Annotated in this window: 56 protein-coding genes (2 of these 56 cut by a window edge); 31 read left to right on the top strand and 25 right to left on the bottom strand. The window is 39.0% G+C overall.

The window, feature by feature from the left end:
• Together AC6H0V_RS04100 and AC6H0V_RS04095 are read right to left on the bottom strand one after the other, a co-directional pair.
• Positions 1–406 carry the start of a chemotaxis protein CheB gene (locus AC6H0V_RS04100; RefSeq protein ID WP_497562439.1) on the bottom strand. Its footprint begins 626 nt before the window's first position, so only the first 406 of its 1032 coding nucleotides appear in the window; the start codon lies at positions 404–406; its stop codon lies off the left edge, out of view.
• Between the two features lie 337 nt (positions 407–743).
• Positions 744–1823 (bottom strand): sensor histidine kinase, encoded by a 1080-nt coding sequence (locus AC6H0V_RS04095; RefSeq protein WP_497562438.1) that lies wholly within the window; start codon positions 1821–1823, stop codon positions 744–746.
• Between the two features lie 171 nt (positions 1824–1994).
• Here AC6H0V_RS04095 and AC6H0V_RS04090 point away from each other — a divergent pair, with 171 nt between their 5' ends.
• Entirely contained in the window at positions 1995–2357 is a 363-nt protein-coding gene (locus AC6H0V_RS04090; protein ID WP_497562437.1) for a response regulator transcription factor, read from the top strand.
• An 873-nt stretch (positions 2358–3230) separates the two neighbouring features.
• Here AC6H0V_RS04090 and AC6H0V_RS04085 read toward each other — a convergent pair.
• Complete coding sequence (locus AC6H0V_RS04085; protein ID WP_497562436.1) at positions 3231–3536, bottom strand: hypothetical protein; 306 nt, start codon at positions 3534–3536, stop codon at positions 3231–3233.
• Positions 3537–3758: 222 nt separating this feature from the next.
• Between AC6H0V_RS04085 and AC6H0V_RS04080 the strand changes: the two genes are divergently transcribed.
• Together AC6H0V_RS04080 and AC6H0V_RS04075 are read left to right on the top strand one after the other, a co-directional pair.
• Positions 3759–4121 carry a response regulator gene (locus AC6H0V_RS04080; protein ID WP_497562435.1) on the top strand — a complete coding sequence of 121 codons (363 nt, stop codon included), beginning with the start codon at positions 3759–3761 and terminating at the stop codon, positions 4119–4121.
• 110 nt (positions 4122–4231) lie between these two features.
• Positions 4232–4585: a response regulator transcription factor gene (locus AC6H0V_RS04075; RefSeq protein WP_497562434.1), complete on the top strand. Its 354-nt coding sequence runs from the start codon at positions 4232–4234 to the stop codon at positions 4583–4585.
• 19 nt (positions 4586–4604) lie between these two features.
• On the opposite strand, the gene AC6H0V_RS04070 is transcribed toward AC6H0V_RS04075, so the two are convergent.
• Both AC6H0V_RS04070 and AC6H0V_RS04065 read right to left on the bottom strand, forming a co-directional pair.
• Positions 4605–6914 carry a PAS domain-containing protein gene (locus tag AC6H0V_RS04070; RefSeq protein WP_497562433.1) on the bottom strand — a complete coding sequence of 770 codons (2310 nt, stop codon included), beginning with the start codon at positions 6912–6914 and terminating at the stop codon, positions 4605–4607.
• A gap of 167 nt (positions 6915–7081) precedes the next feature.
• A complete protein-coding gene (locus AC6H0V_RS04065; RefSeq protein WP_497562432.1) occupies positions 7082–8239 on the bottom strand; it encodes a transglutaminase domain-containing protein in 1158 nt (385 codons plus the stop codon).
• Between the two features lie 317 nt (positions 8240–8556).
• Here AC6H0V_RS04065 and AC6H0V_RS04060 point away from each other — a divergent pair, with 317 nt between their 5' ends.
• A complete protein-coding gene (locus tag AC6H0V_RS04060; protein WP_497562431.1) occupies positions 8557–10692 on the top strand; it encodes an HRDC domain-containing protein in 2136 nt (711 codons plus the stop codon).
• 189 nt (positions 10693–10881) lie between these two features.
• Here AC6H0V_RS04060 and AC6H0V_RS04055 read toward each other — a convergent pair whose 3' ends face one another.
• The 6 genes from AC6H0V_RS04055 to AC6H0V_RS04030 form a co-directional block, all read right to left on the bottom strand.
• Positions 10882–11211, bottom strand: a complete 330-nt coding sequence (locus AC6H0V_RS04055) for a helix-turn-helix domain-containing protein (RefSeq protein ID WP_497562430.1) — start codon at positions 11209–11211, stop codon at positions 10882–10884.
• Positions 11212–11248: 37 nt separating this feature from the next.
• Complete coding sequence (locus AC6H0V_RS04050) at positions 11249–12598, bottom strand: UDP-N-acetylmuramate--L-alanine ligase (protein ID WP_497562429.1); 1350 nt, start codon at positions 12596–12598, stop codon at positions 11249–11251.
• 113 nt (positions 12599–12711) lie between these two features.
• The gene (gene prmA / locus AC6H0V_RS04045; protein ID WP_497562428.1) at positions 12712–13554 is read right to left on the bottom strand and encodes a 50S ribosomal protein L11 methyltransferase; all 843 of its coding nucleotides are present in this window, start codon (positions 13552–13554) and stop codon (positions 12712–12714) included.
• Complete coding sequence (gene tpiA, locus AC6H0V_RS04040; RefSeq protein WP_497562427.1) at positions 13554–14321, bottom strand: triose-phosphate isomerase; 768 nt, start codon at positions 14319–14321, stop codon at positions 13554–13556. The genes prmA and tpiA overlap by 1 nt, the downstream gene beginning before the upstream one ends.
• A gap of 304 nt (positions 14322–14625) precedes the next feature.
• Positions 14626–15798: a putative sugar nucleotidyl transferase gene (locus AC6H0V_RS04035; RefSeq protein ID WP_497562426.1), complete on the bottom strand. Its 1173-nt coding sequence runs from the start codon at positions 15796–15798 to the stop codon at positions 14626–14628.
• Positions 15799–15914: 116 nt separating this feature from the next.
• Positions 15915–16163 carry a type B 50S ribosomal protein L31 gene (locus AC6H0V_RS04030; protein ID WP_497562425.1) on the bottom strand — a complete coding sequence of 83 codons (249 nt, stop codon included), beginning with the start codon at positions 16161–16163 and terminating at the stop codon, positions 15915–15917.
• 644 nt (positions 16164–16807) lie between these two features.
• Between AC6H0V_RS04030 and AC6H0V_RS04025 the strand changes: the two genes are divergently transcribed.
• Together AC6H0V_RS04025 and AC6H0V_RS04020 are read left to right on the top strand one after the other, a co-directional pair.
• On the top strand, positions 16808–18424 hold the full coding sequence (locus tag AC6H0V_RS04025) for an amidase (protein WP_497562424.1): 1617 nt from the start codon (positions 16808–16810) through the stop codon (positions 18422–18424).
• Between the two features lie 758 nt (positions 18425–19182).
• Complete coding sequence (locus tag AC6H0V_RS04020) at positions 19183–19812, top strand: DUF6266 family protein (protein WP_497562423.1); 630 nt, start codon at positions 19183–19185, stop codon at positions 19810–19812.
• 229 nt (positions 19813–20041) lie between these two features.
• Here the strand turns inward: AC6H0V_RS04020 and AC6H0V_RS04015 are convergent, their stop codons facing one another.
• Positions 20042–20338 (bottom strand): hypothetical protein, encoded by a 297-nt coding sequence (locus AC6H0V_RS04015; protein ID WP_497562422.1) that lies wholly within the window; start codon positions 20336–20338, stop codon positions 20042–20044.
• Positions 20339–20505: 167 nt separating this feature from the next.
• Here AC6H0V_RS04015 and AC6H0V_RS04010 point away from each other — a divergent pair, with 167 nt between their 5' ends.
• From AC6H0V_RS04010 to AC6H0V_RS04000, 3 genes are all read left to right on the top strand, one after another.
• Positions 20506–20733, top strand: coding sequence for a helix-turn-helix domain-containing protein (locus AC6H0V_RS04010; RefSeq protein WP_497562421.1), 228 nt, complete (start codon positions 20506–20508; stop codon positions 20731–20733).
• Between the two features lie 154 nt (positions 20734–20887).
• Positions 20888–22264, top strand: a complete 1377-nt coding sequence (locus AC6H0V_RS04005) for an AAA family ATPase (RefSeq protein ID WP_497562420.1) — start codon at positions 20888–20890, stop codon at positions 22262–22264.
• Positions 22257–23111 carry a DUF4435 domain-containing protein gene (locus tag AC6H0V_RS04000; protein WP_497562419.1) on the top strand — a complete coding sequence of 285 codons (855 nt, stop codon included), beginning with the start codon at positions 22257–22259 and terminating at the stop codon, positions 23109–23111. Before AC6H0V_RS04005 ends, AC6H0V_RS04000 begins: the two co-directional genes overlap by 8 nt.
• Positions 23112–23816: 705 nt before the next feature.
• On the opposite strand, the gene AC6H0V_RS03995 is transcribed toward AC6H0V_RS04000, so the two are convergent.
• Positions 23817–24551, bottom strand: coding sequence for a hypothetical protein (locus AC6H0V_RS03995; protein ID WP_497562418.1), 735 nt, complete (start codon positions 24549–24551; stop codon positions 23817–23819).
• Between the two features lie 405 nt (positions 24552–24956).
• Here AC6H0V_RS03995 and AC6H0V_RS03990 point away from each other — a divergent pair, with 405 nt between their 5' ends.
• Complete coding sequence (locus tag AC6H0V_RS03990; protein ID WP_497562417.1) at positions 24957–25370, top strand: DoxX family protein; 414 nt, start codon at positions 24957–24959, stop codon at positions 25368–25370.
• A 132-nt stretch (positions 25371–25502) separates the two neighbouring features.
• Here AC6H0V_RS03990 and AC6H0V_RS03985 read toward each other — a convergent pair whose 3' ends face one another.
• The 3 genes from AC6H0V_RS03985 to mce all read right to left on the bottom strand — a co-directional run bounded on the left by AC6H0V_RS03985 (position 25503) and on the right by mce (position 30059).
• Entirely contained in the window at positions 25503–25793 is a 291-nt protein-coding gene (locus AC6H0V_RS03985; RefSeq protein WP_497562416.1) for a hypothetical protein, read from the bottom strand.
• A gap of 129 nt (positions 25794–25922) precedes the next feature.
• Positions 25923–29378 carry a T9SS type B sorting domain-containing protein gene (locus AC6H0V_RS03980; protein ID WP_497562415.1) on the bottom strand — a complete coding sequence of 1152 codons (3456 nt, stop codon included), beginning with the start codon at positions 29376–29378 and terminating at the stop codon, positions 25923–25925.
• 273 nt (positions 29379–29651) lie between these two features.
• Positions 29652–30059 carry a methylmalonyl-CoA epimerase gene (gene mce, locus AC6H0V_RS03975; RefSeq protein ID WP_497562414.1) on the bottom strand — a complete coding sequence of 136 codons (408 nt, stop codon included), beginning with the start codon at positions 30057–30059 and terminating at the stop codon, positions 29652–29654.
• A 208-nt stretch (positions 30060–30267) separates the two neighbouring features.
• On the opposite strand from mce, the gene AC6H0V_RS03970 reads away from it, so the two are divergent.
• From AC6H0V_RS03970 to AC6H0V_RS03945, 6 genes are all read left to right on the top strand, one after another.
• A complete protein-coding gene (locus AC6H0V_RS03970; RefSeq protein WP_497562413.1) occupies positions 30268–31479 on the top strand; it encodes an IscS subfamily cysteine desulfurase in 1212 nt (403 codons plus the stop codon).
• Positions 31480–31592: 113 nt separating this feature from the next.
• Positions 31593–32006 (top strand): Fe-S cluster assembly scaffold IscU, encoded by a 414-nt coding sequence (gene iscU / locus AC6H0V_RS03965; RefSeq protein ID WP_497562412.1) that lies wholly within the window; start codon positions 31593–31595, stop codon positions 32004–32006.
• A 71-nt stretch (positions 32007–32077) separates the two neighbouring features.
• Positions 32078–32404 carry a HesB/IscA family protein gene (locus AC6H0V_RS03960; RefSeq protein WP_497562411.1) on the top strand — a complete coding sequence of 109 codons (327 nt, stop codon included), beginning with the start codon at positions 32078–32080 and terminating at the stop codon, positions 32402–32404.
• Positions 32405–32753: 349 nt separating this feature from the next.
• A complete protein-coding gene (locus AC6H0V_RS03955) occupies positions 32754–34661 on the top strand; it encodes an AMP-dependent synthetase/ligase (RefSeq protein ID WP_497562410.1) in 1908 nt (635 codons plus the stop codon).
• 163 nt (positions 34662–34824) lie between these two features.
• Complete coding sequence (lysS, locus tag AC6H0V_RS03950; protein ID WP_497562409.1) at positions 34825–36570, top strand: lysine--tRNA ligase; 1746 nt, start codon at positions 34825–34827, stop codon at positions 36568–36570.
• A 125-nt stretch (positions 36571–36695) separates the two neighbouring features.
• On the top strand, positions 36696–36908 hold the full coding sequence (locus tag AC6H0V_RS03945; RefSeq protein ID WP_497562408.1) for a hypothetical protein: 213 nt from the start codon (positions 36696–36698) through the stop codon (positions 36906–36908).
• Between the two features lie 125 nt (positions 36909–37033).
• On the opposite strand, the gene AC6H0V_RS03940 is transcribed toward AC6H0V_RS03945, so the two are convergent.
• Positions 37034–37573 carry a DUF2892 domain-containing protein gene (locus AC6H0V_RS03940; protein ID WP_497562407.1) on the bottom strand — a complete coding sequence of 180 codons (540 nt, stop codon included), beginning with the start codon at positions 37571–37573 and terminating at the stop codon, positions 37034–37036.
• 210 nt (positions 37574–37783) lie between these two features.
• Here AC6H0V_RS03940 and AC6H0V_RS03935 point away from each other — a divergent pair, with 210 nt between their 5' ends.
• The 3 genes from AC6H0V_RS03935 (at position 37784) to AC6H0V_RS03925 (ending at position 39597) form a co-directional block, all read left to right on the top strand.
• Complete coding sequence (locus tag AC6H0V_RS03935; RefSeq protein ID WP_497562406.1) at positions 37784–38317, top strand: thioredoxin family protein; 534 nt, start codon at positions 37784–37786, stop codon at positions 38315–38317.
• 1 nt (position 38318) lies between these two features.
• Entirely contained in the window at positions 38319–38996 is a 678-nt protein-coding gene (gene ung, locus AC6H0V_RS03930; protein WP_497562405.1) for a uracil-DNA glycosylase, read from the top strand.
• A 277-nt stretch (positions 38997–39273) separates the two neighbouring features.
• Positions 39274–39597: a GxxExxY protein gene (locus AC6H0V_RS03925; protein ID WP_497562404.1), complete on the top strand. Its 324-nt coding sequence runs from the start codon at positions 39274–39276 to the stop codon at positions 39595–39597.
• 47 nt (positions 39598–39644) lie between these two features.
• Here the strand turns inward: AC6H0V_RS03925 and AC6H0V_RS03920 are convergent, their stop codons facing one another.
• Positions 39645–40115: an Lrp/AsnC family transcriptional regulator gene (locus tag AC6H0V_RS03920; RefSeq protein ID WP_497562403.1), complete on the bottom strand. Its 471-nt coding sequence runs from the start codon at positions 40113–40115 to the stop codon at positions 39645–39647.
• 138 nt (positions 40116–40253) lie between these two features.
• Here AC6H0V_RS03920 and AC6H0V_RS03915 point away from each other — a divergent pair, with 138 nt between their 5' ends.
• Genes AC6H0V_RS03915 through smpB form a run of 4 tightly spaced genes read left to right on the top strand, consistent with a single transcriptional unit; the run spans position 40254 to position 44051 of the window.
• Positions 40254–40904 carry a metal-dependent transcriptional regulator gene (locus AC6H0V_RS03915; protein ID WP_497562402.1) on the top strand — a complete coding sequence of 217 codons (651 nt, stop codon included), beginning with the start codon at positions 40254–40256 and terminating at the stop codon, positions 40902–40904.
• 3 nt (positions 40905–40907) lie between these two features.
• Positions 40908–42767: an Nramp family divalent metal transporter gene (locus tag AC6H0V_RS03910; protein WP_497562401.1), complete on the top strand. Its 1860-nt coding sequence runs from the start codon at positions 40908–40910 to the stop codon at positions 42765–42767.
• Between the two features lies 1 nt (position 42768).
• Positions 42769–43593 carry a transporter gene (locus AC6H0V_RS03905; protein ID WP_497562400.1) on the top strand — a complete coding sequence of 275 codons (825 nt, stop codon included), beginning with the start codon at positions 42769–42771 and terminating at the stop codon, positions 43591–43593.
• An 8-nt stretch (positions 43594–43601) separates the two neighbouring features.
• Positions 43602–44051 carry an SsrA-binding protein SmpB gene (gene smpB / locus AC6H0V_RS03900; protein WP_497562399.1) on the top strand — a complete coding sequence of 150 codons (450 nt, stop codon included), beginning with the start codon at positions 43602–43604 and terminating at the stop codon, positions 44049–44051.
• An 80-nt stretch (positions 44052–44131) separates the two neighbouring features.
• Here the strand turns inward: smpB and AC6H0V_RS03895 are convergent, their stop codons facing one another.
• Positions 44132–44788: a protein-L-isoaspartate(D-aspartate) O-methyltransferase gene (locus AC6H0V_RS03895; RefSeq protein ID WP_497562398.1), complete on the bottom strand. Its 657-nt coding sequence runs from the start codon at positions 44786–44788 to the stop codon at positions 44132–44134.
• A gap of 208 nt (positions 44789–44996) precedes the next feature.
• Between AC6H0V_RS03895 and AC6H0V_RS03890 the strand changes: the two genes are divergently transcribed.
• Positions 44997–45680 carry a hypothetical protein gene (locus tag AC6H0V_RS03890; RefSeq protein ID WP_497562397.1) on the top strand — a complete coding sequence of 228 codons (684 nt, stop codon included), beginning with the start codon at positions 44997–44999 and terminating at the stop codon, positions 45678–45680.
• On the opposite strand, the gene priA is transcribed toward AC6H0V_RS03890, so the two are convergent.
• Both priA and AC6H0V_RS03880 read right to left on the bottom strand, forming a co-directional pair.
• Positions 45677–48154, bottom strand: coding sequence for a replication restart helicase PriA (gene priA / locus AC6H0V_RS03885; RefSeq protein WP_497562396.1), 2478 nt, complete (start codon positions 48152–48154; stop codon positions 45677–45679). The two genes, AC6H0V_RS03890 and priA, sit on opposite strands and share 4 nt — an antisense overlap.
• Positions 48154–48543: a DUF423 domain-containing protein gene (locus tag AC6H0V_RS03880; RefSeq protein ID WP_497562395.1), complete on the bottom strand. Its 390-nt coding sequence runs from the start codon at positions 48541–48543 to the stop codon at positions 48154–48156. The genes priA and AC6H0V_RS03880 overlap by 1 nt, the downstream gene beginning before the upstream one ends.
• A gap of 89 nt (positions 48544–48632) precedes the next feature.
• On the opposite strand from AC6H0V_RS03880, the gene AC6H0V_RS03875 reads away from it, so the two are divergent.
• From AC6H0V_RS03875 to AC6H0V_RS03865, 3 genes are read left to right on the top strand one after another with little or no spacing between them, the layout of a single operon-like run.
• Positions 48633–50216 (top strand): hypothetical protein, encoded by a 1584-nt coding sequence (locus tag AC6H0V_RS03875; protein WP_497562394.1) that lies wholly within the window; start codon positions 48633–48635, stop codon positions 50214–50216.
• On the top strand, positions 50216–51637 hold the full coding sequence (locus AC6H0V_RS03870; protein WP_497562393.1) for a DUF5723 family protein: 1422 nt from the start codon (positions 50216–50218) through the stop codon (positions 51635–51637). The genes AC6H0V_RS03875 and AC6H0V_RS03870 overlap by 1 nt, the downstream gene beginning before the upstream one ends.
• A 13-nt stretch (positions 51638–51650) precedes the next feature.
• A complete protein-coding gene (locus tag AC6H0V_RS03865) occupies positions 51651–52184 on the top strand; it encodes a hypothetical protein (protein ID WP_497562392.1) in 534 nt (177 codons plus the stop codon).
• Positions 52185–52259: 75 nt separating this feature from the next.
• Here AC6H0V_RS03865 and tsaB read toward each other — a convergent pair whose 3' ends face one another.
• The 4 genes from tsaB to rpmH all read right to left on the bottom strand — a co-directional run bounded on the left by tsaB (position 52260) and on the right by rpmH (position 53876).
• Entirely contained in the window at positions 52260–52943 is a 684-nt protein-coding gene (gene tsaB, locus AC6H0V_RS03860; RefSeq protein WP_497562391.1) for a tRNA (adenosine(37)-N6)-threonylcarbamoyltransferase complex dimerization subunit type 1 TsaB, read from the bottom strand.
• Between the two features lie 77 nt (positions 52944–53020).
• Positions 53021–53251 (bottom strand): membrane protein insertion efficiency factor YidD, encoded by a 231-nt coding sequence (yidD, locus tag AC6H0V_RS03855; RefSeq protein ID WP_497562390.1) that lies wholly within the window; start codon positions 53249–53251, stop codon positions 53021–53023.
• Positions 53238–53633, bottom strand: a complete 396-nt coding sequence (rnpA, locus tag AC6H0V_RS03850; protein ID WP_497562389.1) for a ribonuclease P protein component — start codon at positions 53631–53633, stop codon at positions 53238–53240. Before rnpA ends, yidD begins: the two co-directional genes overlap by 14 nt.
• An 84-nt stretch (positions 53634–53717) precedes the next feature.
• Entirely contained in the window at positions 53718–53876 is a 159-nt protein-coding gene (rpmH, locus tag AC6H0V_RS03845) for a 50S ribosomal protein L34 (RefSeq protein ID WP_055133745.1), read from the bottom strand.
• 221 nt (positions 53877–54097) lie between these two features.
• Here rpmH and AC6H0V_RS03840 point away from each other — a divergent pair, with 221 nt between their 5' ends.
• The 4 genes from AC6H0V_RS03840 to AC6H0V_RS03825 all read left to right on the top strand — a co-directional run.
• Positions 54098–54952, top strand: a complete 855-nt coding sequence (locus AC6H0V_RS03840; protein ID WP_497562388.1) for a helix-turn-helix domain-containing protein — start codon at positions 54098–54100, stop codon at positions 54950–54952.
• A gap of 67 nt (positions 54953–55019) precedes the next feature.
• Complete coding sequence (locus tag AC6H0V_RS03835) at positions 55020–56009, top strand: aldo/keto reductase (protein WP_497562387.1); 990 nt, start codon at positions 55020–55022, stop codon at positions 56007–56009.
• Positions 56010–56316: 307 nt separating this feature from the next.
• Positions 56317–56904, top strand: a complete 588-nt coding sequence (locus AC6H0V_RS03830; protein WP_497562386.1) for a DUF4136 domain-containing protein — start codon at positions 56317–56319, stop codon at positions 56902–56904.
• Positions 56905–57151: 247 nt separating this feature from the next.
• A protein-coding gene (locus AC6H0V_RS03825) for a glycosyltransferase family 2 protein (RefSeq protein WP_497562385.1) crosses the window boundary here: on the top strand, positions 57152–57671 show its 5' portion. The gene runs 287 nt beyond the window's last position; the window shows 520 of its 807 coding nt (coding positions 1–520); it begins with the start codon at positions 57152–57154; the stop codon falls past the right edge of the window.

The raw sequence follows: 57671 nt of genomic DNA, 5'->3' as shown, positions 1-57671 counted from the left end.
CAATTCCTATAGTTTTATTTCCAAAAGCTACGGCCGCAGAGCGAAAGAGTGGATCTATTCCTGGGCGATAGCGGTTTTCTTTTGCCCCTTTGGTTACCCTAAGAAGTCCACCTTTCTCAATCATTAAATGATGATCAGATGGTGCTAGATAAACATGTCCTGCTAAGGCTTTGGTTCCGTTAATAGCATGGGCACATTTTAACTTGCCCATCTCGTTCAAGGCATTTAACAACACATCACCTGTAGCATCTGGAGAGATATGCATTACAACTAATATTGGGACTGGAAAATCTGCTGGTAGCTGGGCAATTAGGGTTGAAATGGCATTAAGACCTCCCGCTGATGCTCCGATTACCACCACCCTATCCAAGGTTTTACCCTTAGTAAGTTCTATTTTTGTTTTCATTGTCTCGTTAATAACATCCACGGCACATTTAATCTCTATAAGAAGCATATTGGGCTCATATTGTTTTAATTATAAAAACAAATACAGAATAATATATGGTGACGGCGGGACTGGATGTGCATATCTCCTTTCTAATCAATGCACATATATGTGGATTTACAAGCTTAGATGTTCTTATATTTCTTATATGGTTATTAATAAAATTATAAAAACAAATACAGAATAATATATGGTGACGGCGGGACTGGATGTGCATATCTCCTTTCTAATCAATGCACATATATGTGGATTTACAATCTTAGATGTTCTTATATTTCTTATATGGTTATTAGTAGAATTAGCAGCCGAGCGGCAGAGACACCATAAAAACCGACCCTTCGCGGAGCTTGCTCTCAACAGTAATCCTTCCGCCCCCAAGGTTAACAATTTCACGCACTAAAAAGAGCCCCACTCCTGTTCCTTCAACCGAACCTTCTACCCGTTGGTATTTGGTGAAGATCCTTTTCAAGTCTTTTGCCGCCATGCCGATGCCGTTGTCTGTTACGGTGATGATCAGCTGCCCCTCATCGCAAACTGTAGTAATCCTGATTTTCGGAACTCTATCTGGGGATCTATATTTAATAGAATTGTTAACCAAGTTATACATAATGCTGCGCAGTTTCCTACGAACAAACATGATTTCAGAATGGCATATATCGGTTTCAATTTCAGCACGAGAATCAAAGATTTGGGGAGCTAATGTTAATCTTACATCTTCGATAATCTGTTCAAAGGTTAGCAATTCTTTCACCCCTTGGTATCGATGCTCTGCCTGACGGGAGTTGGTCAACTCGCGAACAATCTCCTGCATTTTAACAAGACTGTTCTCTAACTTCTCCAATAAAAAGGGAAACCTCTCCATACCTTTTTCAGGGACTTTTTTCAGCAATTCAATAGTCATTCCCAAACTGGTAAGCGGGGTCTTAATGTCATGCGAAATCGTATCCAGCAACAGCTCATGTTCCGCTATCAGCTTTTCCTGCTCCTTGAGGTCGTGGATGCGCATAGTAATCTCTACAAAGGTGATGATCACGCCATTGCTTTTCTTTTCCTTGGCAACCAAATAGGGCAAAATATTCATTTGGTACCAGCGCATATCAGTGGTCTGGATTTCTTTTTCCAATACCTCTCCTGTACCTATCACCTGCTGGATGTTCTCGATAATGCTCGGAAACCTGAAATTATCTTTGATATCTGCTATGGGCTTTCCCACATCATCCAAATCCAGTTTAAACTGCGTCATTGCAGGCGGAGTAAACTTACGCAGCACCAGATTGGCATCTACAAACAGTTGGGGTATAATGGTATTTCGGAAATAGTTTTCCAGTTCGTCGTTAAGTTCAATTAGCGCACTGATCTGCTGGCTTTTGTTCTGCATCGGATTTCCCTGCCAAAAAAAGTACAGCAGTGATGGAAGTTAGAAAAAAGTTTTGGAGTTTTGATTTATATTCCCAAAACTGTTAAGAAATAAAAATACTCTTTTACACTTCATAATTTTAAAACTATTTGCATCCAATCGAGGTTTCCCTATTGTCCAAATCCGCCACCCATGGAAAAATCCGTATTCTTATTAGAGGACAATGACGACCTGCGAGAACTGATCAGTTATTTCTTGCAAGACGAAGACCTGCAGGTTACCTCGTTCCCAAATGTAGAGAGCTTCAATGCAGGAATCGCTAAAGAATTGCCTAATATATTTATACTAGACATTCAATTACCTGATGGAAATGGAGTAGATGTGTGCAATATGATGATATCAAATCCCGATACAGCCCATATTCCGGTTATTCTAATGTCGGCACATATGGATGGAAAGGATATCTCAAGTACATGCGGGGCAGCAGACTTTATCGCTAAACCCTTTGACGTTTCCGACTTTGTGAAGAGGGTAAAAACTTACCTAGAAAACTGATTGTGTTTGTTGGCGTTCCGAGGCACGATTATTATTTCACCACCTGAGACACCTTAGGCAGCTAAGAATGTGGTGGAGCCCGCTTTCGCCTTGCGAGCGAGGCACGAAGCGAAGCAATCTCCTTGCCGTAATATACTTTTTCACCATCTAAGACATCTAAGACCAGCTAAGAGTGTGATGCACAGCGGCACGATGTATTTTTTCACCACCTATAAACCTTAGGCAGCCAAGATTTGGCCACAAGCCTAACCCATTTTCGGCTTTGCGAGCGAGGCACCAAGCGAAGCAATCTCCTTGCCGAAATATATTTTTTTCACCATCTCAGACATCTAAGAACAGCTAAGAATGTCATGCAGAGTATTAGTTACCCATAGGCTTTTGACTTTGCGTTCTTTGCGAATCCCTTGCGTTCTTTGCGTTTAAAATCTTCACCACCTTAGACAGCTTAGACAGGTAAGAATGTCATGCAGAGTATTAATTACCCATAGGCTTTTGACTTTGCGTTCTTTGCGAATCCTTTGCGTTCTTTGCGTTTAAATTTTTCACCACCTTAGACAGCTTAGACAGGTAAGAATGTCATGCAGAGTATTAGTTACCCATAGGCTTTTGACTTTGCGTTCTTTGCGAATCCTTTGCGTTCTTTGCGTTTAAATTTTTCACCATCTTAGACAGCTTAAAGTGTGATTCAGAGGTCAATCACCCCGCTTTCGCCTTTGCGAGCGAGGCACAAAGCGAAGCTCCGCAGAGCCCCTTGAGGGCAATCTCCTTTCTGCCTACACGTGTCTAACGGCAAGGGGATTGCTTCGGCTTGAAGGAAGCCTCGCAAGGTCGCTGGTAGTTGACCTTGCGAGCGCTGATAGTGTGCAATTTCACTTAGAAACTGCTCTCTCCACCTTGGTCCTCATCTGCATCACTACCCTTTTGCTGTTCTTCCAGATCATCGGTATCCTCTTCTCTGCTCGCATCAGCGCCTGCATTTGCTCCATCATTAAGCGAGGGTAATTGATCTTCACGGCTAGAAGTATTTGGGCCTGCATCTGATCCATATGCTGGTCTAGCTTGAGATGGATCTCCTTCTTTTACTTCCTGCCTTTCATTTTGCGCTTCACTTTTAGGTGTGTTGGATCCTTCAGAAGTCCTATTCTGAGGAGCATTGTTCTGTTGATTGTTGTTTTCCATGGTTTAAGATTGTGGTTAGGTGTAATTGCGTAAGTAAACTTAATACTAACCCCGATCCGGTTTTTTTGTTTCTAAAATTGCTACCATTGTAGCACTTTTGTTATTTGAACAAAGCCGACAAATAGTGCAGATCATAAAATAATTCACTACATTAATACCTTCCAAGAATCGTGGCCTCGTGCCAATTTGCATTCTTTTTTTGGACAAAACAAAAAGAAAGCTATGGCTACCATTCTTATTCAAGAAACCGATCAAGATGTACTCGACGTACTCAAAGAGGCGCTCGTCGAAGAAAATTATAAAGTTTACGCGATGAATGATTGCGAGGAAAATTTCATTGAACTCATTGAAAAAACCCGTCCTCATGTAGTAATGTTGGATTACAAATTAGACGGAAAGCGATGTTTAGAAATCTTTGGAAAAATTAAGGCGGTCTATCCGCACCTCCCCTTGATTGCGCTGAGCTGCAACCATAATATCAATACCGTTGCTCCCGAGCTTGGCTTTGACGGTTATATCGAAAAACCGTTCGATCTGGCGCATTTGTATATGACCTTACGTAGGTTCATCCCCAATCCCGACTAAAAGAATCAAATTTAGCCATAGCAAACCAAGATAGGGTAAACACCTAAATTCTAAACTAGCAAACTAATGATAGGAGTTTTGCGTTGTACAAGAACACACACATAAAACAAATGAAAAAATTGATCACCATTCTTGAAGATGATCGGGATATCCGTGAAATCTGTACCTATCTGCTTGCAGAAGAAGGGTATAGCGTTCAGGGTTTTGAGAATGTGGCCTCTTTTTCAGCACAGCATAAAATATCCCATCTTTTCTTGCTTGATATCCAGTTGCCCGACGGGAATGGAATGCAAGTATGTGAACTGCTAAAAAACGACCCCAAATCCGCACATATCCCCATCATCATGATGTCGGCTCACTTACAAAAGGCAAAAATGATGGAATGTTGCAAAGCTGACGACTTTCTCGAAAAACCTTTTGATATTAGCCAGCTCCTCCGCCGCGTGGCGATATTACTCGAGTAATTCCATATAGCTTTTTACCTTAAGTGGGAAGTGACACCGTAAAGATTGATCCTTTTCCTCTCTCACTTTCTAGTGATATTTTTCCTCCATGACGGGTTACAATGTTGTGTGCTAAGAAAAGTCCGATTCCAAAACCACTATAATATTTCTCGTTTTGTCCCTCCACACGGAAAAAACGTTCAAATACCTTTAATTGGTCCTTTTGGTCTATACCTATGCCATAATCTTTGATACTAATTAATACTTCGGCCCCTAGAATTCTTACCGAAATATCTACTACATCACTATCTGGAGAATATTTTATGGCATTGGCAATCAGATTGATCAGTACCTGACTAATCCTGTCCCTATCGGCAGTTAACTCTACGTCGGCTCCAGAATCAAGATGAAAAATGTGTTGTTGATGGCTTAAACGGAAATCTTCAACCACTTCAGAAACCAAGTTATTAATTGGGAAGGTTTCCTTTCTCAGGTCCATCCGTCCAGCGTCGATGCGGCTAAGATCTAACATATCCCCGATTAACCAGGTAAGCTGAACTAAAAGTACGTCTATTCTAGAAAGTGATGAACTAAGTTTTGCTGAAAGAGGCGTTGCAACTTCTCTAGATAAGAGCCGTAACAGTAACTGTACATGACCTTTTATTGAAGTTACCGGGGTTTTAAGCTCATGGCTCAGCATGCTTACAAAATCACTTTTCCGCTGTTCTTCTTCTTTTAACGATTGGATATCAGTACTTGAGCCCACCCACATCGTAATCCTACCCTGCTCATCTAGTACGGGCGAAGCTACGTTAAGGTGCCAAATATATTCTCCTTCTGTATTCTTGAAACGCATTTCCGACAAGTGTGGAACCCCATTTTCAGCCGCTTTAGCAAGCCCTAACAAAAAGGCCGGGATCTCATCGGGGTGCATCATTTCATGATACCCAAAATCACGTAAATCCTCAAAACCCATCCCCGCAAAGTCCAACCATGCCTGATTAAAAAAGGTGACTTCACCGCTAGGGAGTGCATTGGAGATTTTGGCTGGCACAAGATCGGCCAGTTTTCTAAAGTGCTCTTCGCTCTGCTCTACCAGCTTGCGAGAATTTACTTGTTGGGTTACGTCAACCGCTACAACAAGAATATCCGAAATAGTTCCATCCAGACCAGATACGGGCTGGTAAACCAAATTAAAATACAGTTCTTTTAGCTCACTATTATGCTCAAGCATGGCACAGATCTCATTGGCATAGAATGATTGGCCGGAAGTGATCACATTGTCGAGTATCCCAAGAAACGGTTGTCCCTTTATTTCTGGGAGCGCTTTTCCAAGAGGAAGTCCGATTACCGACCCGTTCTTTCCCCAAACCTCGAGCAGCTTTGCATTAGCAGTCTCCACTATCAGCTCCCTTCCGTGCAACACTCCGATTGCTACCGGAGCCTCTTGGATCAAAAATTTGAAACGTGCCTCACTTTTTGCGAGTTTGTTATTAGCTATAGAAAGTTGATCATTTGAAGAGGAAAGCTCAGAAGTGTACTTTTCCAAAAGCTTCCTCGAATTTACCCTATCAGTAATCTCAAACGACATCACTAGTACCCCGGTACGGTTACCTTCTGAAAGTGCTTGGTAAGTATAGTCTACATAGGTTTCTCTAACAGTTCCATCCGAATTGATAAAAGACACCGCACTTTCCTTCACATCAATCATCTCGCCAGTTTTTATCACCCTTCTCAACTGACCAGCAAAGGGTTGATCGGCAAGGTCGGGCAAAATCTCTAAAAAAGGTCTACCTATTACTTCTTCTTTGGTCTTTTTCCAATACTTCAGATTGGTTTCATTTATCATTTCCACCACCAGGTCTTCACCACGGATCACTACCACAGAAGCAGGAAGCATATTAAGGATTTGCTCTAGATTACCATTAGCCTGTTCGGCCTCTTTGGCAGCTGCCACTATTTCCCTTTCAAGCACCTGCGAAGTATTCTCCAATACCCAAACTGCCACCTTGCTTACTTCACCTTTTTCATCCCTCACGGGTGCATAGACAAACGTCACAAAGATAAATTCTTCTTTTCCATGTCTGATCAGCATCAGTTTCACCTCATCGGCATGATAAGAATCTCCCGAAGTAACCACGCTCGAGAGCGCATCTTCATAATAGGCTTTAGCTTCAGCAAAGGGCTCCCAGTACCACTTGCCCATAATTGCCTCCCGTGGTTTTCCGGCGATGTGGAGAAACTTTTCGTTTACCATTTCGGCAACCAAGCTTTTTGCATCGAGGATACATATCCCAATAGGTGCACTATCTACAATGGTTTTAAGTTGGGCGTTGTCTTGCAGATTCATGGGCAGTTGTAAAAAACCCAATTTAGCCTATTTCCCACGTAAAGCAACAATAGTTATCCCTCAATCACCAAAAGAGAGTACGATTTTGATTTAACAATAGCTCTGCACAAACCCAATTCCAATCTTAAAAAGGAAAGAAATATTCACTACTATAGAGAAAAGCAGTTTTATTTTGGAACAGTCCAGAAGAGGTTCGGATTATTTGTTTTGTAATAGGTGAACTTAACGCCGGTTTTTTCATTGGTCGATTCCTTTTTCTGCGGTAGCTTTACAATCCCATCAAGCGGCAGAAGCTCTACGTATGCCACTTCCTTTCCCCTGGTCCAGGTCTCCGAATCGTACTGGCTCACCAATGGAGTTTCCAGCCGATAAAGATTTTTTGCCATATAGGTTTGCAGGTAATATTCTTTTGTTTGTAGAGCTGATCTGTTCCAGTTCGCATCTGCATTGAGCACTAGTGGAAGGCCCTTAATCAGTCTTTCCCTTACTTCCTGTAGACCCAATAAAGATCCTTTTTCATCCATTACGTAGGCATCAAATGTAGGATCTATCCAGATCCACTTCTGCAGATCTTTGCTATACACCATATTAATGACATGGCAATCATCGAAATTGGTTTCTTTGGGCATGCAGGTGATGTACCTAGAAGTGATACCCATAGATAGGTAACATTCGTTAAGGATAGTAGCCAGCATCCTACAATTCACTCCCCGATTTTCTGCCTTGCATACCTTAATCAGGTCTATTGCATTTTTAAGGGTCGGGTTATTGCTGTTGCCATCATGGCGAATAAGGTTATGCACCCAGTGTAAAAGGTTAAATACCTTTGAAAGCTCATTTCCATTGCCAGCAACCGAATCAAGGTTCAGATCTTTCCTAATCCGAACCAGGTTAGGATCGCCCAGCTCTTGATAGGTGAACTGCGGGATCGGGCGTTGATCTGCAAAATTGTACTTTTCTGCATTTCTTAGTGTATCCAGATAAGAAGGTGGGTTCCTATTGGGTGCCTTCGGATCGTATTTAACCTGGGTTCTTGCAGTATCGCTGCCATTAACCACAATGATAAAATTATATTCCCCAATCTTAGGATCTACGTTAAAGGAAATGGATTCTTTATCCGTGTAAAATGTTACTTTTTTTGATTTAGTTTCGTATACATCCAGTTTTACTTTAGGCTCTATCGTCCATGCCCCTTTTCTGAGTGGCGAATTATCTTCTTTGATATCCACATGGGTGGAAGTAGCCCTGACGATCGGTAGCTTCTTCTGGGCAAAGGTTTGGCCCACAAAAACAAAAAAAGCTAGGATAAGTAGTTTTATTTTCATGTTAATTAAGAGATTAATGTAAACTTGTTTACATAAGACGATGAAGCGATTAAAAACGTTGCATCAGCCAGCCCTACCCTCCCAAGAATGGAGGGAGTAGCATGATGCAAATAAATAGCTATTAAAGATATAAAAAATATAGCACTGTTATTTTAGATTTTTGTGGAAAAGTAAACCTGAGAGTAAATCCTTTAGCCCTTAAATTTGTCATGCGAAATCACGGCAATTATCTTGATTTATCTGTGGCCAACTTTTCATAATGGTGCCCACAGATGCACAGATAATCTATCCTACAAACAATATTTACCTTAATTTAAATGAAGTTAGAGCCTCTGCATGAGCTGATCTTAGAGTTTATCGAAAAAACCAATAGACCGATCTTCATGACTGGAAAAGCGGGCACGGGAAAGACAACTTTTCTTCGCTTTATCCGGGATTATACGCACAAAAACCTTGCTGTGGTGGCGCCAACAGCCGTGGCGGCTATAAACGCGGGCGGGGTAACCATCCACTCCTTTTTCCAGGTTCCTTTCGGCCCTGTAGCACCCATAACAACATCAAATGCCTTCTCAGAATTTTCGGGCAAAAGCTTTGGTACAGAAAAAGCAAAGCTGATTAAATGCCTCGATCTGCTCATTATCGATGAGATCAGTATGGTAAGATGTGATACGCTAGATTACGTAGACAGGGCATTACGCTTCGTAAAAGGAAACAGCCAACCTTTTGGTGGAGTGCAGCTTTTGATGATCGGAGATCTCTACCAGTTGCCCCCAGTTTTTCAGAACGATTGGCATTTGCTCGGAAAGTTCTATAAAGGTCCTTATTTTTTTGATAGTTTAATCTTTAGGGAATATCCTTTGCTCACGTTCGAGCTGGAGAAGGTACACCGACAGAGCGACCCACTTTTTATCGAAATACTGAACGAAATAAGGAACGGATCGATCAGCGAAACGCTACTTTCAAGGTTAAACGCACATTATAAAGCGAAGCCAAAAAATGATGAACTCGCAGACCATGTTACCCTTACCACCCATAATCCCCTTGTAAAAAAGATTAATGAAGAAAGGCTTGCTCGGCTTGAAGGTGAGACGCATCGGTTTATGGCTAAAGTAACTGGCGAATTTCCAAAAGAAGCCTACCCTACCGAAGAAGAACTCGTATTGAAAGCAGGAGCTATGGTGATGTTTATCAAAAATGATAGTTCAGGAAAGAAGCAATTCTATAACGGTAGAACAGCGAAAGTGGAGAGCATTCGGGGAGATCTTATTAACCTTATCTTTCTTGATGACGGCTCATCTTTCGAAGCCACGCAGGAAACCTGGGAAAACACTAAATATTCATTATCAGAATCCAACCAGAAGGTTACGCAAACCAGCGCAGGTTCTTTTACACAATTTCCACTTCGCCTTGCATGGGCTATTACCATTCACAAAAGTCAGGGGCTAACGTTTGATAAAGCTGTTATCGATGTTGGTGCTGCATTTGCGCATGGACAAACCTATGTAGCACTGAGCCGCTGCCGCACGCTTGATGGGCTGATCTTACAGGAAAAGGTAACTTCCAAAAACATCATAACCGATCCATCTGTAGCAGGGTTTATGAAATTGGCGCAAACCCAAATACCTGATTTTGGCACGCTAACCGGGTCGATAACAGCCATGGAAATGGAAACGTTAATAGAAGCCTTTGATTTCTCGCCAATCCATTCAGCTTGGGTCTACCTAAAATCTGTTCTGCTAGAGCTACTGCCTACAGAAAACCTGCTCAACGAAAAAATAAATGAAACCGAAAAGCTGCTTACCGATAAGATCTTTCCAATAGGAGAACGCTTCATCCGCCTCGAACTTAAATTAACCAAAGGCAAGGCTGCAATTGACAGGGTAGGATCGCCAAACGCTCATCACTCAACGCTAGAACGTTTTACTTCCCGTTTAACAAAAGCATCCGGATATTTTTCGCCATACCTTATCGAAATGCAGGGGCACATCCTCTCTTTACATCAACTCCTTATTGGAGCCCCGTTCCATACCGACTACTTCCCTACACTAAATCTACTCCTTGAACAGTTAAAAACAAAGATTGAACTCTTCAGCATGCTACCCCGCATTAAAAATATAGCAGACATACCAAAGGTGATGAAGGATACAGCCATCAACTATAAACCGCTCGATAGCTGGAAACAAAAGCCAACAGCGGCAGAAACCCCAATCGAAAATCCAGCGCTTTACGCAGAGCTGATCAACTGGAGAAAGCAAACTGCCGAAATTAAAAAATTACTTGGATACCATATTATTTCCGATCAAACGGTGATAGATATCTCGACAAAACTGCCAAGAACGCTAACCCAGTTATCGAAGATCAAAAATGTAGGGGAAGGAAAAACAGCAGAGTATGGCGAGCAGATTTTAAGGTTGATCAGACAACACCTTGGAGAGAACGAACTTTTCTTTTAAGAAGGACCAAAAAAAGAAAGCGGGAAAGACCAAAGGCCCTTCCCGCTTATCTAAATTAACGCTCTCGATATATAAACGCAACGAAATCTGAATTGTTTTAAAAAATTAAAAATAAATGCAGTGAGCATGGGGCAGAGGGCATGGGGCATGGGGAACTCCAAGCTCAATGCTCCATGCTCCATGCCAAACTCACCTCCTCCTAATCTCTTCATACAATTCGATAATCTTTTTTTGAAGTTTGATGATTTCCTCTTCTTTTAGGGCAAGTTTATCTTTTAACAACGTAATTTCTGTGAGATTACCCAACAAGTTGATATCCCCTTCATTTGAAATAATTTCCAATGTAGAGACCTCAAATAACCTGGCAATCTGATCCAGTCTCGAAATGTTGATGTCTGTAATGCCAGTTTCAATTTTTGAGAATGCCGGAATAGAAATTTGTAAACGTTTTGCTACTTCGTTTTGGCTCCAGCCATGTTTTTGACGCAGCTGTCTAATGTTTTTTCCAATGATGTTCATCTGATCATTTTTAGGTAAGAGAGTCTGTTTATTACCTTTAGACATTCAACCCGAGTGCCAAATTAACCAGATCCATTCCGCCAAAATTGCCAGAGCTCATTAATAATAAGTTTGTGTTGCTCAGATCTAAGCCTCTTAAATAGGCCTCCAAATTAGCCGCATCACTAAAGAATACAATTTCTTTATCATTGAAAGATGTTTGAACATCCTCTTTGCTAAGTGGCTCCATATTCTTATGTTTAAACGTCTTCTCGTCAATATAAACAATGGCCAGATCCGCTTCATTCATGGTATCTTTATAGTGAAGCAGAAAATCTTTATTCAAACTACTAAACGTATGAAGCTCGATACATGCTACCAATTTCCGTTTTTCAAACTGCGCTTTCACGGCATCAATTGTAGCTTTCAATTTGGAAGGAGAGTGCGCAAAATCCTTGTATACATTGGTTGCCTTTCTACTGCTTAACAGCTCTAAGCGTTTGGCAGCACCTGTAAACGATGCAATGGCTTGATCAAAATCTACATCACTGATATTTAGCTGTTGGCACACCAATTTTGCTGCATTAAGGTTCATCAGGTTATGATCGCCAAAGACCTTCAATGGGGTGTTTTCTGGTAAAAGATATGTTATACCATCTACCACCCTGTGGGGCGGAATCTGGTAGGGAAAACGCTCTATGTCAGCTGTGTTATGTTCAACAACCTTAGCTAATTCTCTATCATTCTCGCTATAAATTAATTTTCCACCGGGTAAAATCGTATCTATAAATTTATCGAATTGGGCAATATAATCCTCAAATGTTGGAAAAACGTTGATATGATCCCATGCAATCCCACTAATTACACCCACATTAGCATGGTATAAATGGAATTTCGGTCGGCGATCTATGGGCGAAGCAAGGTACTCATCCCCTTCTATAATAATTACAGGTGCATTGGTAAGCTTAACCATGGTGTCGAATCCCGCTAATTGCGCTCCCACCAGGTAATCAAAATCCTTATGGTAATAATTTAGCACATGAAGGATCATCGAAGTAATGGTAGTTTTACCATGACTTCCGCCAATAACCACTCTCAATTTATCTTTAGATTGTTCGTAGATATACTCGGGATAAGAATATATTTTTAATCCGAGTTGTTGTGCCTTTAACAGTTCGGGATTATCCAATTTGGCATGCATCCCTAGAATTACGGCATCAAGATCTGCAGTTATTTTCTCTTCAAACCAGCCAAATTGAGTAGGCAACAAGCCATAACCGGCCAATCTTGTAGTAGAAGGTTCAAAAATCACATCATCAGAACCTGTAACCTGATATCCTTTTTTATGTAGCGCAATGGCTAAGTTGTGCATTGCACTTCCACCTATTGCTATAAAATGTATTTTCATAACCTCATTCCCACCTCTCCTTCACAAGAGGCGCTGTTTAATTTAAATTTGCAAATCACATCACCTTCCACCTTAATCTTCAATCTTCCATCTTCCATCTTCCATGTTCCATGTTACCTCTTCTCAAACTTTGCCGCCACCCAATCTTCCATTTTTTTATGGTTGATGTAATTCAGTCCAAATTTTACACCATGATCTTTAATCATATCCAGATCGGGATGTTCATAAAAACCGCTAAAAAAAATTATTCCACCCGGTTTTAAGGCCGCAGCATAACTTTCTATCTGATCCAACAATATATTCCTATTGATATTGGCCAAAATCACATCAAATTCTACGGCTGGGATAGTCTCTTTACTTCCACAGAGTGAGCTAAGATTATCGATGGTATTTAACGCAGCATTTTCTATCGCACTGCGGTAACACACTTCGTCGTTATCAATAGCAACAATAGATTTAGCTCCTCTTTTAGCAGCTAAGATACCCAAGATGCCCGTGCCAGCACCCATGTCTAAAATGGTTTTATCCTTAACATCGGCCTCTAAAACATACTGCATCATCATAGTTGTGGTTTGATGATGTCCGGTACCAAATGCCATTTTCGGATCGATCACGATTTCGTATTCGTATTGTGGCTGAGACAAGTGAAATGTTGCCCTTACATAGCAATTTTCGCTAACAACCAGCGGAGTAAAATTTTTCTCCCATTCTTCGTTCCAGTTTTCTGGCTCGATGTCTTGGATGGTATATTGATAGTCGAGAAGATCTTCATCCAATTTCCACATCACCTCCTCAAATGCCTTCTCGTTAAATTGACCGGCTATTATAAATGCGTCGAAACCCTGTTGGGTATCTTCAAAAGTATCGAAACCAATATCAGCCAATTCGGAAATGAGAATATCTTTTTGGTACTCCTGAATATCGTTAAAGCTAAAAATTACCTTTTTATAATCCATTACGAATTAAAAGTTTTAACGATATCAGTAAAATCACGAGATTTTAAAGAAGCACCGCCAATCAGCCCGCCATCAATATCTTTCTGGGCAAATAATTCAACCGCATTTTTAGGATTACAGCTTCCACCATATAAAATAGTTGCATCATCAGCAACGGTCATCCCATATTTGGCATCAATTTTTGAGCGGATAAAAGCATGGATGTCCTGTGCCTGCTCTGGCGAGGCGGTTAATCCCGTACCAATTGCCCAAACAGGTTCGTAAGCTAACACCACTTTACCAAAATCTTCAGCGCTCAAGTTAAATAAACCCTCAGTTAATTGAGTTTCCAATACTTTATAATAGCTGCCATTATTTCTCTCATCTAGGGTTTCTCCAATACAAAAGATAGGGATTAAACCATTTTGCAGAGCGATGACAGTTTTTGTAGCGAGAAGCTGATCAGATTCTGCGAAATATTGGCGACGTTCGGAGTGCCCAACCAATACATATTCAGCGCCTGTAGACTTGATCATCTTTGCAGAAATTTCACCCGTATAGGCACCACTTTCATTTTGATGTGAGTTTTGTGCACCGATCTTAACCACTCCAGCACCAGCACTCAATTGTGCCAAACTGTTTAAATGGATATATGGAGCACAAATTACTACGGTTTGATCACCTTTTTTCTCATCTCTAACCATATTTACAATTTCCGAAAACAACGAAACTCCTTCGCTGTAGTCTAAATTCATTTTCCAGTTGCCAGCAACTATTTTCTTTCTCATATTATTTTGATTACACTTGATTATCTACTTTTCGCGTTGCGGTTGATTACACCGTCCCGATAGCTATCGGGATGAAGATTACACCGATTGTGGTTTCTTTTTCAATTTGTCACCCTGAGCGTAGTCGAAGGGCTATTATTATTCTTACCTTCAAAAATTCCGTTTGTCTTAGCTACGCCCAAACTAACACGCTATATATATTCGAAATCCTCGATTTTAGACCCCGCATTCCTGGACTTTTCGACTTTTGGGCTTTTGGGCTTTTGGACCATACTTACCGACTCTCGGACTTCCGGACTCTCTCCTAAAAATGCCTATACTTCTTCGTTTCTTCAAAGATGTTCGTTAACATATCTCTTTCTACTTGATCCAACACCATATGTCGTCGTTCAAAAACTTTAACTGCCGTTTCGAGCATTTTGTTGAGTCCGTACACCTCAAAACCATGCGCACCTCCCCAGGCAAAATCAGGAATAAAATTGCGCGGAAATCCGGCACCAAAAATATTAGCGCTTACTCCTGCAACCGTCCCCGTATTAAACATGGTATTAATTCCACATTTCGCATGATCGGCCATAATCAGTCCACAAAACTGCAGGCCCGTTTTACGGAAACTTTCCTTTTCATAATCCCACAATCGCACCTCTGCATAGTTATTCTTTAAGTTCGAATTGTTGCTATCCGCGCCGATATTGCACCATTGCCCCATTACTGCATTGCCCAGGTAGCCCTCGTGCCCTTTAGAAGAATATCCCCAGATTACCGCATTGTTAATTTCGCCACCTACCCTACTGTGCGGACCAACGGTTGTTTGCCCGTATATTTTAGCCCCCATCTTAACCGATGAGTCTTCGCATAGAGCGAAAGAACCCCTAATATGGCAACCTTCCCAAACCTGCGAATTTTTGCCTAAATAAATCGGGCCATGCAGGGAATTAAACGTAGAGCATTCAGCCGTTGCGCCTTCCTCTACAAAGATATCGTCTCCTAAAATGGTATTGGTACTGCTTAATTTAGCCGAAGTTTTCCCTTTAGTTAACAAGGCAAAATCTTTAACTAATTCTGTATGATTATTTTTAAAAATATCTTCTGGATATCGGATGTAAGTAAAATCTGCGCTGTGCGAAATCCTTTTTAGTTGGTCAAAGGCCTCTTCAAAACTTAATGTCCCCAAGGTTTGCGAGTAGGCAATAACCAACTCCCCCTTAACCAAAACTTCACCATCATTTAAAGCAGTGATCGTTTCTAGTAAAGCGTTATCTGGACAAACTGCTCCGTTGATAAATAAATTAGCTTTAAGGGCGGGGAATTTAACTGTTAAATAATCTTGGGTTTGATAGCCAAATTCGGCATCCAAATATTTTCCCCATTTTTCGGCAATGGTTAAAATACCAAGGCGCAAATCGGCTACAGGTCTGGTAAACGTAAGTGGCCTGAGAGAAAGCCAAGAGGCATCATCAAAAAGATTGATCGTCATAAGCAACAAAAATAAAAAAAGTCCCGAGCAATGCATCGGGACTTCCAAAATATTTAACACCGTAGTAAAAATAAATTTAATATGCCGTAATATTATTTTACTACGGTGCTATAAAATTATTTTTTAGCGTAACGGGTTTTAAATTTATCGATACGACCTGCAGTATCAACCAATTTCATTTTACCAGTATAAAAAGGGTGCGAAGTATGAGAAATCTCTAATTTATATAGTGGATACTCATTTCCATCTTCCCATTTCACAGTTTCTTTTGTCTCTACGCAAGATTTAGTTAAAAATGCATATTCGTTAGACATATCTTTAAATACTACAAATCTGTAGTTTGATGGATGCAAATCTTGTTTCATGTTATATATCGTTTTGTTATTGCCTTATTTTAAAGGATGCTCCAAAGGAGTGCCCTTTTTCGAGGCACAAATATCGGAATATTATTTTTATTATACAAGAGTATGTGAAATAATTATCAATATAATTGTGAGGTGTAAAACAACTTTATTTAACGGTTTGCAGGCCTGTAGCATGATTCATAACCCATCGTTCTGCAATCTGTGCATCTTCGGCAAAATCATCTTGAAATCTGTGGCTAAAAAATCCATGCATTCATCCAATAGAAGATCATGCTCGCCTTTGCAAGGAGGCACGACGAAGCAATCTCCTTGCCGAGAGAGTTTGTGAACCTGAAAGGAGATTGTACCAAAGGCACTCCTTTGGAGCTTCGGTCTGTGATTAACTCGGCACGGTGATAACCTCAACAGCACCTCGCAAAGACGCGAGAAGAAGTCGCCTTTGCGAGGAGGCACGACGAAGCAATCTCCCTGCTGAGGGAATTTTGTGAACCTGAAAGGAGATTGTACCAAAGGCACTCCTTTGGAGCTTCGGGCTGTGAAGGATAGCACCTCGCAAAGACGCGAGAAATAAGATTATCCCAAGGATTATCCGTCACTCAAAATAATAAAATCTTATTATCTTTAATTCTCAAATCCCACCCTCTATGAACAGAAGAAATTTTCTTAAAAATACAGCTACAGTTAGCGTAGCTACTACATTGAGTATTCCTGCATCAGCCATACTGTCTGAAAATTTTGATGAGAGTAAATCAGACTTTAAGGATGATTTTGGCCTCAATGAAGTTACCATCACCATGTTTCAAACAGCGATGGAAAATGGAAAATTATCTTCAAAAACCATTACCAAAATGTATTTGAAGAGGATAGAGAAAATGGATAAGAGCGGACCAAAATTAAACGCAATCATCGAACTTAATCCAGATGCGTTAGCTATCGCAGCAGAAATGGACGCAGAGCGAAAAAATGGCAAAATTAGAGGTTCCTTACATGGTATCCCGGTGCTGATTAAAGATAACATCAACACTGGAGATCAAATGCAAACCACCGCCGGTGCGCTCGCTTTGGTAGGAAATAGGGCCAGCGAAGATGCTTTTATCGTTAAAAAATTGCGGAGCGCAGGTGCAGTAATCCTAGGAAAAACAAATTTGAGCGAATGGGCAAATTTTAGGTCGACCAGGTCTACTAGCGGTTGGAGCAGTCGCGGTGGACAAACGAAAAACCCTTATATTTTAGATCGTAGCCCTAGTGGCTCGAGTTCTGGCTCTGGCGCAGCCACATCGGCAAATCTGTGCGTAGTAGCTATTGGTACCGAAACAAATGGTTCTATCATCGCCCCTTCCTCCTACAATGGATTAGTAGGTCTTAAACCAACTGTTGGACTGTTGAGCCGTAGCGGTATTATCCCGATTTCTGCTACCCAAGATACTCCTGGACCGATGGCGCGAACCGTAGCCGATGCTGCCATCCTGTTATCAGCTTTAACCGGAATAGATCCAGATGACGCCATTACCAAAACCAGTGAGGGAAAATCCTATCCAGATTATACGCAATTTTTAAAAGCAGATGCACTCAAAGGAAAAAAAATCGGGATCGAAAAGTCGTTTTTAACTGGTCACGAAGGGGTGGTTGGTTTATATAAGGCTGCTATTGAAAAATTAAAAGAATTGGGTGCCCAGGTTGTTGAAATCGAACTACAAAAGGAAATGCGGACAATCAACGCCAGTGTTTTACAACCCGAATTTAAAGCGGGAGTAAATGCCTATCTGGCCAAAGCCAATGCCAAGGTAAAAACGCTGAGTGATGTAATTGCCTTTAACAAAGCCAACGAAGCTACCGCGATGCCCTATTTCAAACAAGAAACCTTAGAAGCAAGCGAGAAAGCTGTGGATCTAGATCATCCAACCTACAAAGAAGCCCTCGCGAAAGTAAATTCTTCTAAAAAGATCATCACTGATTTGATGGAGAAAAACCAATTAGATGCGATTGTAGGCACCAGTTTTGGCATTCCCTCATTAATTGATCTGTTTAATGGAGATTATAGCGGTGGTTTTTATTTCGCCTCGCCCGCGGCGATGGCTGGTTTTCCGCACATTACGGTTCCGATGGGACGAATAAATGAATTGCCTGTAGGATTATCCTTCATGGCCGCAGCTTACCAAGAACCTGTAGTACTCGCTTTTGCCTACGCCTATGAGCAGGCTACAAAACATAGGGCAGCACCGAAGTTTTTGAAGAATAGTAATTTTTCTAGTGGAGTATGATACGCGTTGCGGATGATTACACCGATGAAGATGATTACACAGATTAGAGGTGATTTCACCGATTATGAGTGATTTCACCGATAATTTCATGAATGTCGTACTGAGCTTGTCGCGGCACAAAATGAACCGAAGTTGTTCTTCGAGGGCTCAGACTGACAACTTGGGGGTTCCACAAAGAATGTCATGCTGAGCTTGTCGAAGCACGAAAAGAGCTTAAGTTGGTCTTCGAGAGCTCAGACTAAGAACTTTTTAGATAACGTTTTGCGTAAATCCCCACGTTGTCATGCTGAGCGTAGTCGAAGCACAAAAAGAACTCAAGTCGCTCTTCGAGAGCCCCAGACTGACAACTTAGGGGTTCCCAAAAAGAATGTCATGCTGAGCCTGTCGAAGCACGAAAAGAGCTCAAGTCGGTCTTCGAGAACCTCAGACTGACAACTTAGGGGTTCCCAAAAAGAATGTCATGCTGAGCCTGTCGAAGCACAAAAAGAACTTAAGTCGGTCTTCGAGCGCCTTAGACTGACAACTTAGGGGGGTGTTCTTAGGTTTCTAAGGCATCTGAGGTGGTTAAATGCGCTGACCTTCCACGGTGTTTCTTCGGAGTTTATTCGGAGCTTCTTCGACAATATCCAATCAAACTGCGATAAACCTCCGATCTTAATCTTAAGAAAAACTAATTAAGTTTTAAGTACGTTTTTAAGAAAACCTAATTGCTTTGTTAAGTTGATAGATGGATATTGCTTTTGAAAAAAATCAATTATATGGCACGTATTAAACAAGGAATTGCAGGGGGCTTTTCTGGGAAGATTGGTCCCGTTATTGGCTATCGGCTTCGTAACACGGATGTGATTAGGGCTTTGCCAAAGAAATCAACAAAGAAACCATCAGTAAAGCAGTTGGTCCATCGAGAGCGATTTAAGATCATCCAGGAATGGCGGTCTAGGCTTACCGATTTTTTCGCCATTACCTTTAAGAACCAAACTGCAGATCGCTCTGCGCAGAATGCTGCCCATCGTTTCAATAGCCATATCGTAACGGGCGAATACCCTAACCTATCGATAGACCCAGCGTTAATTGTAATCAGTAAAGGAGAGCTACCATTACCAAAGGAACTCGCTATGGTTCATGAAGGTAATACGCTTCGCTTTAGCTGGAACGAGACAGGGGAAAGTAAAGCCCGTAACATTGATCTTGCCAAAGTGCTGATAGCGTATCACCCTAAAAACCTCTACCAATCAGAGTTAACGGCAGCCTATCGCCAACATAAAGGTTGCAATATTGAGCTTAACTACCCTCCTTCATGCCAATTTGCTGACGTGTATTTTACCATGCTCTCCAATGATAGGGAACGCGCAGCAGATAGTGTTTATATGGGGAGGATTGAATTGTAAAGGGCTTGCGAGCCTAAGACTAATAACTTGGATCTGTAAAAGACTGTCATGCTGAGCGTAGTCGAAGCACGAAAAGAGCTCAAGTCGGTCTTCGAGAACCTGAGACTGACAACTTGGGGGTTCCACAAAGAATGTCATGCTGAGCCTGTCGAAGCACAGAATGGGTTCAAGTCGCTCTTCGAGAGCTTCACACTAACAACTTGGGATATTCTTAGGTGTCTAAGGCGTCTTACCTGCCTGCCGGCAGGCAGGGTGGTGAATCATCATATCGATGTGCCACCACATAACTCAAGTTAATCATCTCTGTTAAACAGGTAAAAAAGTACGTCATATCGGTAAGGTCTACCGGATCGGGATCTAGCGCATGATGGTACAACCAACCTTGGTAAAGCCTCGCCAACTTTTCGCGTGCGGCATACAATGGGTGGTTATCAAAAAAATGGGCAATAGAACAATCTGGACTTTCCAATTCTTCTTCGGTAAGGTGGTTGGGTTGATAGTTGAGGGTTTCTAGGAGAGTTTTCATAGGTAGGTGTTTTATGTAGTTAAAGTTGTCAGGCTGAGCGTAGTCGAAGCCATGTTAAATCTATATTATGGAGTCATATTTTTTACTTACTCAAACATAGTAAACTAAAATTAAAAAGTCAACATATATATTTACTTTTTATACGAATAATATTACCAGTTTGCTATATGGAAAAAATGACAACTGCGGCATTTAAACTTAAACTAGCTAAACGCATTAGAGAGCTGAGAATCAAGGAGAAGCTTACCCAAGCAGAACTTGCGCTAAAGATTGGTTTTAAGGATAAGCAGATTGTAAACAACTATGAAATCAATGGAGCAAACCCAACCGCTTATAATTTAGTCTTGATTGCGAAAGCGCTGAATGTGGGGGTTGGAGAGTTGTTGGATATTTAGGAATCAAATTATGAATATAGGTAAATGTACTGTCTCATAAAGAATTCTCTTCAAAAATTAACTAGTTACTAATTAAAAATTGTAAATTACAATTAAAATAATAGTGAGCTCTCAAATGCTTTTATAAGTAGCCGCGTTATTTAATTAGTTACTTATGAACATAACGAGATTTGAAGCTAAAGCTGTTAACGGCTACCTTGACTTTAATATATATTTTAATGAATCTATTACTTTCCTAATTGGAATTAATGGCTCGGGAAAAACAACGGCGATAAAACTAATTTTAGGTTTATTAAGTCCGAGTTGGATTAATTTAACACAAATTAAATATGTGTATGCCGAAGTAGAGTGTAAATTTAACAATGATAATTTTACTATAAGAGCAGAAAGAACTGAAACTGATAAAATTAAACTTAGCCTAACTTATAAAGATAATATAAAGAAATCTCTCTCAAGTCTAGTTAAATCTCAAGATATCTCTTTGGCTCAGTCAAATGAAATTAATAGGTTTGAGATGAGAAGCCTAATTAATAGATATGCCAGATTTGAAGCGCATTTTATTGATTTGGAAGTCGTAAAGGCCATTAGAGATTTGAATTCCCCTGTTTTTCTTGGTTTAGATCGCAGAATACATGAAGGTTCCGAGATTGATTTAATTAGCATGGACTCTTTCATGAAGGAAAGAGACTATACTGATGACATAAAAGGGAATCTATATGAAAGTCTTATTGAGGTAGAAAATCTTATAAAAAATAGTTTTTTAGAATATTCAGAAAAACAAACAAAAATTGGCAACACATTGAAAAATAATATTATTTATTCTTCTTTTGATGTTATCAAAACTAACGACTCTCACATTGGATTTTTAAATCAAACGAATAAAAATCTCGAAACTAGAAAGCAACGTATAATTGAAGCATCAAGAAACTTTGATATACCCGACCTCGAGGAAAAAATACTGAATTATTTTGAGGAACTTAAAAGGATAGAAGATATTTTGAAAAAAAGTTCAATTAGGCAAACAAAACTTCAAAAAGAGGAAGAAATGAGAACCATGCAACAATGGTTTATAAATAGTCCTCAACTACAAAGAATTGACAAAATTATTTCATTATATGAGGACGCTCAAAATGAGATCGTTAAAGAATTTCAAGCATTTTTTAAATTTGAAATTCTAACAAATAGATATTTTAAAGATAATAATAAAAGATTAAAAATTAAAAAAAATGGTGATATAGAAATCGAACTTCCTAATACTGGGCCAACAAGCATCTTTAAGCTATCATCTGGTGAAAAACAAATAATCGTTATGCTTGCTCAATTAATATTTGGCAAAAGAAGACAGATATTCATAATTGACGAACCAGAATTGAGCCTACATTTAGGTTGGCAGGAAATATTTACCGACACCATTAAAGAGGCAAGTCCGCAAACACAATTTATTCTCGCGACACACTCGCCAAGCATAATTGGAAGAATAGAAAATGAAATCTACTGTGTGGATCTTACATCAAATAATGGAAATGATTAGATATAAAGACTTTGTGTTGCCCACTGTATCATTATTCTTTAGGTCCAAAAGTGATGTAGATATTTTCATCGAAGACTCCAATGACGAAGAATTTTATAAAACTCTTTTTCAAAGATTACTTGATGGTAAAAGAATAAATAAAATAATCAGCTGTAAATGTAAAACAGAATTAATAATAGCTTGCGAAAATGATCAAACGGATAGAAAGCGCAAGAGAATATATATAACTGATGGTGATTTAGATCTGTTATTTGACAACAATAGAAAGGATTTGAAATTCTTGTATGTTTTAGAGAGATATTGTATTGAAAATTTTTTAATAGATGAACAAGGTATAATCGATACCCTTTATGATAATGTTGTTTTAAATAAAGAGGTTATCAAAAAGCAATTGGGCCTGGAAAATTGGCTTAAGAGCATTTCTCATGTTCTAATTGAATTATTCTTTCATTACTCTATCACACATGAATATAAATTAGGAACTAAAACAGTTTCAAATTCTGTTGGGTCATTTTGTAAGCAATCGAAATCAATAAGTGTTTTGGATTTAGAAAAGGTAGAGTTTAAAATTCAAGAATTGAGATCTGAAATAATAGCGTCAATCGGGGAAGACCTATACAACGAATCGTTATATAACAAACGACAAAAGTGGCCCTCTAACGTCAAGACATTGATTACAATTGTATCAGCGAAAGACTATATATTGCCCCTGCTCACATTTAGATTTAAAAAATTAAAGGGGAAAGAGTCTTACAACTTGAAATGGGAATCCCTAAGACTAAGGCTTGCCAATACCTGTGATCTAACTTCCCTAACAGAAGTCAAGAAAACCATATTGTTAGCTTAGTAAATTATCTAGATCTAATTTGGGTCAAAATTGGATTATAAGAAATAAATTATTCTTTTTTCGTTAATACAAAGTATAAATCAACTGTGTTATTAATGTTAGTTAAAATGATATAGGTTAGTAGAAAAGTATCTAATCCAAAAAAAATCTTTCCCAGGATAGAACCTATTTCAAAAAAGAATGGATAGAACAAATTAAAAATTAATAAAATGCTCTCAATTAGGATAATGTAAACTGTTCTAATTAGAAGCATTTTAAAAATACTTACAGGCCTCCCATTTAATACATAATCTGTATCAACTCTTTTTATTTCTTCGACATTAGGGTTGGAAACTGTGATTAACAAAGTAAACATTGCTACAGTAAATCCTACAAGCAGACTTAAAACACTGACAGAATTATTTATAAATTGTTTTATTAGATCTATGAATGACAATTTATCAGGAATACAAAAAACACCCGCACAGACAAATATTGATAATAAAGAATTTATTATCCATGACCTGCTACTGGATGTTTTAAAATAATCTAGAAAAACCAATAACCACATATTATTCCAATTCTTTAGTAAATGCTTTTAATGCACTGATCATTTCTATTGTTTGAACTTCTCCTGTTAAAGGATTAATATTTACATCAATACTATCAGTCAATTCCATAAACGAGGTGTCTAAAGCGACTTCTGTACCATTTTTGTCTTTACCTTCAATTCTTTACTTTTGATATGGTATCGTTCTTTTTAGCTGAAAATGCGTTCCAGAAATCAATTGCAGTCTCCTTTATATTTTCACTTTGCTTTGCTTTAACTGTCAACTCCAAATCTCGCTGAAGATTAGATGTTCTATTAGCAAAATTTAAACAGGCGCTCCCTAGTAATTTTTTATCAAAATATACCTTAGCAACCTTTATGCGCTCCATAGAATTTATTTGAAGCAAGAAATCTTTTCTTCCAATTTTAAAAAATTCAACTGTAAAACCTTTCTTTTTACCCTTTGCTATCAAAAATTTCTTAGTGAAAACATTTATATATTCAATAATTTGATTAACCGAAACCCCATTGCCGTTTGTTTCAACTATAAGAAACAAGTCATTTTTTGTTAACTTAAATGCAAAGTGCGTTTTCTCAACATCACCTTCAGATAGTTTTTTAGGACTTGGTCTTTCGTCCCCAGTATCTCTATCTATTAGGTTTGGCCTAAAGGTATGTCTAGCGCTTTTAAATAAACCTGATAAGGTTGTATTCCCTTCATTATCCTTTTCTATTTTAGCAGATTGCAATAGGCAAAATTTGTCTTCTTTCATTTCAAAATGCTTTGCCTTTTTATTCAACTTCTGAATATAAGTTATAATATCTGAAATCTCAGAAAAAATAGTTATTTCCCCATCTAACCATTTTCTTTTATGGACCGTATTGAACGAAACTTTTCTTGTCTTTGTCATGAGAGTTAATTTTTATAGAGCAATTTCTTTTAAATTTAACTTAAAGTATCCATCATTCCTAAAATTTAGAGATTATGAATATTCAATAGTTAACTATTTTAATCACTAAGATAAAACCCCCTCTCTCTTAATTTTTACGTGAAACCATAATTGAGGATTCTTGCTAGTTGATTTCGAAATTTGGCCACATTTAACATGTAAGTTTGCATGAAATATCAAAATAATTATATCTTTCTATGGGTTACCTCATTGCCCATCATCAATACCCATCCTCTTTAGCAACCCTCCAAAAGTATGCTGATTTTAAAACAGCAGATTTCCCTCAGTTTTTAAAACTTTTCATTCATAAGCAAGCTCATCATCAACCTTCCCCAAACAACCCATCCCACCAACTGTTATCCTTCCATGCAAACCACCCCAACCTCTCACCTTCAAAAAACCTTCCGCATCATCCTTGGCCTATTTATGATCTTTGCTGGCATTGGTCATCTCACCTTACAACGGGTGGAGTTTCAGTCGCAGGTGCCAGATTGGGTTCCTTTTAGTAAGGATTTTATTGTAATCAGTTCGGGAATTTTAGAAATAGCTTTAGGCTTGGCACTTATTTTTTGGATCAAACAACGAAGAGCCATGGGTATTGCATTGGCCGTCTTTTTTCTACTGGTTTTCCCGGGTAACATTGCGCAATATAGGGAGCATCGTGACGCTTTTGGTTTGGATACTGATGGCAAGCGATTGGCACGGCTGTTCTTTCAGCCTGTACTGGTTATTTGGGCCCTGTGGAGTACTGGTTTTTTTAAAAGCTCTAAACGGGTATAATTTATAATTAACCACCTTAGATACCTAAGGTGCCTTAGAACGGGACGTACACTGGGGTTTCTAAGGCGTCTTAGGTGGTGAATTTATGGCGCCCGACTTCCCGACTTTCCGACCTTTAAACATTCCAACCTTTCAACCTCCACTATACCTCTCCCAAGTTTCCACCTTTGCCTTCTGCCTTTCCATATACGCATCTGCAATTACCTCTGCAGAACTTTTGCCTTCGGTGTTTTCTAGCAGTTCTTTGAGTTTGTATTGATCTACATCGGCACGATATAAAATCTGGAGCAGTTTGGGGAAATCGTCGTCAATCATGTAGGCAAAGACATTCACCAGTGCCTCACGGAGTTGCGATTCGGTTAGCGATTCAGGAACATCAAAGTGTTTAGAAACCAGTTTAAGGAGTGAGGCAGAATCGGTCATGTTGGAACAGATAAGGGGATAACACCATTGGTTCGCGTTCTTGCAAAAGTAATCAATTTCAACTTACATACTGTTTTGGAAAGCATCGTTTTTAACCATCGCTTTCTTCTTTTAGCGTTCCTAGTACCTCTAGCGAAAAATCGTTAAACTGCCAGAAATTGCTTTACAACCATTATTAATGCTTAACATATAGTAATAGGTTCCAATGGCTAGTCGATGTCCATTTGCCATCCCATTAAAATCATTTTTATAATTAACAGATTCATAAACTTTTGCCCCGTTCCGATTAAATAAAGTGACGCTCATTTTTGGATAGGCCTCGGCACCGCTAATTACCCAGTTATCGTTTACCCCATCCCCATTGGGCGTAAACGAATTAGGAATTTGAACCGAACTATAACCAACCGTTATTTTCACCTCTTTCCTGGTGCTTTCGCAATTGCCAACATATTGAGTTACAAAATAACTTCTATCCCCGTTCACATTTACAGCAAACCTGCCCAATGCTTGTTCGTCTATTGGAACCTGACTATTGGGTGTGTCGTATAGTCTGTATCCATATTGTGGGGTAACATTCGCAACATTGAGCACAATATTTCCCGGCCCACAGATTTCTAAATTTTTTATGGATGGTTCTGCAATGGCGCGATCCTGGTTGGCAACCGTGTAACTAGCAGTGGTATGGCAGTTTACCCCATCCGTAATCGATAGTTGGTAAGTGCTTGCGGTTAGCCCTGTTAGTTCTAAATTTGTGCCCATAACTGTTCCCACGCTGTTAGTCCATTGATAGCCAAATGGCGTCTTACCTGTAACCAAGAGACCCGTTATCTTTCCCTCGCCTACGTTACAATGATCTGGAATAACTTGAACACCTGCATCGTCCAATGCCAATTCGGGCTCCCTGGCTACGCTGTAAGTTCCTATCAGTTTCTCACATTGATTGGCATCCGCTCCGTACAGCTGATAGGTTCCTTCACTTAGGTTGGTTAAGCTATTACCATTTGTACCAACGGTTTGGCCTGAGCTTAAGCTAAGCCAACGATAAGTAATTGGAAGTTGCCCATTAAAAGTTAGCGTAATTGAGCCATTGTTTAGGTTACAACTGGCATTAACCACCTGATTTTGTGGAGTACCATAATCGGTAGTATTCTGCACATCTGGAATTACGTATATTTTGCTTTTCTTATCGCAAGAGGCGTTATAGGCCACCAAATAATAGCTTCCGGCAGCTACATTATCCAGCACTGCGGTAGTTGTTGTGGCAACCAAGTTGTTCGAAATATCAAACCAATCGTAAGTAGTTGCTCCAGTAACCGTGACGCCCGTAATTCCTCCATTTTTATTGCCACATGTAGCTGGTTTTACTGATCCGATATCATTGAGCACAATTCCATTAATTTCTGCGATGGTAATGGCCGGTGTGCTTATCGATCCACATGTCGAGTTATCGCTCACTTCTAGTGTATAGCTACCTGCAGGTTGATTGGTTAAGTTTATCGTGTTGCCCACCTGCACACCTTGTGCGTTCTTCCATTTGTATACTAAATTTCCTGTTCCTGTAGCCGTTATGCCCGTAATGGCTCCTGTATTGTTTTTACAACTTGATGCCGTTACCACTAAGCCACTTTCATTTAAGTTCGGCCCGGAAGTGTTCTGTAAAACCACGGGGCCATAGGTTTCTACACAGCTATTATTGGCACTGCTAACCGAAAGCGTATAGCTTCCTGCTTTGATGTTAACCAGATCTAAACTTTGGCCAACTTCATTACTTCCAGCGTCTGTCCAACTATACTTAAGCACACCAACATTGCTTACAGTGGTTATTCCTTTAATTGAACCACTTGGATTTCCGCAAGATGGATTTACTCTGACTACATTTGCAGCATTTAATGTAAAGCTTTTGCGTACCTCAAAAAAGGAAGTTTCTGTATTGCAGTCGCCCCCATAAGCCTTTAATTTATATTTTCCTGGAGGAACGTTAAGCAAGTCGGCAGTATTACCAACCACATTACCTTGCTCATCAAACCATTGCACATTGGAAGCGTTTGAAGGTACCGCCCCTGTTATAGAGCCGGTATTTGTGCATGTATAGGAAATTTTAATATTGCTTACATCAATCAATACACGAGTAAACTCGGAAGTAAAATTATCTAGTGTGGCAGAAGCAATTACTGTTCTCGGATTAATGGGCCCATCGTATTGCCAATTACCTGCGGCATCACTAGTGGTACTTCCAAAGTAAGTTTCTGGCGAGCAAGTACCACACGCATCGCTATAAAACAGCTCGATCGTAGCGTTCGGCGTTGACGTCCCCTTAATAAATGTTGTTGAGAAGCCTGAGATTTTTACAAAGGGGTAAGGTCGTGTACCAAAGGTGTCAAATATCATGGGGTAGGCCCCGACCGTACAAAAAAAACTATTTTTACTGACTATAGCCTTAGAAAAGGGCCAAATTTGCACTGGTTTGCAATTGGCGATGTAATTGGCGTCTTCGGTGGCTCCTCCAATTAATACATTATCTGCCCAATACACAAAAATTCCCGTAGGCAGGGGCAATTTTATATTCAACGTCCTGTCTGTTCCAACATAATTGCGTTTAATATTTACTTGATAGCCATTATTTAAAATATTAATTCCATAGCCATTGCTTGTTATCACATTATCTTCAATGTCGACCAGATTTTTCCCGCCAGGGTTAACTGTAGACATGTTTAGACCAGTTGAGCCGGCAATTTTCTGGGTTCCCGCCAGGTTGGTCCCGATTTTATTGTACCTTATCTTAATTGTAGCAGGAAGCGTGTATATATTATCGTTAGGATTGTTATTAGTTAAGGTGTTAGCCTGGTAAATCGACAATCCTTTTGGAAACAAATTGCCTTCATTTAAATTGCCACCGATATTTACTTGTCCGTAGGTAAATGCGATTCCTGTTTCTCTTGCCACGAGGGCAGAAAGAGTAATTCCATCGGCTTCAATACCCACAAAATTCCCTTTTAGGGTTAGGTTTTCTCCGTAGTATTGAATTTGTCCTCCAGTTAAATGAACGTTAATCCCAATATCATAATTAAATCCACTGATTACGTTTCCTTTTCCTGCAGCACCAATGGTGATGTTTTTACTGCTCCTTATTGCAATGCCCTGCCAATAATTGCTATTGGCATTGCCGGGATAGGGCCTTATATTCTTGATGTAAAGCCCAAAAATGGCCACATCTTGTACCTGCACCAAAGCTAACCCATAAAATGTAGGTTGGGCATCAAAATTGGGAAGCAATTGAACACGTGCCGTACTTAGCCCAAACACAGTTCCTGGCTGGGTAGAGGCATCGATGGTTATATTTGAGGTTACATCTGGGAGCTGACTTAGCAAGGTAATTGTCCTACCGGCTTCACTCAAATCAGGTAAATTAAAATTGATAACATCTGCATCCGTAGTACCGTTTGCAGCAGCTAATGTTAGTGCTTCACGTAAAGTTCCTGTTCCAGCATCCGCATTGGTGGTTACTGTAAAAACACTAGCACTAGCCCATAACGCCAGTAGCTGAAATAAAATAAGAAGCGAGATACGTTTAATAATCTTAGGCATTAATAAAGGATGTGATAGCTAACATACGAAATAGCGGAAACAATTTTCATTTTTACACCATCTTAGATATGTACGAACATTTTAGTAGAATTTTTAGTTTTTTAACCACCTAAGGGTGCTTAGAAACCTAAGAAATAAAATAGCTTATTCTTAGCATACTTAGGTTTCTGAGGTGGTGAAAAAATGTTTAACCACCTAAGGATGCTTAGAAACCTAAGAAATAAACTTAGCTCATTCTTAGCATACTTAGGTTTCTGAGGTGGTGAAAAATAATTAAACCCATTTAATCTCCTGACAAAGTTCAATAAGCACCCCATTCGTATCCTTCGGGTGCACAAAACAAACCATCTTATTATCCGCCCCTTTTTTAGGCGATTCGCTGAGGAGTACAAACCCTTCTTTGTGCAAACGTTCCATTTCTTCGATAATGTCATCCACCAAGAAAGCAATGTGGTGGATCCCCTCTCCTTTTCGCTCTATAAATTTCGCGATCGGACTGTCTGGTGAAGTGGCTTCAAGCAATTCAACTTTGTTTTCGCCAGTCTTAAAAAAAGCTGTTGAAACATATTCTGAGGCTACTTGCTCGGTTTTATAACAATCCGTATTGAGCAAGCGTTGATAAATATCTATCGAGTTGTTGAGATTTTTTACGGCAATGCCAATATGTTCTATCTTATTCATGGGGTAAAAGGTTATAGTAATGTAAAAATGCGTGTTTTATCTGTAGGTTCATAGGTATTATCTATAATTGTTAGGGATTTTTTTTCTTATCTTTGTGAAAGCGTAGAGCGCAGGGCGTGGAGCGGTAAGCGTGCAGAACGCCAAACGCATCACGCCAAACAAAAAGTTAACCAGTCTCCGCAGGAGATTATAAAAAGTAACTATCGTAATGGAACTTCCAATTTACTTAGATAATAATGCCACCACACCACTTGATCCTCGAGTGTTAGAAGCTATGTTGCCGTATTTTACCAGCAAATTTGGTAATGCAGCGAGCCGAAATCATGCTTTTGGATGGGTAGCTGAAGAAGGTGTAGACTACGCCCGTGAGCAAGTGGCGAAATTAATTGGTTGTACAGAAAAAGAAATCATTTTTACCTCTGGCGCTACAGAAGCTGATAATTTAGGAATTAAAGGCGTTTATGAAATGTATGCAGAAAAAGGTAATCACATTATAACAGCCACTACAGAACATAAAGCCGTTTTAGATACCTGCAAGCACTTAGAAAAACAGGGAGCAAAAGTTACTTATCTAAAGGTTAAAGAAGATGGTCTGATAGATCTTGCTGAGCTTAAAGCTGCGCTTACTCCCCAAACCATCTTGGTTTGTATCATGTATGGCAACAACGAGATTGGCGTAGTACAGCCTGTCAAAGAAATTGCTGCACTTGCGCACGCTCATGGTGCATTGTTTATGACAGATGCTACACAGGCAGTTGGTAAAATTCCTGTTGATGTAAATGCTGATGGAATTGATCTAATGGCTTTTAGTGCACACAAAATGTATGGTCCGAAAGGCGTTGGTGCTCTTTACGTTCGTAGAAAAAACCCTAGGGTTAAAGTTACTTCGCAAATGGATGGCGGCGGTCACGAACGTGGCATGCGCTCTGGCACCTTAAACGTACCAGGAATTGTAGGTTTAGGTAAAGCTTGCGAACTATGTCGTTTAGAGATGGATGAAGAAGCTATTCGTTTATCCGCATTGCGTGATAAATTGGAAGCTGCCTTAACTACCATGGAAGAAAGTTATGTAAATGGTAACCGCGAACACCGCTTACCACATGTAGCCAATATTTCTTTCAAATATGTAGAAGGTGAGGGATTGATGATGGCGATGAAAGATTTGGCCGTATCTTCTGGATCAGCTTGTACATCAGCTTCGCTAGAACCAAGTTATGTGTTAAAAAGTTTAGGTCTATCTGATGATTTGGCACACTCTTCGATCCGCTTTGGATTAGGAAGATTTACTACCGAAGAAGAAGTAGATTATGCAATAGAAAATACCAAAAAAGCGGTTAACCATTTAAGAGACCTATCTCCCCTTTGGGAAATGTTTAAGGATGGTATCGATTTGAGTAAGATTGAGTGGGCAGAGCACTAGGCGCTAAGCGTAAGGCGTTTTGCGATAGGCGTTCAGATCGCCAAACACTTAACGCCAGACGCGAAACAAATTAAATGAATTCATCTCCTTAGGAGATTTAAATAAACAAAGAAATGGCATATTCAGAAAAAGTAATGGAACACTATACCAACCCTCGTAATGTTGGTACATTAAATAAAGACAGCAAATCTGTTGGTACAGGTTTAGTTGGTGCGCCTGAGTGTGGCGATGTGATGCGTTTGCAGATTGAAGTAAACGATCAAAATATTATTACTGATGCTAAATTTAAAACATTTGGTTGCGGTTCGGCAATTGCTTCTTCATCTTTAGCTACAGAATGGCTAAAAGGAAAATCAATTGATGAGGCCTTAACCATTGATAATATGGACATTGTTGAAGAGCTGGCCTTACCGCCGGTTAAAATCCACTGTTCTGTATTAGCAGAAGATGCAATTAAATCAGCTATTAACGATTATAGAGTTAAAAATGGTTTAGAGGCATTCGAATTGGCGAAATCGCACCACTAAACGATAAGCGGAGGGCGATAAGCGTTAAGCGAGCAAAACGCCAAACGCCAAACGCCTAACAAATTACGACTATGATAACTATTACCGACAAAGCAAAAAGCAAAATAGATCACCTGATGCAGGATTCGCAACTGGGTTCTGACTATTTTTTACGGGTTTCTGTAAAAGGTGGAGGTTGCTCTGGTTTATCATATAATTTAGATTTTGATAACGAGGAGAAAAAAGGGGATCAGTTTTTCGAAGATCGTGGCATTAAAATAGCCCTAGATATGAAATCTTTCCTTTACCTAGCGGGCACTGAACTAGATTTTACCGATGGCCTAAATGGCAAAGGTTTTGCTTTTAATAATCCAAACGCCAGTCGCTCTTGTGGCTGTGGCGAAAGTTTTTCTGTTTAATTTTACCGGTCTGTATTTAAATCCCGACCAACAAGAAGTCTCGCAATATGCGGGACTTTTTTTGTTAAACCACCTAAGGTTGCTAAGAAAGCTAAGACAATACCTTAGAAAAAACCCTAGTTGGTATTTTTTGGAGCGCGGCGCATAATTTTACCATCTAAGGCATCTTAGAAACATCTAAGATTTAGATACGCTAAGATGTAACTTAGATGTCTAAGATGGTGAAAAAAAATATATGCCATGCCCTTAGGTTTCTAAGCCGCCTAAGGTGGTGAAAATTCAAATGAATCTACGTGGTGAAATTTTTCTTATTTTTGTACCTTGCAATCAAAACACCAAATATTAGCTCATGGTATCATTTAATGAATTTTCTACAGTCCCGAGTTTATTGCGCAACGTAGTAGAAAACATCCATAAACCAGAAGAAACATTCTTAATTCATAAAAAAGGATCCACTTGGGAGGAAATTTCCTTTGCGGCTACCTTGCTAAAGGCTGATTCGATATCGGCCTTCTTTCTGGAAAAAGGAATTGCCAAGGGCGATAGATTGGGATTAATGATCGAAAATTCTCCAGAATATGTGTATTTCGATCAGGGTATCCAGCAGATTGGCGTAATCAACACTTCCATCTACCCTACCCTTTCAGAACATGAAGTTGAATATATCATCAACGATTCGGGCATTAAAGCTTTACTGGTAGGCAATCCCTTTCTCCTAAAGAAAATCTTAAAGATCGCAGCCGGTTGTCAAGAACTGAAATATATCATCCCAGCATTTGAGGGTTACGAAAAAGTTGCTGTTCCTGCGGGTTTGGCTATTGAAATTATTCCTTTTTCAACTTTGTTAGAAAAAACGGTAAGTGCTGAGGAACAACATGCCATTAATCAGCGCCGGAGAGAAGTTTTACCAAGTGATATTTCCTCCTTAATTTATACCTCCGGCACCACGGGAACGCCCAAAGGAGTGGTATTAACGCATAATAACTTTGTTAAAAATGTAGAAGTATGTTTACAACAGATCCCTGTGATTGATGAAACTGAAACTTTTCTTTCATTTTTACCCTTATCACATGTTTTTGAACGTACCGCAACCTATCATGTTTGCTGTGCACAAGGTTGTAAAATGGCCTTTGCACAGAGCTTAGAATTATTGGCCAAAAATATGGGCGAAGTTAGGCCTACGGTAATGTCTTGCGTACCGAGGTTGTTAGAACGGATCCACGACAAAGCGATCAAATCTGGAACAGCGGAGGGCGGATTAAAAGCGAAAATATTTACCTGGGCAGTAGAAACGGGTAAAAATTATCGCCATGCGAAAGAAGCAGGTAAAAATCCTGGTTTGATCCTGGCGGGAAAAAAGGCAGTGGCCGAAAAATTAGTGTTTAGTAAAATTAAAGAAAAAACCGGGGGAAGGTTAAAATTCATGCTTTCGGGCGGAGCCGCGCTTCCACGCAATGTGGGCGAGTTTTTTGGGGACCTCGGCATTAAAGTCCTTGAGGGTTTTGGCCTAACAGAAACTTCGCCCGTGATGTCGGTAACTGAATATCACCGTCAGGTTTATGGTACCGTGGGGAGGGTTATACCGGGTATCGAGGTCGGGATCCAAGATGTAGAAACCAAGGAGATGATCAACATTCAGACCCACGATACATTTAACGAAGATTTTGAATGTGCCGAAGGCGAAGTGATCGTACGTGGGCATTGCGTAATGAAAGGCTATTTTAACAAGCCCGCCGAAACCGCTGAAGCCATAGATCGGGATAGATGGTTCCATACTGGTGATATTGGTCGTTTTTACAAAGGCAACCTGCAAATTACCGATCGTTTAAAAAACATGATCGTGAATGCGTACGGCAAAAACGTATACCCCACCCCAGTAGAAAACATCTATTTGAAAAGTCCAAAGATCGACCAGTTGTTTTTAATTGGCGATAAACGAGAGTATATCACGGCGATTATTATTCCTAACAAAGAAACTCTACAAGAAACATTCAACCTTAAGGAATCTTTCTTTCAAGAAGGCGATAATTTTATAGAAAATCAGGAGATTAAAGACTGGTTTGAAAAAGACATCAAAAAAATATCAAATGAACTGGCCAAGTTCGAGCGGATTAAAAACTTCAAGATCAAGCGCAATCCGTTTAGCATCGATGATGGCGAAATTACCCCTACCCTTAAGGTTAAACGCCGGGTAGTAGAAAAGAAATACGCGGACGCGATTGATGCGATGTATTTGGATGGGGTTGAGGCGGAGTAGGTTCTTATGCCTTAACCACCTAAGGATGCTTAGAAAGCTAAGAACTTCAACGTACTTAGCAGGAGAATAGACAAAACATTTAATTTCTAAAAGATTTTAAACTAAGGAGAACTCAGGTGTCTTAGGTGGTGAAAATTCATTACTTTTGCAAAAAATACTATAAATGAGTACAGGATTATCAGAACAGGAAATTTTACGTCGCGATTCATTAAAACAATTGCGTGCGCTAGGCATCAATCCCTATCCTGCAGAAGCATATGAAATTAATGCTAATGCAGCAGACATTTTAGCTAATTACGAAAAAGATAAGACGGCCTACAAAACCATCAGCATTGCTGGAAGGATAATGGGCCGTAATATTATGGGAGCTGCTTCATTTGCCGAGCTACAAGACGCAACGGGCCGCATCCAAATCTATTTGAAACGTGATGAGCTTTGCCCTGGAGAAGATAAGACCTTATACAACACCGTATTCAAAAAATTATTGGATATCGGCGATTTTATTGGTATTGAAGGCTATGTATTTACTACCCAAACTGGAGAAATCTCCATTCATGTAACCAAGTTCACTGTGTTGAGCAAATCTTTGCGCCCCTTACCTATCGTAAAACGTGATGATGAGGGTAATGTTTACGACGGTTTTACGAATCCGGAGCTCCGTTACCGCATGCGCTATGTAGATTTAACGGTTAATCCTGATTACAAGCAGATTTTTATTAATAGATCTAAGGTAATTAATACCATGCGGAACTACTTCGATAGTCAGGGCTGGATGGAAGTTGAAACACCGATCTTACAAGCGGTTCACGGTGGCGCGGCTGCCCGTCCGTTTGCAACGCATCACAATACCTTAGATATGCCCTTGTTTCTTCGCATTGCGAATGAGCTATATCTAAAAAGATTAATTGTAGCTGGTTTTGATGGGGTTTACGAATTTGGTAAAATGTTCAGGAACGAAGGAATGGACCGTACCCATAATCCAGAATTTACGGCAATGGAAATCTATGTAGCCTATAAAGACTACATTTGGATGATGGGCATGGTAGAAGAATGCCTGGAAAAAATTGCAGTAACCATCCATAGTACTCCACTAGTTAAAGTTGGAGAACATGAAATTAATTTTGCTGGTCCGTACGAGAAATTAACGATGTACGAATCAATCCAAAAATACACTGGAATTGATGTTTCTGCCATGAGCGAAGAGGAGATCAAAAACACATGTAAAAGTTTAAACATAGAGATTGATGACTCCATGGGTCGCGGCAAACTGATCGATGAATTATTTAGCGAAAAAGTAGAAGCTAACCTGATCCAACCTACTTATATTACCGATTATCCACTGGAGATGACCCCGTTAGCCAAAAAACATCGCAGTAAAGAAGGTTTGGTAGAGCGTTTCGAACTATTTGTGAATGGTAAAGAAATCGCGAATGCCTATTCAGAATTAAATGATCCTATTGATCAGAAAGAACGTTTCGAAGATCAATTGAAGTTGGCAGACAGAGGGGATGAAGAGGCAATGGCCATGGATGATGATTTTGTACGTGCCTTAGAATATGGAATGCCGCCAACTTCTGGTTTAGGCATTGGGATAGATCGTTTGGTAATGTTAATGACTAACCAATCAACTATCCAAGAGGTATTGTTCTTCCCGCAGATGCGTGCCGAGAAAAAACAAAAGATAACTACGGATCAGGATTTTGTAAATGCAGGCGTTGCCGAAGAATGGGTTCAGGTAATCCGCAAGATGGGTTTCAATACGGTTGAAGACCTGAAGGCAGGAAACCCCAACAAGGTATTTAATGATTTGGGTGGGATGAGGAAAAAATTGAAGTTAGAATTAACTATGCCGAGCAAGGAAGAGGTAACGGCGTGGTTTAAGTCATCGGATGACTTGCCAAACGCTTAGCGCCGATCGCTATGCTTAGCACTTAACAAAAAGATAACATAACCATAAAGGCCAATCGTACACAAATACGGTTGGCCTTTTTTAATTTAGTGATCGGGCGACTAAAAGTCATCCGATTACCAATTATGAATAGTACGAGTTTAGAAATCACCGAAAAAGAATACTGCATCAAACTGAGCAAAGATGTATTCAAGCTATCACTGGTTCACCAATTGATAAAGCGTATCCAAGCAGAAGAGTTGTTTTTTAACCGGAAGAACGAAAATTGTGATGAAGATTTTGCAAGCAGAACTTCCTCAGAATACGAGGAAAATTTCGATTGTTTGGGGGATAAGTAATCTCGGAGTCCGGGAGTCGGAAAGTCCGAGAGTCCGAAGATTGAAGATACATTATCCGCAAATCTGGCGTTAATTATTGATACTATATAAACCTCCGACTTTCGGACTCTTAGATAAATTTCCCTCTAGCGAGAATACCTTACCTGCTGCTTATCCATCATTACCATTTGATCTTTCATTTGTTTGATCTGATCAGCCAGCAATTTATTTTTATCCGCTTTTTTAGCTTCGGTTAGGTACATTTGGGCTTCTCTTTTGTTCCGTTTGCCCATCGCAATTCCGGCTAAGCTTAATTTTGCTAATGCAACATTATGGTCCATATGCAGGCCTAAATTTAACGCTGCTTTGAAATATTTTTCTGATTTCATAGGAGCTTTTCTTGATTCGATTAAACCAATAAGCAAATTATAATAGCCGTGTTGAACGCGATTTAACTCTTTTTCGTAGTTTTTGATCCTGCCAATAAATTGTTCGGCCTTAGGCATATTATCCTTGCGTAAAAACCACTGGGTAATAAGCATATTCTCATTGTAGAAAAAAGTAATGAAGACGAAAATACTCAAAAACACGAGCAGTATCCCCCATCCCCAAAAACCGAAAATAAAAAGTGCAACTGCCGCACCCACAAAAGCAAAACCTATAATGAGACGTATAAAATTTGGCATAGAAATATAATATTTGTGCAAATATCGGTTTTAAATACCAAAAAATAGATTTAAAATTTATAATTTTATCTAATTAATTTATGATACTTCATGTTGAATTGATAAGTTAAACCCTATCGTTTTAACAAAAAATCGTACTAAATAATGGCAAGGCAAATGTTTTTAAACCATTGATGCTCTTATTAGTCTTAACCTAAACAATTTACCTAAATGAGAAATATATTAACCTTTATTATTCTATTATTTGCCATGAACGCAGGCGCACAAGAGCTAGACAAAAAAATTGAGGATCCGAACAGGCACAAACAAGTAATGATTAATGTATGCTCTAGAGAAGGGATTACTTCTTTTGCCGAATTCAAAGAAAGTTACGACCCTAATTATGCTTCCTATGTTCCTGATTCGACCTTACTTAAAAGTTTATCCAAAGCTTTAAAAGGGAAACAGATTACAATCGTACTTGGTACTTGGTGCGGTGACAGTAAATTTCAGGTTCCACACTTTTTAAAAATAATGGATGCCCTGAAAATCGAAGAGAATAAAATTAAGATTATTGCGGTTGATGGCACAAAACATGCCGAGAACGGGCTGATTGATAACCTTAAAATCACGAATGTACCCACCTTTATCTTCAATGATAAAAATGGAACTGAAGTAGCCAGAATAACTGAACATCCTACAGAAACACTTGAAAAAGATATGCTTAAGCTATTAACGGCAACATCGTTGAGCAAAAGCAAATAAGATGGCGGCACTAGAACCAGGCTGGTTAACGGTATTGGGCAGTGAGCTCGAAAAACCTTATATGAAAGAACTGAAATCCTTTTTGCTCGAAGAGAAGCAGAAAGGATTTACTGTTTATCCCAAAAACGCAGAGATCTTTAACGCATTCAATCACACCCCTTTTGATGAGGTTAAAGTGGTTATTCTAGGTCAGGATCCTTACCACGGTCAAGGTCAGGCCCACGGACTTTCGTTTTCGGTGCAAAAAGGGATCACTATCCCCCCCTCTTTAAAAAACATGTACAAAGAATTAGCCGAAGAATTTACCGATTTTAAAATGCCCTCACATGGTAACCTAACTTCTTGGGCAGATCAAGGTGTACTGTTATTAAATGCTACTCTTACGGTGCGTGCGCATGAGGCAGGCTCTCACCAAAACAAAGGCTGGGAGCAATTTACTGATCATGTAATCGCTACCCTGTCTGAAAAGAAAAAAGGAATAGTATTTCTACTTTGGGGCAGATACGCACAGCAGAAAGAAAGTTTAATCGATACAAACAAACATTTCGTGCTAAAAGCAGCCCACCCCTCACCCTTTTCGGCCTATAATGGTTTCTTTGGAAGCAACCACTTTAAAAAAACGAATGAAATCTTGGAGAAAGAAGGGTTGGGGAAGATTGATTGGCAAATCCCGGGGTAAGCTCAGTGTTTTCACCACCTGAGAAAGCTAAGAAACCTAAGCTAAAAGTTAAAGCAGACAGATAATATTCCCCATCTAAAAAAATTTTAATCCTTCTAAACGGTCAAAATATCGCTTTTACTGAACATTTTATTCGTATAAAGTACAAATTATCACAAATTCGTTTTTGAAGAGGTGTAGTGCTAAATTTAAAAATGATCAACAAAAGTTTTATTGATAATTAGAATATCAAATCACCGGAGCATGTATAGAAGTCCATAAAAAATTAGGGCCTGGGTTGTTAGAGAGTACATACCAAAAATGCTTGAAGAAAGAACTTGAAATACGAGGAATAAATTTTGTTGCCGAAAAGATAATTCCTCTAAATTATAAGGGAATTATTTTAAACAGCGATTTAAGAGCAGATTTTTATGTGGAAAATTGCATTATTCTAGAAATTAAAGCAGTAGAATGTTTGCTTCCTGTTCATGAGGCTCAAGTATTAACTTATATGAAAATGTTGAATGCACCTAAAGGTTTATTGATAAACTTTAATTGCACGAATATCGTTCAACATGGGAAAAAACCCTTAGTGAATGAATTCTTCTATCTTCTAAAATAACTTTAGCTTATTCTAAGGTTTCTAAGCATCCTAAGGTGGTGAATCAATTAATACGCTAACGGCACAATAGGCTCTTTCTTCGTAGTAGACATAATCATCATCGTTTGAAATGTTTTAACCACAGAAATCTTGCTGATCTTATCCATGATTAAACGCTCGTAAGATTTGATGTCATTTACGTAAACTTTTAATAGAAAGTCGGCCTGGCCAGTTACATGATGGCACTCGGTGATTTCTTTGATCTGGTTCACTTCGTCCAAAAAGATCTGAATAGTATTGTTTTTATGAAAGTCTAATTGAACCTGAATAAATGTCTTTATTCCTAAACCCAACTTCTCCTCATCAACCAAGGCATGGTAACTTTTAATGTAACCAGACATCTCCAATTTACGTACCCTCTCTAAGGTTGGGGCGGGCGATAAGCCAATCTCCTGGGATAAAAGCAAGTTGGTTATCCTACCATTTTCTTGTAATAGTTTGAGAATTTTAAAATCAATTTTATCTAGTTCTGCAGCCATAGTGTTGATGATTGTTCCCAAAGGTAGCATACTGAGTGCTCTTTGCCAAATATAATTCTACAAAATAGAACTAAAAATACTTTTTATTTTACAAAATAATTTTTAGATTTGTCTAAATTTAAAATTAGACCAACAAAAATGCAATCTTATACAGAGGAGAATTACCTAAAAATAATTTATCATTTATCTGAAGTAAGCAATCCCGTTCAAACTAACGCAATTGCAGAGCGCATTCAAACCAAAGCGGCTTCGGTAACTGATATGCTAAAAAAGCTTTCAGACAAAGAACTTGTTGATTATGTAAAGTATCAAGGGGTTACTTTAACAGAAAAAGGAAAACTATCAGCAATTAATATTGTTAGGAAGCATCGTTTATGGGAAGTTTTTTTGGTAGAAAAACTCAATTTCAAATGGGATGAGGTGCATGATGTAGCGGAGGAGTTGGAGCATATAAAATCAACTCTTTTGGTTGAGCGACTGGACGAGTTTTTAGACTTCCCAAAGGTTGATCCTCACGGAGATCTTATTCCCGACCAATATGGAAATTTTGCTAACCTCTCTTTTGTGAAGCTAAGTAAGCTTAAGGTTAAGGATAAAGGAACGATTACAGGGGTTAGCGAGCACTCCTCTCCCTTTTTAAAGCACTTGGAGCGATTGGGTCTAACATTGGGCAAAAAAATAATCATAGCAGAAATCATCGATTTTGATGGTTCGGTCGAATTATTAATCGACGAAAAAAGAGTAAATATTAGTAGAGAAGTTGCCACACACATTTTAATAAGCAAGTAAAACATGGAAAAACAATCACTTAGTGAGGTTCATAAAAGCATTGCAACAGATAAACGAAAGGGTTGGAAAAGAATCTTAGCCTTTATCGGCCCTGCTTATTTGGTAAGTGTGGGTTACATGGATCCAGGAAACTGGGCTACGGATATTGCCGGGGGAAGTAAATTTGGATATCAGCTGATCTGGATTTTATTAATGTCGAACCTCATTGCGCTTTTATTGCAATCGCTAAGTGCCCGATTAGGTATTGTTAGAGGTCTTGATCTGGCACAAGCATCTAGAAATGCATATCCAAAATGGGTAAATTTTCCGTTATTTATTTTGGCGCAAACAGCTATCGTTGCTTGCGATCTGGCCGAAATTATCGGAATGGCGATTGGTTTAAATCTGCTATTTGGATTGCCATTGATCTGGGGAATTTCAATTACCATATTTGATACCGTATTGCTTTTGTTCCTGCTTAATAAAGGGATGCGCAAAATGGAGGCATTTATTGTTTCGATGGTGTTTATTGTTGGAATAGCTTTTTTGGCCGAAATGTTTATCGTGCAACCCGTATTTCATGAAGTAATCAGGGGTTTTGAACCTTCCATGTTATCTGGAGAGGCACTGTATATTGCTATTGGTATTATCGGGGCTACCGTGATGCCGCATAACCTTTACCTCCACTCGTCTTTAGTGCAGACCAGAAAATTTGATCGGGATAAAAAAGGGATTCTTGAAGCTATTAAATTTAACTTTATCGATACTGCAGTGGCACTAAACCTTGCCTTCTTTGTTAATGCAGCTATATTAATACTCGCTGCTGCTGCATTTTTTAAAAATGGATTTCATGAAGTTGCCGAAATACAGGATGCTTACCGGCTACTCACTAACATTTTCGGAGATATTGCACCAAAACTATTTGCAATAGCGCTGATTGCTGCCGGACAAAGTTCTACGGTAACCGGCACATTAGCCGGACAGATCATTATGGAGGGGCATTTAAATTTAAGGATCCAGCCATGGCTACGACGGTTACTTACGCGTTTGCTCGCAATAATTCCTGCATTTTGTACCATTTTGTTTTTTGGGGGCGAAGGCGCTCTAGGAGGTTTACTGATATTAAGTCAGGTGGTGTTAAGTTTACAGCTTGGGTTTGCCATCATTCCCTTAATCCATCTTACCTCTGATAAAAAAGAGATGAAAGATTTCACCATTAAAACATGGGTAAAGGTATTAGCATGGATGAGTGCGGTAGTTATAATAAGCTTAAATATCAAATTGGTAGTGGAAGAAATTACAGGTTGGATGGCTACCTCAAATGGCTGGTATATTTATGTAATTGCTATCCCTTTGGCGATTTTAGTCGCTCTATTATTGTTGTACATCTTTGTTTATCCTTTAATAAACAGGAAACAACGTGTTGGAAATGTACCCCATGGAAATGCGCTAGCCATAGAAAACGTAGAAAAAATCAATTACAAGAAAATTGGCATAACTGTAGACTTCTCTAAGAACGATCGCAATACGATCCGCCATGCCCTGATACAGGGAGGAAAAGAAGCCCACTATTACCTGATCCATGTGGTAGAAACTGCTGTAGCTCGTTACCATGGCAAAACGGCAATGGACCATGAGACGCAAACAGACACTGAAAATCTTGAAAAATATAAATTCAATCTATTGGATCTAGGCTACGAATCATCAGCTCATATAGGATTTGGCGGTACCGCAAAAGCTATAGCGGATATCACCAAACAAAATGATATTGAACTTTTGGTGATGGGTGCTCACGGTCATAAAGGCATAAAAGACTTGGTGTTTGGCACCACAGTTGATTCAGTAAGACATAAAGTAACCATCCCGGTTTTAATTGTAAGATAACATGAGAAAAATAATATGTTTTACCCTATTAATTATAGTTATACAGAGTGAAGTTTTTGCCCAAACCGAGAAGAAATATAACTTATTTAATCCTGTACCCAGAGAAAAAATGAGGGATATGAGTACGGATAGGCCTGATATAACTGAAAGTCCAAACTCTGTAGATGCCGGGCATTTCCAACTAGAAACAGACCTATTTAAAACTTCAAGCAATAAAAGCAATGGCATTACCACAGTTGAAAACAATTTTAACCTCGCTAATTTAAAATTGGGATTAGCTAAAAATGTAGACGTCCAATTAGTTGTTGGAAGCTATGTAAACCAATATGATAAAGATGTTGACGGGAATAAATTTGATGAAACGACTGGTTTTGGCGATTTAACTTTAAGATTAAAGTATAATCTGTGGGGAAATGATGGGGGCAAAACGGCATTCGCCATAATGCCCTATGTAGATTTTCCAACAAGTAAAGATAAAGATTACACTGAAGGAGGAATTGTTTTTCCTTTTAGTTTAGAATTAGGGAATAAATTTAACCTGGGTACCCAAGTGCAATTTGATCTGCTTAAATCGACCACAAGATCAGGTTATCATGGGAGTATACTTCAATCCTTGGTAATTGGGAAGGAATTAACCGATAAATTAGAAACTTTTGCCGAAAGTTTCTATGAGTATGATTTTGAAGAAAAAAAAGCTCAGGTTTCAGTTAACGGGGGATTTGGTTATTCGGTAACGCCAAACGTAAAATTTGATGTTGGTTTTAATCTGGGCCTTACCAAAAACACAGATAAAGTATATTTTATCGGCTTTTCTTTCAGATATTAGCAATTATTATGAAGAACGAGATCCAGATAAAGAATAAAAGAGCCTATTTCGATTACCACATTTTAGATAGTTATGTTGCTGGGTTAGCTTTGTTAGGCACTGAAATTAAAGCAATTAGACAGGGTAAAGCGAACATGACCGATGCTTTTTGCATGTTTATCGGTGATGTACTTTATGTTAGAAATCTGCATATCTCAGAATATAGCCATAGCTCATTTCACCATCATGATATTAAAAGAGACCGGGTTTTGCTGCTGCATAAAAAAGAATTGAAAAAACTAAAGGTTAAGGGCGAAGAAAAAGGATTTACCATTGTTCCCTTAAGAATTTTCACCAATGAAAGAGGTTTTGCAAAAATCGAAATCGCAATAGCTCAAGGAAAAAAAGAATTCGATAAGCGAGATAGCATCAAGGATAGGGAAAGCAAGAGGGAAATGGATAGGGCGATGAAAGTTTAATTGGTTCATTGGTATCATTAGTTCATTAGTGATGATATCTACTCTAGTGAACTCATGAACAAGTGAACTAATGAACTAATTTACCACGCCTGATCGCCCACTAAGGGCACGAACCTGAAGGTATCGAGCTCTATTTTATCATAATCGTTTTCGGTTACACGAATAACGGTAATCATTTTTTGCGATTTCTCATCCCCCACTGGGATTACCAACACCCCTCCAATTTTAAGTTGTTTCAACAATATTTCTGGCACAAATGGAGCTCCTGCAGTTACAATAATTTTATGGTAAGGGGCATGTTCTGCAATTCCTTTAGAGCCATCGCCCAAAAAGAAGTGCGCCTTATATCCCATCCCCGGCAAAACTTTGAGGGTATGGTTATAAATGTTCTCTTGTCTTTCAATGGTAAAAACTTTTGCCCCAAGTTCCATTAAAATGCATGTCTGATAACCGGATCCAGTACCAATTTCTAAGACCTTATCATTTTTTTGGATATGCAACAACTCGGTTTGATAGGCTACGGTATAGGGCTGGGAAATGGTTTGTCCATCCCCTATTGGGAAAGCAATGTCTTTGTAGGCCTGGTTCCAAAAAGTTTCGTCGAAGAAAAAATGGCGGGGCACTTTTCCAATTGCCTTTAAAACACGTTCATCGGCTATGCCTCTATCTCTAAGCAAGGATACCAATTTTTTTCTTGCCCCTTGTTCCCTGTAATTGTCAATAAATTTATACGCCATTTAGCCCCAAAAATACTTTTTCAATCTTAATCTACCTAAAATCTATCAATATTAAACGCTTCTAAAATCTAATCGGCACACAATCAATCTTAAAGAATCATATTTTTCATAAAAATCAAGATAGCTAGTAATTATACTATTATTGCGCTTATTTACAAGTAAGTGATAATTAATTTCTATTTTTGGAATTGACAACTATCTCATCTGCATGAAAAAACTAGTGTTATTACTCACTTTTTGTTTATTAATCTCTTATTCTGCTTTTGCTCAATTGGATGGAAACTATAATTATAGCATCGGAATGAAAGCATATAGCATGTTTCAGCTGCCAAAAATTTTAAATCAAACCGATAGTCGGGATTATACCAATTCCTATTTAAATAGTTTGTTGATAAAATTTAACGATAATCAAATAAGCTACCGATTGAAGGGCAGTTATTATAGGAAAAACATGTCATTCGCTAATCAATGTGCTGCTTGTGAGATTGCAGAAGGAAAAGTTAAGGATTATTCGTTTACCGTAGGCTTCGAAAAGAACTTCAACTACACCCAGATCCAGCCCTATTTTGGTGCTGATTTTGGATTTAGAAACGCGAGTTTTGGTGGAGAGGTGAGGAATGTAAATCCCAAAACTACAGCGGCTCCATATAATGTGGATACGGAAAAAAATGGGTTAGTGCTGGCTCCAATACTTGGAATTAAGTATTCTCCTATTAAACAAGTTTCTTTGTTTGCAGAAACCAGTATAGATTTTTACTATTCTTATGAAAGGCAGGAAACTATCCAACAAGATGCTTTTAATACCCGCTCCTTTGTAAAGTACAACAAATGGGAGTATTTACTCAATCCAATTTCTATTGGTGTTCAAGTACAATTGGTAAACAAAAACTAATAAGGGTCTACGTCTATTTGAGTAATTACGCTTTTAAAGTCTTTTTGTGCATTAAAATCTTTGATGGTTTCTTTTACCACCATTTTTACTTTTTGTATAGCCGCACTTTTCTCTGTTTTAATGATGATCTGCTTAATGTAGTAATTTCTAATCCGGGCAATCAAAGGTTGTTCCGGACCTAAAATGCGATTACCTAGTTGCAATTTTAGCGCGTTGGCGAGATATTGGGCCGCAACATTCAGCACATTCGGATCTTTATGCTTTACATTGATAAAAATAAGTCGGGTAAATGGAGGATAGTTAAACTGTTTCCTTTCATCCATCTCATCATTGTACATTTCCAAATAATTATTTTCGATTACCTGCTTAATAATTCTATGATCATCATCATAGGCCTGAATGCACACTTTGCCTTGTTTATCCCTTCTTCCAGCTCTGCCTGCAACTTGAGCGAGCAATTGATAGCTCCTTTCAAAAGCTCTAAAATCAGGGTAGTTGAGCAAGGTATCTGCATTAATTACTCCAATTAGGCTCACATTATCAAAGTCGAGCCCTTTGGCTACCATTTGTGTACCAATCAAGATCTGCGTTTTCTTGTCCTGGAAATCTGAAATAATCTGCTGCATAGCATTTTTGGTACGCGTACTATCGAGGTCTAGACGTGCAATTTTAACCTCGGGAAAGATCATGCTCAATTCTTCTTCCACTCGTTCGGTTCCAAATCCTTTTTGTTCGATATGGACTGATCCACATGCCGGACAAATAGTGATGCTGTTTTGATGGTACCCGCAATAGTGACAATGTAGCTTACCACTAGTTTTATGAAAGGTTAAGCTCACATCGCAGTTTACACATTTAGGTGCGTATCCACAGGTTGCACATATTAAAATGGTAGCATATCCCCTACGATTTTGAAATAGGATAATTTGTTCTTTATTTTCAAGTGCCTTGGTCATATCGTCAATAAGCACACTTGTAAAATAGGTAGTCATTTTTTTTCGCTTAGTTTCTTCAGCTATGCTTACCACTTCCTGTAAGGGCAATTGTACACCACCAAATCTTTCGTTTAATGAAACTAGTCCATACTTTCCGTTAATTGCATTGTAATAACTTTCGATAGCTGGTGTGGCCGAGCCTAACACCACTTTTGCCTGGTGCAGGTGAGCTAAAAATATGGCGGCATCTCTAGCTTGATACCGCGGTGCGGGCTCGTGTTGTTTATATGAGGATTCATGCTCTTCGTCAACAACAATTAATTTTAATGAATTGAATGGCAAAAACACAGCAGACCTTGCGCCGAGAACTACCTGATAAGCGCCACTAAGCACTTTATTCCAAATTTCAACTCTTTCGTTATCGTTAAACTTTGAATGGTAAACACCAATTTTTTCCCCAAAATAATGTTTAATCCGTTCAACAATCTGCGTGGTTAAAGCTATTTCGGGCAAGAGGAATAGCACTTGCCCTCCTGTTTCAATTGCTGTTTCGATTAGTTTAATATAAAGTTGGGTCTTCCCGGATGCAGTAATTCCATGCAATAATACCACATCCTTCTCCTTAAATTGATCATCTATTTCTTTAAACGCAATCTGTTGAGCGTCACTAAGTTTAAAATTTACCTCAAACTCTTCATGGGTATCGTTAAGCCTGCTTACCTGACGCTTTTCCAAGCTAAATATTTCTTTATCGATTAAAGATTTAAGTGCAGTTTGACCGCTCCCACTTTCTTCCAATAAGCGCTGTTTAGGGATTATAGGATCTGTTTTGGCGAGTTTAAGGTAGGCCAGTAGCGCATCCATTTGCTTTGGTGCTTTTTCTAACACATTAAACAGTTGTTTAAGATTTTCTTCTTCCCTGTAAAACGGATTTAGTGTAACAAACGATTTTAATAAAGGCCTGTACTTCTCAATTACTTCTTCGGCAATATAAATTACTTCTTTACCAATTAATGAATTAATGATGGGATAAACCGTTTTTTGCCCTAACAATGCTATTACATCGTCTAAGGTAATTCGGGGCTGCTTATGCAAAACATCAACAATCAGCGACTCCTTTTCTGTTAAATCAAGTGTTGTAGGGAGTTCATCCTTCAATACCAAAATAGTTTCACTGGCCAATTTCAAACCAGTGGGCAAGGCGGCAGCCATCACATCGCCTTCATTGCACAAATAGTAAGAGGTAATCCAATTCCAAAATTCGAACTGCTTTTCGGTAATTACAGGCTGATCATCAATAACATCAATAAGGTATTTGGCTTCATAAACTTCTGGGGGCAGTTTACCAATCCTTTTGATCAGTGCGGTATATATTTTATGTTTACCAAACTGAACCACCACGCGTTTTCCTATCGCTATGCGTTCATTTAGTTCAAAAGGAACCCGATAAGTATAGTTTATACTTAATGATAGCGGTAAGATCACTTCAACAAAAAGTGTCTCTCGCTCCTCAAAACCAAACGAATTCGCAAATTGCATTACTTATCTTTTAAGGCGGCCAGAAATAGAAAAATCCATCCCAATAGTAAACACAAACCTCCAATTGGGGTTAATGGACCTAAAAAGCTTCCGAAATCTGGATGGTGAAATACCTTGGCGATTGTTAAGGCATATAATGAGCCAGAAAACAGGATGATACCAGCAGTAAAGAAAATAAAGGATATGTTGATAAGCTTATTCTTATATCGGGCAAATGTGGAGAGATATAATAGTGCAAAAACATGATAGAACTGATATTCGACACCCTTTTGCCAAACCGCTAAGCTCGTACTATCAACCAGGCCTTTGAGGCGATGGGCCCCAAATGCGCCCAATATAACTGCTAAGGCTCCAAAAAAGGCAGCGGTGAGGATTAATCGTTTGTTCATATCTGATCGGCTTTATCTAGGGCTAAATTAAGAAAATGCCCTTATAATCTCTGTAATCCCAAAATTAAATTAAATTTGTAGTTCACACCATGAAAAAGATATACGTTACCATAGGGATTTTGTTACTGGGAACAATAGCGATGGCCTATCTGTATTTTTCGAATTTAAATACAGACAAAAATGCCGACGATATGTCGCTGTATGCCGTTACAAAAAATTGCGCAGTGGTTTTCAGTTTTGAGAACGACAAAAGCTTTTACGAAATTTTAAACGGGCAAGATCTGTTCCAGCATATTTTAGGAGAATCCAAATCAAATCAATTAAAAAATTTAAGAACACACTTTATCGATAGGCCAGGTATTTTTAATAAGATAGATGGTCAAAAAACTTTTATCGGTTTTTCTGCGGGAGTTAATGAGACCAACTTTGTTATCGCTACCCAGTTGAAAGCTGATCTAAAACTCGAGGGCCTGGTTGGAGCTTTAGATTCAAAAGCCATCCAAATAAAGCCTACAGGCGCCACATACGAACTCAGGTTTAGCGATAGCACTTCAGTTTTTATAGGCATAAAAAACAGGCTGGTATTGGTTTCTAATAGTGCATCAGAAATTACTTCGTTGTTAAAAGAACAACAAAACAATCTCCCATTTGTAACCTATATTAAAACAAACTCCCGCTTTAACAAAAATAATTTGGCCAATCTTTATCTCAATTTTAAGCAGATGCCATCTTTTTTGTCAACTATTTTGGCCAATAATTTAACGGGTGAATTAAACATCTTCAACAAACAGGATACCTATGCTGCCCTTAATTACAATTTTAGTAAAGAAAAGTTGCTCTTCAATGGCAACACCACAGTAAACGACACCCAAAATTTTTATACGTTGTTTACCAACTTCCCAGACCAGCAGCTTACCATTGCTAATATTTTGCCGCAAAAAACTGCTAGTTATACCATTTATGCCATTTCTGACTATGCGCAATGGCGAAAGGGGCTTGACCAATGGTTTGCATTAAATAAAGAAAATGAAAAAATTGAAAAAAACATGCAGGCCATCACCGATAAGTACAGGCTTAATTTAGTAGAGGTTTTACCAAAATATTTCAGGAATCAAATCGTTACCTTTCAATTAAATACCGGAGAAAAATTTGGAGCCGTAGCGTTAAATAATGGTGAAAAGGTGAATCAATTGTTGTTGGATCTAAGTAGCGAATACGCAACGGATATCAGGATATTTAAGGAAAACGATATTCCATTTACGTTTTATGGCGAACCTTTCAAAAAATTTGAGCGCCCATTTTTTACCATAATAGATAACTATTTGATTTTAGCGAATAATGCCAGTAGCATTCAGGTATTTTTAAATAGCTATAGAGCAAATCAATTGCTTATCAATGATGAGGATTACATCAGTTTTAGCAATCAACTTTCTTCTTCTGCCACGATTTCATTCTATGTAAACAATAAAAACTCAAACGATATATTTGGAAGAAACTTAAAACTGCCTTATTATAGACAATACCAATCTGCAAAAGGGTATAAAATATTTAATGCTTTTTGCTATCAGCTTTCTGGTGATAAAGGAAAGTTTTTAAGCAATTTGTTACTTGCTAAAAAAGGAGAAAAAATTAACGAGATTGATACTTTAAGATTAAATAACCCTAACAGGTAATGAATAAAAGATACGTTTTATTTCTTGGATTACTTCTAACCATAAGCAAGCTGAGTGCACAGCATTACGGATTGTACAACACAGGTACAATGTTCGAAGGCTTTGAGAATCCAGCCGTAAAAACTTTTAAACTTGATACCTCTCGTAAATATGCCTCAAATTTTCTTTTCCCCACGCTAAATTTGAATGCTGCCAATAAAGGAGATGCCCAAGATGTGGTGAGAAGGGCCATGAACGAACATATTTTTAGCACCAGGGATTTGGCAATTGATAATGGAATCCCCAATACGCTCTTTGAAAACACAAATATATATGTTGCCACGTTTAAGATCTTTAGGCATTATAAATACAATCAAGAATTTGGTTTTGCATGGCAGATCAGGTCCGACGCCTTGATTAAGTACACCAACGAGGGGTTAGCGGTGCTGGATAGCTACAAACGCTTTGCTTCAATTCCTTACACCGATGTATTTAAAACCCATGGATACCAGCAAACCTACCATCAATTTAGTGTGAGTGTGAGAGAAAACTGGGATAAAAGATTAGCGCTCGGTGTAAAACTTAGTCTTTTGAGTGGAGTAGCCTATAACGAACTTCAACTTGATCATTCTTATCTAAATAGCGATATAGTTAATGACAGATTAGATATAGGAATTGCTGGAAGTTATAGAGCAAATTTTTTGGATGATAAGGAAGCAGACAGTTTGAATTATTATCCCACCTTTAAAAACCCCGGACTAGCAATTAGCATTGGTACCACTTATAATTCCATCTCAGGTTTTTACATTATGGGGAACATTAAAGACCTTGGATTTATAAAATGGAATAAGAAATCGCATGTAGTAAAATTTAATACGATAAAAAGCATTTTTGGTGCATCCTCCAATACAAGTAATGACATTAACCAAGAGATTACAGATATTGTAAACGACGCAGATGAACAAAAAGGCTTCTACTCAGCAACCAATGCCAAAGCGGATTTTTTAATCTCAAGGACCTTTAATTTCTACAAGCCAAGCCTGATCATTTCTAAGAACCTTTTCCATTCGGGCGGAGATATTGCTTTGGTAAACAACTTTAAATATGGCCCTATTTCTGCAAGCTTAACCCCGGCATATAATTTTGATGATTTTATTATGTTCGGGGTACAGGGAATGTACCAAAGTCCTAATTTTGAGTTTTTTATAGGCACCGATAATATTGGAAAAACCTTATCTACGGCCAGGGGACTTAAGGCAGCTGACGCCTCGATTGGCACGGGATACATTGGGGCCTCTGTTTATTTGGGTTTGGGAATTAAATTTGGTCCGGTTGTAGAACATCCCATGAATTTTAGCAAAATGCCCGGAGTTAATGGAGAGCGGCAGTACAAGGGATTTTTTAGAAGTTTGTTTAGCTTTTTTCAACGAAAGTCATACTAATTAACTAATTATCATGATACAAAAGCTTAAATTTTTCATTTCTATTTTGGGGTTTGTGATAATGTTGCTTATCATGAACACAACTGGCAAATCATTAAAAACCAATGCAACTCCAAGGGGAATAATTGATTTAGAATTTGCGGATAGCCCCACAAAGGTAAATACTATTTTAACGGCTTGGGCACCCAAACAAACCGAGACTTTAGGATTGATCAAAACCGCTAAACTCAATACCTATTGGGATTTCCTATTTCTCTTTTTTTATGGTTGGCTGCTGTACAACATCTGCAAGTTGATCTACCATAAGCTGCCAAAATATGGCAAGTTTGGATTCTTATTTAGTCGGTTCGCCATCTTAGCCGCCCTTCTCGATGTAGTGGAAAACGGATTTATGCTCGGTGTACTTAACGGAAGCTTTTCGCCCTTTGGCCTAACCATAATGGTAACTGTTTCGATGATGAAATGGGCAATAGTAGGGATTGTGGCCCTGTATGCTGTGATAGGTTTGTTTGGAATAGTTAAAAAAGAAGTTTTTAAATCAAGTTAGGGGTAAAATGTTGTGCCAGAGGCATCCCTTTGGGAGAAGGTTGAGTTTATTTCTTCTCTCATTTCAATAACTGTCTTATTTCCCTTTCGGCGTAGTAAATACAAAATCCTTTAAATAAAACGGCTCGAAATAAGCAACGTCTTCAAAGTTTTTTTGCACATATGCATTTTGGGCCAAATTGCTCATATGAGTAGCCGAGTTAAAATTAGCGGTTAAGAACTGTGCATTCTGGTGGTTGATTACAGCTTCACATTTCTCAGCTCCGTTCCCTATAAAAGTTATGTAATGTTGGTCTAATACATCTACGAAACTCTTGTCATCTACTATTTTCGCTTGCACATTTTCAACTTCCTGTAATTTATTGGTGTAAAGAGCGGTAAACACTTCCATTCTCCGCGCATCGATCATCGGACAGATCAAGCCGTCATAATTAGGATTCTGGCTTAAAAAACCATTACCCATCATTTCGAGGGTATTAATAGCAATTAGTGGTTTATCAAGCGCGAAACATAAACCTTTGGCAGTAGAAACGCCAATTCTTAAACCGGTATAGGATCCGGGGCCCTTACTAACGGCAATGGCATCTAAGGCATCATAACTAATTTGGGCCCTTTGCATTACTTCCTCAATAAACAAAGTGATATGGGAGGCATGAATATTTTGCGCTGTTTCTTCTTTTAAAGCAATTGTTACGCCATTTACAGCCAGGGCAACAGAACAGACAGGGGTAGCAGTTTCGATTTGAAGTATTGTAGACATGGAGGGTAAAGATAAGGAAAGAATAGTTAAGCGAAAAGCGTTGGGCGAGCAAAACGCCTTACGCCAAACACCCTGCACTAGGGCACTGGATCATGCCCATGCCCACCCCATGGGTTGCAGCTGGCGATTCTTTTTAGCGTTAACCAACCACCTTTAAATGGTCCGTGTTTTTTGATGGCCTCAATGCCGTACTGTGAGCAGGTAGGGGTATATCTGCAGCTTGCCCCTAACAAGGGCGACAATAATAGTTGATATAAGCGGATAATGCCCAGAAACAACCAAGAAAAAACAAGTTTAATTACTTTCATCCTGATTAATTTGGGTAATCAGTTTCTTAAGACTTAAGGCCAGCTTTTTTTCAAAAATCTGATAATCATATTTCTCCTTACCTATAAATTGTATAGATAGGAGCAATAATTCATCAACACTGATTAAGGAAGGATAAAGTAGTGATTCTTTCTGTAAACGATAGGCTTCTCGTGTTCTCCGCTTGATAAGGTTACGGTCTACCGCATGCTTAAAGCGTTTCTTTGCTACATTTATTACCAACTGAACTGGATATATATGGGGCTCAGCTACCATTAAGTAGGTAATACGAAAGGGATATACTAAAAAAGAAGAACCTTTTTTAAATAGCAGGTCTAACGACTTTTTGCTACATAAACGTTCTTCTTTTTTAAATTTGTTCATTTTTTTTGATTGTCCCAAAGGGATGCCTTTGGCATTACCACAGCATAATTACTGCTCACACCCAAAACAAGTGTCAATCAAAAATTATGCTTTGTGACGACGCTCGTCAGAAACTGATAATCTTTTTCTTCCTTTTGCACGACGAGAAGCTAATACTCTTCTACCGTTTGCTGTAGCCATTCTTTCGCGGAAGCCATGTTTGTTTCTTCTCTTTCTTTGCGAAGGTTGGAATGTTCTTTTCATAACTGTATAATATCTTAACTAGTATTTTTAAATAAGAGGTGCAAATATAAAGCGATTTTTCTATAAATGCAAGTGCGGGGGTAATTATTTTTTGGTTTCGCCTTTACCGAAAATATAGGATGTTTTTATGGAAAAACTATCATGATGTAGTAGCTTACTAAGCACCAGCTAAACTCTCACGATGGTCAAACCTTAACTATTATTTTCTTTACATTTACTAAATGCAGAATAACGAGTCTTTACTTAAGCTTTATAAACAAAACGATAAGCTTGGCATTCTTATCGTAACCCCTGATTTTGGCCATCTTTCATCGGAAGCCCACCAAAGATATAATCATATCCATCGAAACTCACTTTACTATTTCCTTTTGATGGTTGAAGGTAAGACTACGCATGTTGTAGACCTCCATCCGTATGATCTCAAAAACAATGAGCTTCTTTTTGTGCTTCCACACCAAATCCATCAGTTGCCCACCGAGGGAAAAGGTACGGCATATTTTAAGATCGGATTTGATGAAGATTGCCTGTCACTACTCCCAAAACAATACCCTTTTCTGGTTAACCCTTATAACAAGCACAAGATACAATTCGATGCACCTGCAGCCCAAAGACTACAATCTATATTTGAACTATTAACTGCGTTGCTCAGCAAAATGGACACTCAGCCAGAACTGATTTTAGCGCACTTAAACAGTCTATTAACTGAAATTAATGCCGCATATTTTGACGTCGATAAGAGTCCTGCAGATGAGAAACTAACCCAGTATATTAGGTTTAAACTTTTCATCGAAGAAAATCTTACTAGTCAGGTACCAATCACCCAAATCGCAAAGAAACTTTCATTAAATACCAATAGCCTTTACAACATTGTAAAGCACTACTCGGGGCTTTCACCCAAGGCATACATGACTAGCCGACTTATTCTTGAGGCAAAACGCAGGCTCTATTACTCAGAGAGCTCGATTAAGGAATTAGCTTACGACCTTGGCTTTAATGATCCCGAATATTTCTCACGTCTTTTTAAAAAAGAAACCGGTAAAACTACAAGGATGTTTATACAGGATTTGTCGGGGTAATAATATGTTCTGTCCAGTCTAGTTACTTCGGCTTTCCTGACCTTTGATTCTAATAAAATCATTAATCATGAACAGAATACTTGGAAAAAACGGACCACTGGTATCAGCAGTAGGTTTAGGCTGTATGGGGATGTCTGGTGCATATGGAGAAAGCAACGATGATCACTCTATCGCTACAATAGAAAGAGCCCTAGACCTTGGTCACAACTTTTTAGACACCGCCGACTATTACCTCGCTGGCCACAATGAGCAGCTCATAGGGAAGGCTATCAAGAACAAAAGAGAAAAAGCATTTCTCTCGGTAAAAACAGGTCAGCTTTATGCTCCGGGACCAAACGGATCAATGGGTCCTGGGCCTATAAGCGGTCATCCCGATTACCTTCGCAACGCGGTTTTTTATAGTCTCCGCCGACTTCAAACTGATTACATAGACCTATATACACCGGCACGGGTAGATCCCAATGTACCTATGGAAGAAACCATCGGAGCACTGGCAGAACTCGTTCAAAAAGGCGTAATTCGGTATATTGGGCTGTCGGAAGCTTCGGCGTCATCCATCAGGAAAGCCCAACTTGCTCATCCTATCGCTGCGCTACAGATAGAATATTCGCTATGGAGTCGCGATATCGAAACAGAGGTTCTCCCTACCATCCGCGAACTAGGTATAAGTTTAGTGGCCTATGCACCTTTAAGTCGCGGGTTTTTAAGCGGGGAGTTTAAAAAACCTGAAGATATTAAAGATAGCCGCGTACACATGCCCCGTTATCAAGGCCAAAATTTCTATAAAAACCTAGAACTTGTAGAGAAGATTAGCGCGTTAGCTACCGAAAAAGGCTGCACCCCCTCACAACTGGCCATTGCATGGGTATTGGCACAAGGTGATGATATCATTACCATACCAGGAACAAAACACATCAAGCGCTTGGAGGAGAACATTGCCTCTGAAAATATTACACTTAGCAAAGAGGATTTACAAAGTATTGAATCAATCATGCCCGCAGGGACAGTATCAGGCACCCGCTATCCGGAGCGATTCTTAAGCGCACTGGGGAAATAAATTTAGCTAGTTCTCAGAATAATAGGTCCGATAACTTATCGGGCCTATTTATTTTTTTAACTCACACTACCCTAAGCTCTGCGATAGTGACAAAACATAACAAATTAACCTTTTAAGCACCGGAAAATATTCTTTCTCGCCCAATCATATTCCACCAAAGAATAAACCTTTGTAATCGGTCACCGCATTGTAAATACGAACCATTAAACCCAAAATCACACATCCACAGGGATGCATTTTGCGTTAGTGGTATTAAAGGAGGAGATTATGCTAAAAATATACCCAACACAAATAACACACAGAAACCATGAGAAAACAAATCTTGATGCTGCTGGCGCTATCAGTTGGACTGACCGCCTGCTCTACCTACAGCTACCATGCTGTTTCAAATAAAAATGTAGCCAAAAATTACCAAACCTTCGCCTGGCTACCCGAAGGAAAATCAAAAGCAAACAAGGTATACGACAACGACGTGGCGACAGACCGTATCGTAGAAGCTACCAGCAAGGCACTCACCGAAAGGGGACTACGCCTAGACAACAGAAATCCTGACCTTTTGATTAAATACACCGCTGACGTAAAGACCAGCACCCAGGAATATAACGAACCCGTTTACTACAATGCTCCATCGAGACTTGTACCTAGGGTAGCTTACTCGAGAGGCCGTGCTTTCTATTATTACTCGTATGTTAATCCTTATCCGGTGTATGTAGGTTCGGAAATCAGACAGACGAAAATTAAAGAAGGAAGCGTGATGATCGACCTAATTGACCGCAAAAGCGGAAAAGTGATCTGGAGAGGTTGGGCCGAAGGCGAGATTAACAATCCAGAAAAGGCCATTAACGACATCCCGAAAGTAGTAGAAGGTATCTTCAATAAGCTCAGCGCAGAATAGCTGAAATATGATAAAGCGCCAGAAATCCTGGCGCTTTTTTTTTGCAAAATTTTTTTAAAAGAATTCTCGCCGCCTGGCAATATTCAACCTCATTGCAGCCCCCCCTTCAATTTACTTGATAACCTTGAAATGTAAAATTAAGGATGACGGTTGGTGCCATACTGCTCTATCTTTTTTAAAATAATTTGCTACAAAGGCAACCATATGCGCAGAATGCAAGTATTAGCTTATAAAAAGCAAGTATGAAATGATCCCAGTTTCTATTATCATCATCACTAAGAACGAGGCCGAAAATATCGAAAAATGTATCCAAGCATGTAATGCCATTGGCGATGACATTATTGTTGTTGACAGTGGAAGTACAGATGGCACCGTTGAGCTTGCTGAAAAATGGGGGTGCAGGGTATTTAAGGAAAAATGGAATGGCTATGGGACAAATAAAAACAAAGGGGCCCTGTACGCCAAATACGATTGGATCCTAAGCCTCGATGCGGATGAAGTGCCTGACGAAGAATTGATTGCGTCCCTCCATCGCGTACCGTTACAGGATCCAGCAATTGCTTTCGACATGAAATTTAGGTCTTTTTTTGGAAAGAAGCTGATCCGATACGGAAATTGGGGAAATGATCATAGGATTCGGTTATTTAATAGAACATACATAGAATGGTCTACGGCTAGAGTTCATGAAAAATTACTCATTCCAAATTTTGTAAGCATCAAACGGTTAAAAGGGTACATCAACCATTATACCGTACAGAGCAAAGAAG

It is taken from the genome of Pedobacter sp. NO84 (assembly GCF_059703915.1).
This window is presented reverse-complemented; position numbering and strand designations above follow the sequence as displayed.

Bases quoted from the DNA above. Each gene is read 5' to 3' on its own strand.
- AC6H0V_RS04095 (WP_497562438.1), bottom strand. From the start codon at position 1,823: ATGCAGAACAAAAGCCAGCAGATCAGTGCGCTAATTGAACTTAACGAC.
- AC6H0V_RS04090 (WP_497562437.1), top strand. From the start codon at position 1,995: ATGGAAAAATCCGTATTCTTATTAGAGGACAATGACGACCTGCGAGAA.
- AC6H0V_RS04085 (WP_497562436.1), bottom strand. From the start codon at position 3,536: ATGGAAAACAACAATCAACAGAACAATGCTCCTCAGAATAGGACTTCT.
- AC6H0V_RS04080 (WP_497562435.1), top strand. From the start codon at position 3,759: ATGGCTACCATTCTTATTCAAGAAACCGATCAAGATGTACTCGACGTA.
- AC6H0V_RS04075 (WP_497562434.1), top strand. From the start codon at position 4,232: ATGAAAAAATTGATCACCATTCTTGAAGATGATCGGGATATCCGTGAA.
- AC6H0V_RS04070 (WP_497562433.1), bottom strand. From the start codon at position 6,914: ATGAATCTGCAAGACAACGCCCAACTTAAAACCATTGTAGATAGTGCA.
- AC6H0V_RS04065 (WP_497562432.1), bottom strand. From the start codon at position 8,239: ATGAAAATAAAACTACTTATCCTAGCTTTTTTTGTTTTTGTGGGCCAA.
- AC6H0V_RS04060 (WP_497562431.1), top strand. From the start codon at position 8,557: ATGAAGTTAGAGCCTCTGCATGAGCTGATCTTAGAGTTTATCGAAAAA.
- AC6H0V_RS04055 (WP_497562430.1), bottom strand. From the start codon at position 11,211: ATGAACATCATTGGAAAAAACATTAGACAGCTGCGTCAAAAACATGGC.
- AC6H0V_RS04050 (WP_497562429.1), bottom strand. From the start codon at position 12,598: ATGAAAATACATTTTATAGCAATAGGTGGAAGTGCAATGCACAACTTA.
- prmA (WP_497562428.1), bottom strand. From the start codon at position 13,554: ATGGATTATAAAAAGGTAATTTTTAGCTTTAACGATATTCAGGAGTAC.
- tpiA (WP_497562427.1), bottom strand. From the start codon at position 14,321: ATGAGAAAGAAAATAGTTGCTGGCAACTGGAAAATGAATTTAGACTAC.
- AC6H0V_RS04035 (WP_497562426.1), bottom strand. From the start codon at position 15,798: ATGACGATCAATCTTTTTGATGATGCCTCTTGGCTTTCTCTCAGGCCA.
- AC6H0V_RS04030 (WP_497562425.1), bottom strand. From the start codon at position 16,163: ATGAAACAAGATTTGCATCCATCAAACTACAGATTTGTAGTATTTAAA.
- AC6H0V_RS04025 (WP_497562424.1), top strand. From the start codon at position 16,808: ATGAACAGAAGAAATTTTCTTAAAAATACAGCTACAGTTAGCGTAGCT.
- AC6H0V_RS04020 (WP_497562423.1), top strand. From the start codon at position 19,183: ATGGCACGTATTAAACAAGGAATTGCAGGGGGCTTTTCTGGGAAGATT.
- AC6H0V_RS04015 (WP_497562422.1), bottom strand. From the start codon at position 20,338: ATGAAAACTCTCCTAGAAACCCTCAACTATCAACCCAACCACCTTACC.
- AC6H0V_RS04010 (WP_497562421.1), top strand. From the start codon at position 20,506: ATGGAAAAAATGACAACTGCGGCATTTAAACTTAAACTAGCTAAACGC.
- AC6H0V_RS04005 (WP_497562420.1), top strand. From the start codon at position 20,888: ATGAACATAACGAGATTTGAAGCTAAAGCTGTTAACGGCTACCTTGAC.
- AC6H0V_RS04000 (WP_497562419.1), top strand. From the start codon at position 22,257: ATGATTAGATATAAAGACTTTGTGTTGCCCACTGTATCATTATTCTTT.
- AC6H0V_RS03995 (WP_497562418.1), bottom strand. From the start codon at position 24,551: ATGACAAAGACAAGAAAAGTTTCGTTCAATACGGTCCATAAAAGAAAA.
- AC6H0V_RS03990 (WP_497562417.1), top strand. From the start codon at position 24,957: ATGCAAACCACCCCAACCTCTCACCTTCAAAAAACCTTCCGCATCATC.
- AC6H0V_RS03985 (WP_497562416.1), bottom strand. From the start codon at position 25,793: ATGACCGATTCTGCCTCACTCCTTAAACTGGTTTCTAAACACTTTGAT.
- AC6H0V_RS03980 (WP_497562415.1), bottom strand. From the start codon at position 29,378: ATGCCTAAGATTATTAAACGTATCTCGCTTCTTATTTTATTTCAGCTA.
- mce (WP_497562414.1), bottom strand. From the start codon at position 30,059: ATGAATAAGATAGAACATATTGGCATTGCCGTAAAAAATCTCAACAAC.
- AC6H0V_RS03970 (WP_497562413.1), top strand. From the start codon at position 30,268: ATGGAACTTCCAATTTACTTAGATAATAATGCCACCACACCACTTGAT.
- iscU (WP_497562412.1), top strand. From the start codon at position 31,593: ATGGCATATTCAGAAAAAGTAATGGAACACTATACCAACCCTCGTAAT.
- AC6H0V_RS03960 (WP_497562411.1), top strand. From the start codon at position 32,078: ATGATAACTATTACCGACAAAGCAAAAAGCAAAATAGATCACCTGATG.
- AC6H0V_RS03955 (WP_497562410.1), top strand. From the start codon at position 32,754: ATGGTATCATTTAATGAATTTTCTACAGTCCCGAGTTTATTGCGCAAC.
- lysS (WP_497562409.1), top strand. From the start codon at position 34,825: ATGAGTACAGGATTATCAGAACAGGAAATTTTACGTCGCGATTCATTA.
- AC6H0V_RS03945 (WP_497562408.1), top strand. From the start codon at position 36,696: ATGAATAGTACGAGTTTAGAAATCACCGAAAAAGAATACTGCATCAAA.
- AC6H0V_RS03940 (WP_497562407.1), bottom strand. From the start codon at position 37,573: ATGCCAAATTTTATACGTCTCATTATAGGTTTTGCTTTTGTGGGTGCG.
- AC6H0V_RS03935 (WP_497562406.1), top strand. From the start codon at position 37,784: ATGAGAAATATATTAACCTTTATTATTCTATTATTTGCCATGAACGCA.
- ung (WP_497562405.1), top strand. From the start codon at position 38,319: ATGGCGGCACTAGAACCAGGCTGGTTAACGGTATTGGGCAGTGAGCTC.
- AC6H0V_RS03920 (WP_497562403.1), bottom strand. From the start codon at position 40,115: ATGGCTGCAGAACTAGATAAAATTGATTTTAAAATTCTCAAACTATTA.
- AC6H0V_RS03915 (WP_497562402.1), top strand. From the start codon at position 40,254: ATGCAATCTTATACAGAGGAGAATTACCTAAAAATAATTTATCATTTA.
- AC6H0V_RS03910 (WP_497562401.1), top strand. From the start codon at position 40,908: ATGGAAAAACAATCACTTAGTGAGGTTCATAAAAGCATTGCAACAGAT.
- AC6H0V_RS03905 (WP_497562400.1), top strand. From the start codon at position 42,769: ATGAGAAAAATAATATGTTTTACCCTATTAATTATAGTTATACAGAGT.
- smpB (WP_497562399.1), top strand. From the start codon at position 43,602: ATGAAGAACGAGATCCAGATAAAGAATAAAAGAGCCTATTTCGATTAC.
- AC6H0V_RS03895 (WP_497562398.1), bottom strand. From the start codon at position 44,788: ATGGCGTATAAATTTATTGACAATTACAGGGAACAAGGGGCAAGAAAA.
- AC6H0V_RS03890 (WP_497562397.1), top strand. From the start codon at position 44,997: ATGAAAAAACTAGTGTTATTACTCACTTTTTGTTTATTAATCTCTTAT.
- priA (WP_497562396.1), bottom strand. From the start codon at position 48,154: ATGCAATTTGCGAATTCGTTTGGTTTTGAGGAGCGAGAGACACTTTTT.
- AC6H0V_RS03880 (WP_497562395.1), bottom strand. From the start codon at position 48,543: ATGAACAAACGATTAATCCTCACCGCTGCCTTTTTTGGAGCCTTAGCA.
- AC6H0V_RS03875 (WP_497562394.1), top strand. From the start codon at position 48,633: ATGAAAAAGATATACGTTACCATAGGGATTTTGTTACTGGGAACAATA.
- AC6H0V_RS03870 (WP_497562393.1), top strand. From the start codon at position 50,216: ATGAATAAAAGATACGTTTTATTTCTTGGATTACTTCTAACCATAAGC.
- AC6H0V_RS03865 (WP_497562392.1), top strand. From the start codon at position 51,651: ATGATACAAAAGCTTAAATTTTTCATTTCTATTTTGGGGTTTGTGATA.
- tsaB (WP_497562391.1), bottom strand. From the start codon at position 52,943: ATGTCTACAATACTTCAAATCGAAACTGCTACCCCTGTCTGTTCTGTT.
- yidD (WP_497562390.1), bottom strand. From the start codon at position 53,251: ATGAAAGTAATTAAACTTGTTTTTTCTTGGTTGTTTCTGGGCATTATC.
- rnpA (WP_497562389.1), bottom strand. From the start codon at position 53,633: ATGAACAAATTTAAAAAAGAAGAACGTTTATGTAGCAAAAAGTCGTTA.
- rpmH (WP_055133745.1), bottom strand. From the start codon at position 53,876: ATGAAAAGAACATTCCAACCTTCGCAAAGAAAGAGAAGAAACAAACAT.
- AC6H0V_RS03840 (WP_497562388.1), top strand. From the start codon at position 54,098: ATGCAGAATAACGAGTCTTTACTTAAGCTTTATAAACAAAACGATAAG.
- AC6H0V_RS03835 (WP_497562387.1), top strand. From the start codon at position 55,020: ATGAACAGAATACTTGGAAAAAACGGACCACTGGTATCAGCAGTAGGT.
- AC6H0V_RS03830 (WP_497562386.1), top strand. From the start codon at position 56,317: ATGAGAAAACAAATCTTGATGCTGCTGGCGCTATCAGTTGGACTGACC.